At 70.0% G+C, this 56,091-nt stretch carries 51 protein-coding genes, 4 tRNA genes and 2 pseudogenes (1 of these 57 only partly in view); 22 read left to right on the top strand and 35 right to left on the bottom strand.

The features are described 5' to 3' along the window. The 4 genes from ABT360_RS01745 to ABT360_RS01730 form a co-directional block, all read left to right on the top strand. Positions 1-257 carry the 3' portion of a hypothetical protein gene (locus ABT360_RS01745; protein WP_351809110.1) on the top strand. It extends 61 nt beyond the left edge of the window, so the window shows 257 of its 318 coding nt (coding positions 62-318); its start codon lies beyond the left edge, outside the window; the stop codon is at positions 255-257. Between the two features lie 115 nt (positions 258-372). Then, positions 373-1,092: a hypothetical protein gene (locus ABT360_RS01740; RefSeq protein ID WP_351809107.1), complete on the top strand. Its 720-nt coding sequence runs from the start codon at positions 373-375 to the stop codon at positions 1,090-1,092. Positions 1,093-1,114: 22 nt separating this feature from the next. Next, complete coding sequence (locus ABT360_RS01735; RefSeq protein ID WP_351809104.1) at positions 1,115-2,638, top strand: putative T7SS-secreted protein; 1,524 nt, start codon at positions 1,115-1,117, stop codon at positions 2,636-2,638. Between the two features lie 13 nt (positions 2,639-2,651). Further along, positions 2,652-3,329 carry a hypothetical protein gene (locus ABT360_RS01730; protein ID WP_351809101.1) on the top strand — a complete coding sequence of 226 codons (678 nt, stop codon included), beginning with the start codon at positions 2,652-2,654 and terminating at the stop codon, positions 3,327-3,329. A gap of 824 nt (positions 3,330-4,153) precedes the next feature. Here ABT360_RS01730 and ABT360_RS01725 read toward each other — a convergent pair. After that, positions 4,154-5,080, bottom strand: coding sequence for a TetR/AcrR family transcriptional regulator C-terminal domain-containing protein (locus ABT360_RS01725; RefSeq protein ID WP_351809098.1), 927 nt, complete (start codon positions 5,078-5,080; stop codon positions 4,154-4,156). Between the two features lie 177 nt (positions 5,081-5,257). On the opposite strand from ABT360_RS01725, the gene ABT360_RS01720 reads away from it, so the two are divergent. Then, a complete protein-coding gene (locus ABT360_RS01720) occupies positions 5,258-6,355 on the top strand; it encodes an FAD-dependent monooxygenase (RefSeq protein WP_351809095.1) in 1,098 nt (365 codons plus the stop codon). Positions 6,356-6,373: 18 nt separating this feature from the next. After that, positions 6,374-7,171, top strand: a pseudogene (locus ABT360_RS01715) (RNA repair domain-containing protein); the annotation flags it as partial. Between the two features lie 8 nt (positions 7,172-7,179). Here ABT360_RS01715 and ABT360_RS01710 read toward each other — a convergent pair. Both ABT360_RS01710 and ABT360_RS01705 read right to left on the bottom strand, forming a co-directional pair. Further along, positions 7,180-7,389 carry a DUF397 domain-containing protein gene (locus ABT360_RS01710; RefSeq protein ID WP_351809092.1) on the bottom strand — a complete coding sequence of 70 codons (210 nt, stop codon included), beginning with the start codon at positions 7,387-7,389 and terminating at the stop codon, positions 7,180-7,182. Continuing rightward, on the bottom strand, positions 7,386-8,249 hold the full coding sequence (locus tag ABT360_RS01705) for a helix-turn-helix domain-containing protein (RefSeq protein ID WP_351809089.1): 864 nt from the start codon (positions 8,247-8,249) through the stop codon (positions 7,386-7,388). The genes ABT360_RS01710 and ABT360_RS01705 overlap by 4 nt, the downstream gene beginning before the upstream one ends. A 481-nt stretch (positions 8,250-8,730) precedes the next feature. Between ABT360_RS01705 and ABT360_RS01700 the strand changes: the two genes are divergently transcribed. The 5 genes from ABT360_RS01700 to ABT360_RS01680 all read left to right on the top strand — a co-directional run bounded on the left by ABT360_RS01700 (position 8,731) and on the right by ABT360_RS01680 (position 13,428). Beyond that, entirely contained in the window at positions 8,731-9,564 is an 834-nt protein-coding gene (locus ABT360_RS01700; RefSeq protein ID WP_351809086.1) for a helix-turn-helix domain-containing protein, read from the top strand. Positions 9,565-9,629: 65 nt separating this feature from the next. Continuing rightward, a complete protein-coding gene (locus tag ABT360_RS01695; RefSeq protein WP_351809083.1) occupies positions 9,630-10,343 on the top strand; it encodes a hypothetical protein in 714 nt (237 codons plus the stop codon). Further along, entirely contained in the window at positions 10,336-10,713 is a 378-nt protein-coding gene (locus tag ABT360_RS01690; protein ID WP_351809080.1) for a hypothetical protein, read from the top strand. Before ABT360_RS01695 ends, ABT360_RS01690 begins: the two co-directional genes overlap by 8 nt. Before the next feature lie 65 nt (positions 10,714-10,778). After that, positions 10,779-11,237, top strand: a complete 459-nt coding sequence (locus ABT360_RS01685) for a hypothetical protein (RefSeq protein WP_351809077.1) — start codon at positions 10,779-10,781, stop codon at positions 11,235-11,237. Positions 11,238-11,394: 157 nt separating this feature from the next. Further along, positions 11,395-13,428, top strand: coding sequence for a PIG-L family deacetylase (locus ABT360_RS01680; protein ID WP_351809074.1), 2,034 nt, complete (start codon positions 11,395-11,397; stop codon positions 13,426-13,428). 79 nt (positions 13,429-13,507) lie between these two features. Here the strand turns inward: ABT360_RS01680 and tuf are convergent, their stop codons facing one another. The 4 genes from tuf to rpsL form a co-directional block, all read right to left on the bottom strand. Then, positions 13,508-14,701 carry an elongation factor Tu gene (tuf, locus tag ABT360_RS01675; protein ID WP_351809071.1) on the bottom strand — a complete coding sequence of 398 codons (1,194 nt, stop codon included), beginning with the start codon at positions 14,699-14,701 and terminating at the stop codon, positions 13,508-13,510. Between the two features lie 148 nt (positions 14,702-14,849). Continuing rightward, on the bottom strand, positions 14,850-16,976 hold the full coding sequence (gene fusA / locus ABT360_RS01670; protein WP_351809068.1) for an elongation factor G: 2,127 nt from the start codon (positions 16,974-16,976) through the stop codon (positions 14,850-14,852). A 38-nt stretch (positions 16,977-17,014) separates the two neighbouring features. Further along, a complete protein-coding gene (rpsG, locus tag ABT360_RS01665) occupies positions 17,015-17,485 on the bottom strand; it encodes a 30S ribosomal protein S7 (RefSeq protein WP_031076642.1) in 471 nt (156 codons plus the stop codon). Between the two features lie 2 nt (positions 17,486-17,487). Continuing rightward, positions 17,488-17,859 carry a 30S ribosomal protein S12 gene (rpsL, locus tag ABT360_RS01660; RefSeq protein WP_003948652.1) on the bottom strand — a complete coding sequence of 124 codons (372 nt, stop codon included), beginning with the start codon at positions 17,857-17,859 and terminating at the stop codon, positions 17,488-17,490. A gap of 377 nt (positions 17,860-18,236) precedes the next feature. Between rpsL and ABT360_RS01655 the strand changes: the two are divergent. Together ABT360_RS01655 and ABT360_RS01650 are read left to right on the top strand one after the other, a co-directional pair. Further along, positions 18,237-18,703, top strand: a pseudogene (locus tag ABT360_RS01655) (hypothetical protein). A gap of 281 nt (positions 18,704-18,984) precedes the next feature. Further along, complete coding sequence (locus tag ABT360_RS01650) at positions 18,985-19,377, top strand: hypothetical protein (protein ID WP_351809064.1); 393 nt, start codon at positions 18,985-18,987, stop codon at positions 19,375-19,377. Positions 19,378-19,405: 28 nt separating this feature from the next. Here ABT360_RS01650 and ABT360_RS01645 read toward each other — a convergent pair whose 3' ends face one another. The 10 genes from ABT360_RS01645 to ABT360_RS01600 all read right to left on the bottom strand — a co-directional run bounded on the left by ABT360_RS01645 (position 19,406) and on the right by ABT360_RS01600 (position 33,086). Further along, positions 19,406-23,305 (bottom strand): DNA-directed RNA polymerase subunit beta', encoded by a 3,900-nt coding sequence (locus ABT360_RS01645; RefSeq protein WP_351809061.1) that lies wholly within the window; start codon positions 23,303-23,305, stop codon positions 19,406-19,408. Between the two features lie 96 nt (positions 23,306-23,401). After that, on the bottom strand, positions 23,402-26,887 hold the full coding sequence (gene rpoB / locus ABT360_RS01640; RefSeq protein WP_351809058.1) for a DNA-directed RNA polymerase subunit beta: 3,486 nt from the start codon (positions 26,885-26,887) through the stop codon (positions 23,402-23,404). Positions 26,888-27,427: 540 nt separating this feature from the next. After that, positions 27,428-27,814: a 50S ribosomal protein L7/L12 gene (gene rplL, locus ABT360_RS01635; RefSeq protein WP_351809055.1), complete on the bottom strand. Its 387-nt coding sequence runs from the start codon at positions 27,812-27,814 to the stop codon at positions 27,428-27,430. A 114-nt stretch (positions 27,815-27,928) separates the two neighbouring features. Next, a complete protein-coding gene (gene rplJ, locus ABT360_RS01630; protein ID WP_351809052.1) occupies positions 27,929-28,459 on the bottom strand; it encodes a 50S ribosomal protein L10 in 531 nt (176 codons plus the stop codon). A 677-nt stretch (positions 28,460-29,136) separates the two neighbouring features. After that, on the bottom strand, positions 29,137-30,123 hold the full coding sequence (locus tag ABT360_RS01625; RefSeq protein WP_351809049.1) for a hypothetical protein: 987 nt from the start codon (positions 30,121-30,123) through the stop codon (positions 29,137-29,139). A 141-nt stretch (positions 30,124-30,264) separates the two neighbouring features. Then, positions 30,265-30,993 (bottom strand): 50S ribosomal protein L1, encoded by a 729-nt coding sequence (rplA, locus tag ABT360_RS01620; RefSeq protein ID WP_336319458.1) that lies wholly within the window; start codon positions 30,991-30,993, stop codon positions 30,265-30,267. Positions 30,994-31,073: 80 nt separating this feature from the next. Further along, positions 31,074-31,508: a 50S ribosomal protein L11 gene (rplK, locus tag ABT360_RS01615; RefSeq protein ID WP_064069966.1), complete on the bottom strand. Its 435-nt coding sequence runs from the start codon at positions 31,506-31,508 to the stop codon at positions 31,074-31,076. Between the two features lie 159 nt (positions 31,509-31,667). After that, the gene (nusG, locus tag ABT360_RS01610; protein WP_444852161.1) at positions 31,668-32,546 is read right to left on the bottom strand and encodes a transcription termination/antitermination protein NusG; all 879 of its coding nucleotides are present in this window, start codon (positions 32,544-32,546) and stop codon (positions 31,668-31,670) included. A gap of 77 nt (positions 32,547-32,623) precedes the next feature. Continuing rightward, a complete protein-coding gene (gene secE, locus ABT360_RS01605) occupies positions 32,624-32,911 on the bottom strand; it encodes a preprotein translocase subunit SecE (RefSeq protein WP_073753440.1) in 288 nt (95 codons plus the stop codon). A gap of 102 nt (positions 32,912-33,013) precedes the next feature. Beyond that, positions 33,014-33,086: transfer RNA gene (locus ABT360_RS01600), tRNA-Trp, on the bottom strand. A gap of 193 nt (positions 33,087-33,279) precedes the next feature. Between ABT360_RS01600 and ABT360_RS01595 the strand changes: the two genes are divergently transcribed. After that, positions 33,280-34,506, top strand: a complete 1,227-nt coding sequence (locus tag ABT360_RS01595; protein WP_351809043.1) for a pyridoxal phosphate-dependent aminotransferase — start codon at positions 33,280-33,282, stop codon at positions 34,504-34,506. A gap of 113 nt (positions 34,507-34,619) precedes the next feature. Then, positions 34,620-35,651, top strand: a complete 1,032-nt coding sequence (locus ABT360_RS01590; RefSeq protein ID WP_351809040.1) for an adenosine deaminase — start codon at positions 34,620-34,622, stop codon at positions 35,649-35,651. Here ABT360_RS01590 and ABT360_RS01585 read toward each other — a convergent pair. The 7 genes from ABT360_RS01585 to ABT360_RS01555 all read right to left on the bottom strand — a co-directional run bounded on the left by ABT360_RS01585 (position 35,593) and on the right by ABT360_RS01555 (position 39,137). Continuing rightward, positions 35,593-36,309 (bottom strand): hypothetical protein, encoded by a 717-nt coding sequence (locus tag ABT360_RS01585; protein WP_351809038.1) that lies wholly within the window; start codon positions 36,307-36,309, stop codon positions 35,593-35,595. The two genes, ABT360_RS01590 and ABT360_RS01585, sit on opposite strands and share 59 nt — an antisense overlap. Positions 36,310-36,385: 76 nt before the next feature. Beyond that, entirely contained in the window at positions 36,386-37,444 is a 1,059-nt protein-coding gene (locus tag ABT360_RS01580) for a UDP-N-acetylmuramate dehydrogenase (protein WP_351809035.1), read from the bottom strand. Between the two features lie 277 nt (positions 37,445-37,721). After that, positions 37,722-38,150 carry a MaoC family dehydratase gene (locus tag ABT360_RS01575; RefSeq protein ID WP_351809032.1) on the bottom strand — a complete coding sequence of 143 codons (429 nt, stop codon included), beginning with the start codon at positions 38,148-38,150 and terminating at the stop codon, positions 37,722-37,724. A 4-nt stretch (positions 38,151-38,154) separates the two neighbouring features. Further along, the gene (locus tag ABT360_RS01570) at positions 38,155-38,610 is read right to left on the bottom strand and encodes a MaoC family dehydratase N-terminal domain-containing protein (RefSeq protein WP_351809029.1); all 456 of its coding nucleotides are present in this window, start codon (positions 38,608-38,610) and stop codon (positions 38,155-38,157) included. Positions 38,611-38,694: 84 nt separating this feature from the next. After that, on the bottom strand, positions 38,695-38,859 hold the full coding sequence (rpmG, locus tag ABT360_RS01565) for a 50S ribosomal protein L33 (protein WP_003948671.1): 165 nt from the start codon (positions 38,857-38,859) through the stop codon (positions 38,695-38,697). An 88-nt stretch (positions 38,860-38,947) separates the two neighbouring features. Next, positions 38,948-39,020 (bottom strand) — tRNA-Met (locus tag ABT360_RS01560). Positions 39,021-39,064: 44 nt separating this feature from the next. Beyond that, positions 39,065-39,137, bottom strand: a tRNA-Thr gene (locus ABT360_RS01555). 483 nt (positions 39,138-39,620) lie between these two features. Between ABT360_RS01555 and ABT360_RS01550 the strand changes: the two genes are divergently transcribed. The 3 genes from ABT360_RS01550 to ABT360_RS01540 are packed head-to-tail and all read left to right on the top strand — an operon-like array spanning position 39,621 to position 42,041. Continuing rightward, positions 39,621-40,853, top strand: coding sequence for an amidohydrolase family protein (locus ABT360_RS01550; RefSeq protein WP_351809026.1), 1,233 nt, complete (start codon positions 39,621-39,623; stop codon positions 40,851-40,853). Positions 40,854-40,887: 34 nt separating this feature from the next. Next, positions 40,888-41,544: an SDR family oxidoreductase gene (locus ABT360_RS01545; RefSeq protein WP_351809023.1), complete on the top strand. Its 657-nt coding sequence runs from the start codon at positions 40,888-40,890 to the stop codon at positions 41,542-41,544. Continuing rightward, on the top strand, positions 41,544-42,041 hold the full coding sequence (locus tag ABT360_RS01540) for a GyrI-like domain-containing protein (RefSeq protein ID WP_351809020.1): 498 nt from the start codon (positions 41,544-41,546) through the stop codon (positions 42,039-42,041). The genes ABT360_RS01545 and ABT360_RS01540 overlap by 1 nt, the downstream gene beginning before the upstream one ends. A 358-nt stretch (positions 42,042-42,399) precedes the next feature. On the opposite strand, the gene ABT360_RS01535 is transcribed toward ABT360_RS01540, so the two are convergent. After that, positions 42,400-42,481: transfer RNA gene (locus ABT360_RS01535), tRNA-Tyr, on the bottom strand. A 205-nt stretch (positions 42,482-42,686) separates the two neighbouring features. On the opposite strand from ABT360_RS01535, the gene ABT360_RS01530 reads away from it, so the two are divergent. The 3 genes from ABT360_RS01530 to ABT360_RS01520 all read left to right on the top strand — a co-directional run bounded on the left by ABT360_RS01530 (position 42,687) and on the right by ABT360_RS01520 (position 44,518). After that, entirely contained in the window at positions 42,687-43,175 is a 489-nt protein-coding gene (locus ABT360_RS01530; protein WP_351809017.1) for a YajQ family cyclic di-GMP-binding protein, read from the top strand. A 153-nt stretch (positions 43,176-43,328) separates the two neighbouring features. Continuing rightward, on the top strand, positions 43,329-43,826 hold the full coding sequence (locus ABT360_RS01525; protein WP_351809014.1) for a methylated-DNA--[protein]-cysteine S-methyltransferase: 498 nt from the start codon (positions 43,329-43,331) through the stop codon (positions 43,824-43,826). Further along, positions 43,823-44,518, top strand: a complete 696-nt coding sequence (locus ABT360_RS01520; RefSeq protein ID WP_351809011.1) for an alpha-ketoglutarate-dependent dioxygenase AlkB family protein — start codon at positions 43,823-43,825, stop codon at positions 44,516-44,518. The genes ABT360_RS01525 and ABT360_RS01520 overlap by 4 nt, the downstream gene beginning before the upstream one ends. A gap of 10 nt (positions 44,519-44,528) precedes the next feature. On the opposite strand, the gene ABT360_RS01515 is transcribed toward ABT360_RS01520, so the two are convergent. Continuing rightward, complete coding sequence (locus ABT360_RS01515) at positions 44,529-44,798, bottom strand: GlsB/YeaQ/YmgE family stress response membrane protein (RefSeq protein ID WP_351809008.1); 270 nt, start codon at positions 44,796-44,798, stop codon at positions 44,529-44,531. Between the two features lie 86 nt (positions 44,799-44,884). Here ABT360_RS01515 and ABT360_RS01510 point away from each other — a divergent pair, with 86 nt between their 5' ends. After that, a complete protein-coding gene (locus tag ABT360_RS01510; protein WP_351809006.1) occupies positions 44,885-46,099 on the top strand; it encodes an APC family permease in 1,215 nt (404 codons plus the stop codon). 124 nt (positions 46,100-46,223) lie between these two features. On the opposite strand, the gene ABT360_RS01505 is transcribed toward ABT360_RS01510, so the two are convergent. From ABT360_RS01505 to ABT360_RS01460, 9 genes are all read right to left on the bottom strand, one after another. Beyond that, complete coding sequence (locus tag ABT360_RS01505; RefSeq protein WP_351809003.1) at positions 46,224-46,616, bottom strand: YccF domain-containing protein; 393 nt, start codon at positions 46,614-46,616, stop codon at positions 46,224-46,226. Continuing rightward, complete coding sequence (gene htpX, locus ABT360_RS01500; protein WP_351809000.1) at positions 46,613-47,476, bottom strand: zinc metalloprotease HtpX; 864 nt, start codon at positions 47,474-47,476, stop codon at positions 46,613-46,615. The genes ABT360_RS01505 and htpX overlap by 4 nt, the downstream gene beginning before the upstream one ends. A 354-nt stretch (positions 47,477-47,830) precedes the next feature. Continuing rightward, positions 47,831-49,366, bottom strand: a complete 1,536-nt coding sequence (locus ABT360_RS01490; protein WP_351808997.1) for an NADH-quinone oxidoreductase subunit N — start codon at positions 49,364-49,366, stop codon at positions 47,831-47,833. After that, the gene (locus ABT360_RS01485; RefSeq protein ID WP_351809498.1) at positions 49,363-50,916 is read right to left on the bottom strand and encodes an NADH-quinone oxidoreductase subunit M; all 1,554 of its coding nucleotides are present in this window, start codon (positions 50,914-50,916) and stop codon (positions 49,363-49,365) included. Before ABT360_RS01485 ends, ABT360_RS01490 begins: the two co-directional genes overlap by 4 nt. 27 nt (positions 50,917-50,943) lie before the next feature. After that, positions 50,944-52,944: an NADH-quinone oxidoreductase subunit 5 family protein gene (locus ABT360_RS01480; RefSeq protein ID WP_351808994.1), complete on the bottom strand. Its 2,001-nt coding sequence runs from the start codon at positions 52,942-52,944 to the stop codon at positions 50,944-50,946. Beyond that, positions 52,941-53,336, bottom strand: coding sequence for an NADH-quinone oxidoreductase subunit NuoK (gene nuoK, locus ABT360_RS01475; protein ID WP_351808991.1), 396 nt, complete (start codon positions 53,334-53,336; stop codon positions 52,941-52,943). The genes ABT360_RS01480 and nuoK overlap by 4 nt, the downstream gene beginning before the upstream one ends. Next, positions 53,336-53,899, bottom strand: coding sequence for an NADH-quinone oxidoreductase subunit J family protein (locus tag ABT360_RS01470; protein WP_351808988.1), 564 nt, complete (start codon positions 53,897-53,899; stop codon positions 53,336-53,338). The genes nuoK and ABT360_RS01470 overlap by 1 nt, the downstream gene beginning before the upstream one ends. After that, a complete protein-coding gene (locus tag ABT360_RS01465) occupies positions 53,896-54,576 on the bottom strand; it encodes a NuoI/complex I 23 kDa subunit family protein (protein WP_351808985.1) in 681 nt (226 codons plus the stop codon). The genes ABT360_RS01470 and ABT360_RS01465 overlap by 4 nt, the downstream gene beginning before the upstream one ends. Continuing rightward, positions 54,576-55,544, bottom strand: a complete 969-nt coding sequence (locus ABT360_RS01460; protein ID WP_351808982.1) for a complex I subunit 1/NuoH family protein — start codon at positions 55,542-55,544, stop codon at positions 54,576-54,578. Before ABT360_RS01460 ends, ABT360_RS01465 begins: the two co-directional genes overlap by 1 nt. Between the last annotated feature and the right edge of the window lie 547 nt (positions 55,545-56,091).

The following is a 56,091-nucleotide window of genomic DNA, read 5'->3' as shown; positions in this document are numbered from 1 at the left end:
AGTGCGCGGACGGAATGCGGTCCGCGATGAGACAGCTGAAGGACATCGGGCCCAAGGGCTCCGGCTCCAACGAGCTGGAGGAGGCCTGCGACGACTTCCAGGAGAAGTGGGACCACGGCATCAAGCTGATCGCCGACGCCACGGGGGGCATCACCGAGAAGGTCGGCGAGTCGGGCAAGCTCTTCCAGCACCTGGAGGACCAGATCGAGGCGATGGTCAGGTCCGTGAAGGCTACTGCCGGTGACGTCCGTGCGTGATTCCTCCGTGCGTGATTCCAGGGAAGCCCGGGGTCGGACCGGCTCCGGTCCCACTGGAGCGGGCGAAGAGGCTGAAGCGGCTGAAGCCACGGAGCTGGCAGCAGTGGCCGAGTCGGTGGCAGCGGATTCCGACGGCGGGCCGTCGGCGTTCCGCTTCCAGGTCCAGCCGGAGTTCCACGCCATCCCCCTCGGCATCGGTGACGACGAGGACGCCTTCGGCGAGCAGCTGCGGCGGTTCGCCCGCGACTACTGGGGCGAGCGCGAGGACCTGGAGCCCCTGCGCAGGCTGACAGCGGCCATGTACTCGGCGAACGCCCCAGGTCTCGTCGCGGGCGGTGCCGTCTACAACGCGCTCGGCATCTTCCCCATCGGCGGCACCTCGGACGGCTCGAAGCCGCCCGAGCGCGTCAGCCGCGCCACGCTCACCGTCAGCGTGCGCGACCTGGACAACCCCGACCCGTACCGCACGGCCGCGGGCATCGCGGAGGTGCTGGACAAGGCGTCCGAGGGCGGCGAGGCGGGCGAGGTCCAGCCGATCACCCTGCCCGCCGGCCCCGCGGTCGTCCGCATCGCCGGGTCCCGGGCCGTGTGGGAGCTGCCGGAGGGAGACCAGGAACGGTTTTTCGTCCGGATCGAGGTCTGGCTGCCGTTCCCCGAGGACGACCGGCTGCTGCTGCTCTGCCTGAGCACGGCCGACGTCCAGGACCTCTTCCACTACCAAGCGGTCCTCGCGGACATCGCCGACACCATCACTTTCGACGAGTCCGACGCCCCCACGCCCGCCGACACGGCAGCCTCCGTTTCCCCTCCCCTCTCCCCCTTCGGCTCCTACTGATCGCGTCGAGGAGATCGTCCCCATGAGCACACAGACGTACGAGGCGCTCGGCTTCGACCCCGCACCGGGTGTGCCGTCCTCGGTGCGTCACCTGGTCACCACGCTCAGCGGCGTGGGCAAGCAGCTCCATGACGCGCATGCGACGCTGACCCGGCTGGGGAAGGCGGACGGAGCATGGGTGGGCGAGGCGGCGTCCGCTTTCGCCAAGAAGGCCGGCACGCTGCCGAAGTACCTGGCCGACGGGCACAGTTCGCTGATCGACGCCGCGCACGCGCTCCACACCTGGGAGTCCCGGCTGACGGACTTCCAGGCGCTGGCGCGCCGCTACGAGCAGGAGGCGGCGACGGCCCGGCAAACGCTGAAGGAGGCGCAGAACAACCCGGACCTGCGGCTCGCGGGCCAGACCTTCGACACGGACACGGAGCTGCAGAACGCTCAGCGGCGCCTGGACCACGCGACGAAGCGCGTGAACGAGGCCGCCGACGAGCTGAACGCCGTCATCAAGAAGGCGCGGGAGTTGCTGGGCGACCACGAGGAGGCGGCCCGCGCCGCCGCCGCGGCGATCCGCAGGGCCGCCGAGGCCGCGCCGGACGAGAGCCTGCTCGACATGCTCGTCGACGCCCTCGCGGGCCTCGGCGAAAGGATCAAGGATCTCGCGGCCGACCTCTGGGACTGGGTCGAGGAACACGCGGACACGATCTACGAGATCGGAGACTGGCTCGGCTACGCCAGTGCCGCCTGCGACGTCCTCGCGGTCATCTTCTCCGAGACCATCATCGGCGCCGTCATCTTCGAGGGCATCGGCATGGTGCTGAACGCCGGCGCCCTCACCTTCCACGCCGTCGGCTGGGCAGCGGGGGCGAAGAAGGGCAACTGGACGGACATCGGCCTGGACATCATCGGCTTCGTGCCGTTCGCTGATCTGCTGCGGGTGGGGAAGGTCGCCAAGGGGACCTTCACGGGCGTCAAGATCCCCATGAACGTGCTGGACTTCGGAGCGAAGGCAGCCGACGCCTGGAAGCGCGCGGACGACATCATCGAGCACGTCGGAGGAACCGCGAAACTGGGCGACGACGCCGAGAAATGGGTGATGCGGAACATCAACTCCCTCGGCAGCAAGGCGCATGCGATCCACATCACCGCGGACGGTCTGGCGGACCGGTTCAAGGTGGCCGTGGCCAAGGAGTTGGGTGACTTCAACCTGTACCGGCCCGGTGCGGGAGTGACGGACATCGCCTTCCAGAAGGTGATGCCCCAGCTGATCGAGAACACCCCGCTGAAACACATTCCCGCGCTCGCCGACTCCGTCAGGCCGATCATCGACAACACCGGCGAAACTGTCGGCAAGTACATCGACCCGCGGTCCTGGACGGCACGCGGCTACGAGGCGGTCACCGGCGCGAAGAACCTCTACAAGGAGGGCGTGCGACTCGCCACGGAGGACGTTCAGTACGCGTCCGACAAGTTCCACGAGAAGATCGCCCAGGCACGCGATACGGCGGGCGACGTCATCGGCCGCCTGTCGAGCGTCAACCCCTTCGGATGACACCGTGAACAACGTGACCGACACCCCGTACGCGTTCCTGGTCTCCGTGAACAACCCGGTTCCGGCATCCGACCCACGGCCGCCGCACCTGCCGCCCGACGCCGAGATGGCCTCGACGATCCGGCTGACGACCGCGCGTCGCCCCGGGGACACCCCGCTGGCCCGGGTCTTCACCCCGCGCACCACTCAGCGCTGGAGCCGCCAGGCACCTGTGCCCTTCTGGATCGACAACGGACGGGACGGCAGTAGTCCGTCCTGCTCCGTCCGCCCCGCCGCCCCGGACGTCTACGACGTCCACACACCCGACGGCACACCACTGGCCCGGATCACCCGCCGCGCCGGCCGGTTCCTGCCCTGGCCCCGCCGCGTCCGGTGGTCCGCACAGTTCACCAACCCGACACGGACCGTCACGGGCAGGTCCGGCACTTGGTACGCGTGGCTCATCTATGTGGTGACCGCCCCCGTCTGGTTCCTCGTCGTGCTCGGCGTATCGGTGTACTCGTTCTTCGTGGGCGAGGCCGACGACGACACGGTCGCAAGACCGACCCGAACCCGCTGGCGCACACCCGGCGCCGGCACGGTGCTGGACTACCGGGGCGTCAACAAGATCTACCGCTTCGACCCCCAGCACCTGGACGCCCGCGTCGCCTACGCACTTGCGGTCCTCCAGACGTGGGAACGCGAACGCTGACTTCCGGGTGACATGGGCGTTCATGCCGCTGGACTGTCGCGGGGGCGCGCGCTGGATGGGTTCCCTCATTCGGGTTCTCCCACTCACTCCACCCGGGTACCTCAGCCCTGTCGGCGCGGCTGCCCGGAGGCTTGGACCGGGATCATGTCCGCACCTGCGTCTCCGTCTCCTCCTGGCCCGCCGCTGTACGGCTACCGCGCGGCCACCGTGATCGGCGTGCTGCCCGTCGCCCTCATCGCCCTCACCGCCTACGGGTGCCAGTCCCTGGCGGGCGGGCCGGTGCGGTCGGCTGCCGCGTACCGGGAGAGGGTCGCGCAGACCAAGGAGGCGGGCGTACGCACCGTGCTGGCGCTGACCCCGGCGCCGGACCTGGCGGGCATCTCGCCCGACCGGCTCGCCGAGAGCGAGGGCAGCACCTCCTGCAAGGACGACCTGGGCGTCGACGGTGACGGGGTCACCCGGGACCACCCGATCTACTCCTGGGAGCTGGACTTCCTCAACAAGGCCGACTACCTCGCCGCCGTGGAGCACCTCCGGCGCGAGGGGACCCGCCGGGGTCTGGAGGTGAAGGACGTCCCCGCCCCCGACGCGGGCGAGCCCGGCACGGGCCTGCCCGGCATCGCCACCACCGACGAGAACCGGGTCGAGCTGTCCTTCCGACCGGGCTGGTACTCGGGGGAGCCGGAGGTGCGGGCGGACGGGGGGTGCGTGCGGCACCCGCCACTCCGGAGCAGCGCCGTCACCGGCAGCGGTCTTGCGGTCGCCGCCAAGGTCATGGGTGCAGGCGGGAGTTGCTGCCGAGTGAGACCTTGGAGACGCCGCCCTCACCCCTCCACGATGTGCGTGATGCCGTCGAGCAGCGCCCGCAGGCCGAGTTCGAAGAGGGCGTCCAGGTCCAGGTCGTACTCGCCGTTCGGGAAGCCGGTGAGGGTACGGGTGACGGCGGGGTAGCGGCCCGAGGAGACGACCTCGCGCAGTGCGGCGTCCTGGCGGTCCATCCACTCCTCGTCGGTCAGGCCCGTCGCGGCCCGGGCCTGGGCCTCGCGTTCGAGGTTGACCGCCAGCCCGTGGACGTGGCTGTAGATCAGCAGGTGGATGTCGAACCTGGTCTTGGGGTCGAGGCCGTGGCCCTCCAACGCGCTGAGCAGCCACTCGCCGTGCGCCATCAGGTTCGGCAGGACGAGTGGACGGCTGAGCGGGCCGATCTGGGCCACCCACGGGTGCCGGCGGCACACCTCCCACATGGCGCGCGCCCCCGTCTCCACCCGGGCCCGCCATCCCTCCGGCGGTGCGGCGGGATGGGTGACCTCGCCGTACGCGGCGTCGGCCATCAGCGCGACGAGCTCGTCCTTGCTGCCGACGTAGCGGTACGGGGACATCGCGGCCACCCCGAGGCGGGCGGCGACACCGCGCATGGACAGGGCGGCGAGCCCTTCGGCGTCGGCGATCTCGATGGCGGCGCGGACGATGCGGGCCCGGGTGAGCTCGGGTTCGGCGGACCGCCGGGGCGCCGGGGCCGCCGCGTCGGGGGCGTCCTTTCCGGCGACGACGGTGCCGACCCGGGGCCGGGCCTCGACGGCGCCCTCCAGGTGGAGCGTGGTGAGCGCCTTGGTGGCGGTGGCGAGTGCCACGCCCCACTGCTGGGCGATCTGCCGGATGGACGGGACGCGGTCGCCGGGGCGGAGCTCGCCGTCGGCGATGCGCTGCCGGATGTCGGCGGCGATGCGGAGGTAGGGAGGTTGGTCGCCCATGCGGTCCGCCTCCTTTCTTTTTGCTGTCCGTCCAACCTGTACTAGGGCAGAGCCTAGCAGCGGCGAAGTCGGCTTCCCCTCAGATGACCTAGTACAGTACCGCGAATATCCCAGTTGGCAGGCCTGCATGTACGCCGTACATTCAGTCGCGTACATCGTATCGAAGGGGGCTTGGCCATGCGGTCCATCCTTATTTCCGGTGCCGGGATCGCCGGATCCGCGCTCGCGTATCTGCTCCGCCGCCGGGGCTTCGCGCCCACCGTCGCCGAGCGCGCCCCGGGGCTGCGCGCGGGCGGCCAGGCGGTCGACGTCCGGGGCGTGGCCCTGGACGTGATCGACCGCATCGGCGTCCTGGAGCAGGCGCGGGAGCTGCGCACGCGGATACGCGGCATGTCGGTCCTGGACGCGGAGGGCACGGAGATCGACCGCTCGACGGAGTTCGCGCTGAGCAGCGGTCGGCTGGACAGCGACGACATCGAGGTGCTGCGCGAGGACCTGGGGCGCCTGCTGTACGACCGGGCGGGCAGGGACATCGAGTACGTCTTCGGCGACAGCGTCACCGCGCTCACCGAGGACGCCGATGGGGTTTCCGTGGACTTCGCCCACGCCCCGTCGCGCCGCTTCGAACTGGTGGTCGGAGCGGACGGCCTGCACTCGACGGTGCGGCGGCTCGCCTTCGGCCCGGAGGAGGACTTCGCCCGCCACCTGGGCAGCTACCTGTCGGTCTTCAGCGCGGACAACTTCCTGGACCTGGACAACTGGCAGGTGTGGATGCGGGACGGGGAGGCGGGGTTCGGGATCATGCCCGTACGCGACAACCGTGAGCTGCGGATCGCGTTCGGTTTCGAGTCCGCGCCGCTGGACGGCGGGGCCGACCTGAGGTCCCTGGTCGTGGAGCGGCTGGCCGCCCTGCGCTGGGAGAGCGACCGGCTGGTGAAGGCCGCGCAGCGGGCCCCCGACTTCTACTGCGACGCGATGGCCCAGATCCACATGGACCGCTGGTCCCGGGGCCGCTCGGTCCTGCTCGGCGACGCCGGCTACTGCCCCTCCCCCCTCTCCGGCCAGGGCACCAGCCTCGCCCTGGTGGGCGCGTACGTCCTGGCGGACGTGCTGGCGGGGGCGGCCGGCGACCACGAGGCGGCCTTCGGCGCGTACGAGTCCCGTATGCGCCCCTTCGTCACCGCGAACCAGGCCCTGGCCACGGAGAACCCGGGCGGCCCGGCGTCGGAGGAGTCGGTCACGCGGGCGAAGAACGCGATCGCGCTGGACGGCTGACCGGACCACAGTAGGGACGTGCGTACCAGCGAGGAGATCTACCACCGGGTCCTGTGGGATCCCCGGTTCGATCCTGCCCGGTTCGTGGTGGGCGTGCGCCTGCGCGAGGGCAACCCCGGGCGCGTGCCGCTGACCGACTTCGTACCAGGCGGCGACATCCCGTGGCACCGGGTGCTGTTCTTCGAGGCCGACGGGGAGGTGGTCTGGGACCGGACCACGGGCGTGGACCGGATCGACGCGACCGACGCCGGGCGGGTACGGGCCCTCGACACGGGGCCCACGCCGCGCACGGCGGTGGCATGGCTGCCGCCCGACGATCTGTGGCCGCCGATCCAGGCCATCCGCCGGGACCACGACCCGCAGATCCACCGCTGGCCGCCGCACGTGAACCTGCTCTTCGGTTTCGTACCGGAGGACGACTTCGGGCGTGCGGCACCGCTGCTGGCCTCGGCGGCGGCCGGGGTCGCCCCCTTCGAGGCGCGGCTGGCCGGGATCCACACGTTCCGGCACCGGGACAGCTCCACGGTGTGGCTGGACCCGGCGGCCGCGGACGACCGGCCGTGGGCGGAGCTGTACCGGGCGCTGTGCCTCCGCTTCCCCTCCTGCCAGGGCCACCACAAGGGCTTCACCCCGCACCTGAGCCTCGGCCGCACCCGCCACCCCCGGGAGGTGGCCGCCGAGTGCGCGGAGCGGCTGGGCGCGTGGGGCCCGCTGACCGCACGGGTGGCCGAGGTGGTCGTGCTCTCCCGGCGCGGCGGCGACGAGCCGATGCGGGTGCGGGCGAGGGTCGCGCTCGGGACAGGCGAGGTGCGGTGGGCCGCCGGCTAGGCGCGGGACGCGTACGCCACGAAGTCCGCCCAGGCGGCGGGCCCGAGGGCGAGACGGGGACCCTCGGTGTTCTTGGAGTCGCGGACGTGGACGGTGCGAGGGGTGGTGGCGATCTCGACGCAGTCGTTGGGGTTGCTGCTGTCGCTGTAGCTGCTCTTGAACCAGACGAGCTCGTCGGATTCTCCGGCGGAGGCCTTGCGGATCATGTCTCTCCCAGCACTTCCTCGATGAGCTTCAGCGACTCCCCTGGCGTGAGAGCCTGAGCCCGGATGATGCCATAGCGCAGCTCAAGGACCCGCAGTTGCTTCGGATCCGAGACGGGACGCCCTCCGTAGTCCTCATCGGCGCGGCCCACGGCGGAGCCATCGCCGAACTTGAGCATCTGGATCCTGCCGCCCGTTCCTGGGTGCTCCCAGCGAGCAGTCGGCATGACCTGGATATCAACGTTCCGCATCTGCCCGAGCTCCAACAGGCGTTCGAGCTGCTGGCGCTGCACCATTGTCCCGCCGATGGGGCGGCGTAGCGTCACCTCTTCCAGGACAAAGCTGAGTTCCGGTGCGGGCGAGCGCTCGAAGATGGACCGCCGCGCCATCCGTGCCGCCACTGCGCGCTCCAGCTCATCTTCTGAGAGCGCGGGCCGCCGCGTTCCCAGCAGCGCCCGCGCGTACTCCTCCGCCTGCAACAGCCCGTGCAGGTTGTGGTTGCCGTACGCCAGCACCTCAACGGCCCGCGCCTCCATCCGCGCCAGATCCCGCACCTTCTTCGGGTAGCGGACCTCCGCCACGTCCTGCTTCATCGCGGCGATCAGCCCACCGGCCCGGAGTACCTCGTCCGCCCTGTCCAGGTACTCCGGCCTCGGGATCCGCTTCCCGGCCTCGACCTTGTAGACCAGGTCCTCCCCGTACCCGATCGCCTCACCGAAGTCCCCCGCCCGCATCCCGGCGGCCTCCCGCCGCAGCCGGAGCTGGCGTCCGACCGTGGCGATGACGGCCGCACCGGACTCGTCGTCGGGGTCGACCTCCCAGCCGGGCTCATCCGTCGTGCCGTCTTCCACGCTCACGCTCATTCGCGCCACCTCCGCCGTACCGCGCAGTACCTGGACGCCCCCTGCCCATACGCCCCTCCGGACAGGCCGGACAGCACCGGACAAGCTCCGGACAGTCACCGCACGCATCCGCTGCGTCACTAGCGCCCGAAAGCGGCCCACCGCCACGCCGTGTGACGTGAACTCGGGCCGGTGCCGCGCAAGACGGTGTGGGCGGCATGGGACCTGGTCGCACCGGGACACGGCTTTCCGGGTTCCGGTGGCCCGGGCGGTCTACCCAAAGAAACGAAAGAGAAGAAAGAACCCCGCCAAACCCCACCCCTCCCTCCCGCCGGTCCGACCAGCTCACTCGCTCGGGTGAACATCGCCAACTGGACTGGCACGGCGCCGGGTTGCGTGTTCTACGCTCACCGCGACACACAACCGCAAAATGCGACGGCCCCCGCCGGGACTGGCATCCCGGGCGAGGGCCTGACCATCCGAGGAAGGAAAGAGCTTCCCGATGGATACGAAGCACTTTAGCGCGCCCACGCGCAGGCAGCGCGGCAACGTCCGCACCCGGACGCATACCGCTGGAGGCGTCATTCACGACAACGCCCGGCACCACACCCAGTTCACGGTCATCGGCAACCACCTCGCCCAGCATGCCGAGTTGTCGCTCACGGCCATCGGGCTCTCGGTGCACATCCAGTCACTGCCGACCGGCGCCCTGGTGGACATCAAAACGCTGGCCCACCGCTTCCCGGAGGGCGCCGACCGAATCGCGGGCGCGCTGCGCGAACTGGAAGCCCATGGCTATCTGCGGCGAGTCCGTGAGCGTGTGTCCAACGGCCGGCTCATCACCCGAACGATCTCGTGCAACCAACCCGGCGCGCGGCGCACGGACGACGACCCCTCCGCTCCGGCGCCCGACGCACCCGAGCGGCCCGCCCGGCGCGAGCCCGCGCCCCTCGCCGTACCCCAACCCGCCTACCCGGCCCCCTCGCTCCTCCGGACGGCCCTCGACGTGCTCGCCGGCCTGCACCGCCAGGACCCGCGCCTCCTGCTCTCCGCCCGGGACGCCGAACGCCTGGCCCCGGGAGTCGCCGCCTGGCTGGAACGGGACGTCAGCGCCGACTCCGTACGGGACGCCCTGACCACCAACCTGCCCCCGGACCGCCTCCACCGCCCCGCCGCCCTCCTGGCCCACCGCCTGACGGCCCAACTCCCTCCCCCACCCCCCTTCCGGGCGCCGTCCCAACGGCTCCCGCTCCAGAACTGCGACCGCTGCGACCGGGCGTTCCGGGCGGCTGAACCGGGCGAGTGCGGGGAGTGTCAACTCAGGGCGTCCAGCTAGCCCGTTCTGGTGATGCAGGTGCTTTTGGCATATGCCAGGCGGCCTCGCTCCCTAACGTCCAGCCCATGGTCAGTTCCCCACATGAGGCGATGCACCGCATCTTCCAGGAGTACCCGGAGCTCTTCCCACGCGTCTCCGAGATGCTCGGTGTCCCCTTCCCTACACCGACTTCGGCCACGGTCCTGCCGACCGACCTGACCGAGTCCCGACCCGTCGAACGCCGCGTCGACACCCTGCTGCGTTTCGACACCGAGAAGGACGGCGCCTTCCTGCTCGCCGTCGAAGCACAGGGCAAGAAAGACCCGGCCAAGCCCGCAAGCTGGGCCTACTACTTGTCGTACCTGCACACCAAGTACCAGCTGCCGCCAGTGCTCCTAGTCGTCTGTCAGGACCGCGCCACCGCCGACTGGGCCGCCCGCCACGTCCACATCGGCCCCTCCCAAGAGCTTTCGCTCCCCCTCGCCGAACTCATCGCACAAGGCTTGGGCAAGCGCCCAGTCGCACAACTGTGGAGGCAGCTGATGGCCAACGACCTGTCGTTCTACACGTCGCCCGTCTCGGAAGAGCTTCGGGACCAAGGACGCCTTGAAGGGCGCACCGAAGGGCGCGCCGAGCAGGCGGCAAAGAACGTGCTGCTCCTGCTGCAGAGGCGTGCCATCCCGGTATCCGACGAGGTGCGCGCACGCATCACAGGCTGCGGGGACCTCGAACTCCTGGAGCGCTGGCTCCTGCGCACCCTCACCGCCACCACCGCCGACGACATCTTCACCGATGAGTGACCCCGACCCCGCGCCGTACTACTGGTACGACCCCGCCACGGGGCAGCATTGGTTCGACAAAAGGGTGGTCCATCTCGAACTCATTTCCCAGTGGGTCAGCGGCCGTCCGGAACTCCATGCACGGTGGAGTGCCTTTCTGGACCAGGAGTTTCCGTTCTTCAAGGCAGCCCTGAGGGAGGCGTTTCGGACCGAGGCCGCCGTGAAGAACGGCGCGGAACACGTCCTCACCGTCTTGAAGGCGCGCGGCATCGACGTCCCCGACGCCGCCCGCGAGCGCATCACCACCTGCGTCGACCCCGGGCTTCTACGGGGCTGGCTCACACGCGCCGTCACCGCCGCCACTGCCGCCGACATCTTCGCGGACGAGTAGCAGCCCTCACTCCCCCGTACCGGACCCGGAATTATGATCAACGGGTTCATCCACAAGGGGGAATCATGCGCAAGACAGTGACCACCACCGCCCTCGTCCTCGCCGCCGCCCTGCTCACGGGCTGCGGCGGCAGCAGCGGAAGGACGGACGATCCGAAGCCCGCCTCGGACGCACCGTCCGGGAAGCCGTCCGAGGCGTCGAAGGGCGACGGCCCCGTCAGCCACCAGGTCACCCTCGAGGTGCAGGGCACCGGGTCGGCGCTCGTGTACTACAACCTGGACACCAACAAGGGCGAGCAGGTGACCCTGCCCTGGAAGAAGACGGCCACCATCACCTTCACGACCGAGGCCGAGAAGAAGGTCGGCACCGTGGTGTCCGTCGTGCCCGGGTCGGTGCAGGCTGCCGACGGCAAGCTGAAGGCGGCGCCCTGTGTGATCACCGTCGACGGCAAGAAGGTCGCCGACAACAAGGGCGCCAATGACAAGGACCCCTCGTCCAGCATGTGCAAGTACACGCTGAAGTAACCGGCCGCTGAACGCCGCACCCCATCCGGGCAACCCGCTCCTCCGATTTTCCGTCTAACCGACCGCAGAACGCGGTGGGTTACGCAAACGGGGGAAGCAGGACGTGGGCGACATACGGGGAGCAGGGCCGCGCCCTGCCGTTTTTCGGCGGCGGGGCGTGCTCGCCTCCGCCGCGGCCGTGGCACTGGCGGCCGTCACCGGGTGTTCGGTGCCCGCGTCGCCGCGCCGCGGTGGGCCGACCGCCGATCCCGCGCCGGGGATCCCGATCACCAGCTCGCGGCGCGCGCAGCTGATGCAGATCGCGGCCCACCCGGACGACGACCTGTACTTCATGAACCCGGACAGCCAGCGGATGCTGGACGCCGGTGTCCCGCTGGTCTCCATATACGTCACCGCCGGCGAACACGACGGCAAGAACCACATACCCGGCCGCAAGGACACCCCCGCCGACAAGGCGGCCTACTCCTCCGCCCGCCACCAGGGCCTCCGCCAGGCCTACGCGACGATGCTGGGACTCGACAAGTTCACCGCCTGGCAGAAGGGCGTCATCACGCTCCGCGGGGACCGCCGTGCCGAGATCAACACCCTCACCCACGGCAGCCGCCGCGTCGAGCTGATCTTCCTCAACCTCTCCATGCACGCCCCGCGCCGCTGGATGGCGCTGCCGAGCCTGTGGAAGGACCGGGCTCTGGGCCTGCGGACCGTGGTGGCCGACGACTCCCCCGTACGCAGGGCCGACACCTACGACTACGACTCCCTCGTCGACGTCCTCGTCGGGCTCATGGAGCGGTACCAGCCGACCGTGATCCACACGCTGGACCCGGACCCCGACATCCAGCACAGCGACGAGAAGACCCGGAAGAAGGACTCCGAACAGCGCGGCTACTCCGACCACGCGGACCACACCGCCGTCGCGTCCTTCAGCTGGGCCGCCATGGTCCGGTGGGTCGCCGACGCGACGAAGGACGGCGGTGCCCTGCCCGCCTTCGTGACCACGTCCTTCCGCGGCTACTACAACCGGCACTGGCCCAAGAACCTCCCGGAGCCGGTCCTCAGGGAGAAGGCCGCGCACCTCGTGCCCTACGGCGGCGATCCGTCCTGGCAGTGCGGCAACAGCGGCGGCTGCGGCGACTACAACGTCGGCGGCGTCCGCCCGCTCACCAACAAGAAGGGCTGGGTACGGGCCACCCACTACCGCTATCCGGGCGCCGGGCCCGTCGTGGCCACCGAGCCGGACGGACGGCTCGCCGTGTACGGAGTGCTGGGCCTGCGCGCGGTGCGCTGGCGCGAGACGGAGCCCGGCAGCGGCCAGTGGGGCGAGCCGGGCGACCTGGGCGGCGGGCCGCTGGCGCCCGGGCTCGGCGGGGTGACCCTGGAGGACGGCCGGCAGTTGCTGTTCGGGCTCCGGTTCGCGGCGCTCGGCGGGCACGGCGGGCCGAACAAGCGGGAGATCGTGCTGCTGGAGCAGCGGGAGCCGGGCGGGGCGTTCCTCGCCTGGACCGGGCTGGGCAACCCGGAGCGGGGCGACGACCGGGGGCGGCGGCTGGGCGTTCCGGTGGCGGTGGCCGACCGGGACGGCCGGGTCCACCTCTTCGTACGCAACGCGGACAAGGGCGTGAGCGGCCGGGTCCGGGAGGCGGACGGGACGTGGGGGCCCTGGGAAGACCTGGGCGGGGCCGAGGTGCAGGACGGGCTGTCGGCCGCGCTGGACGGCACGGGCCGCGTCCACCTGTTCGCGGCGGGCCGCGAAAGCGTCCACCACTGGACGCAGGACGCCCCGGGCGGTCCGGTCACCTCCCGCGCGGGTACCGCCCTCCCCGTCTCCGGGGACCCGGTGGCCGTGGCCGCGACCCACGACGGCGGCCTGGCGCTCTACTACCGCGCCCCCACCCGCAAGGACCTGACGGCGGTACGCCCCGACGGCACCGCTCTTCCCGGGGTCACCCTCGACGGGTACGGCCCGGTCGCCACGGCCGTCGGCCCCCAGGGCCCGGTCCTCCTCGGCAAGGACCTCCGCGGCCGCGTCCAGATCCGCACCCCGGACGGCCGCGTCACCATCCGTACGCAGGGCGCCGTCGCGCTGGAGTCGGCCACCCTCCACGAGAGCAAAAGGCACGGCGTCCTCGCCATAGGCATGGGCGCGGACGCCCATCCATGGACCTGGACCCCGGAACCCCGCACAGAGGGCTGAGACAACGCGAAGGGCCCCGCACCTCTCGGTGCGGGGCCCTTCTTGCAGCTCTGCGGCGAGCTACCAGGTCAGATCAGAATTACTTCGTGATCTTGGTGACCTGGCCGGCGCCGACGGTCCGGCCACCCTCACGGATGGCGAACTTCAGGCCCTCCTCCATGGCGACCGGCTGGATCAGCGAGACCGTCATGGTGGTGTTGTCGCCCGGCATGACCATCTCGGTGCCCTCGGGGAGGGTCACGACGCCGGTCACGTCCGTGGTACGGAAGTAGAACTGCGGGCGGTAGTTGTTGAAGAACGGCGTGTGGCGGCCACCCTCGTCCTTGGACAGGATGTAGGCCTGCGCCTCGAACTCGGTGTGCGGGGTGACCGAGCCCGGCTTGATGATGCACTGGCCGCGCTCGACGTCCTCGCGCTTGATGCCACGGAGGAGCAGACCGACGTTCTCACCGGCCTGGCCCTCGTCGAGCAGCTTGCGGAACATCTCGATGCCGGTGACCGTGGTGGTGGTCTTCTCGGTCTTGATGCCGATGATGTCGACGGTCTCGTTGACCTTGAGGACACCACGCTCGATACGGCCGGTGACGACCGTACCGCGACCGGTGATCGTGAAGACGTCCTCGATCGGCATCAGGAACGGCTTGTCGACGTCACGCTCGGGCTGCGGGATCGACTCGTCGACGGCGGCCATGAGCTTGAGGACGGACTCGCCCCACTCCTTGTCGCCCTCGAGCGCCTTGAGCGCCGAGACCTTGACGACCGGAACGTCGTCGCCCGGGAACTCGTACTCGGTGAGGAGCTCACGAACCTCGAGCTCGACGAGCTCCAGGATCTCCTCGTCGTCCACCATGTCGGCCTTGTTCAGGGCGACGACGATGTACGGAACGCCGACCTGGCGGGCCAGGAGCACGTGCTCCTTGGTCTGCGGCATCGGGCCGTCGGTGGCGGCGACCACGAGGATGGCGCCGTCCATCTGGGCAGCACCGGTGATCATGTTCTTGATGTAGTCCGCGTGACCGGGGCAGTCGACGTGGGCGTAGTGACGCGACTCGGTCTGGTACTCGACGTGCGCGATGGAGATGGTGATACCGCGCTGGCGCTCCTCAGGAGCCTTGTCGATCTGGTCGAAGGCCGAGGCCTCGTTCAGGTCCGGGTACGCGTCGTGCAGCACCTTGGTAATGGCGGCCGTGAGGGTCGTCTTACCGTGGTCGATGTGACCGATGGTGCCGATGTTGACGTGCGGCTTAGTCCGCTCGAACTTCGCCTTCGCCACGGGGTTCCTCCTGAGAGTGGTTCTGGTACGCCTTACTCATCGGCGCCAGGTGATCTTTGCTGGGTGGCCACCCGCCGGGACCCTGCCTCGGGTTTCGGGGCCGAGCCCCGGCGGATGGTGTCAAGCCTAAAGCGTGAACTCGGGAGAGTTACTCGCCCTTGGCCTTCGCGATGATCTCCTCGGCGACGTTCCGCGGAACCTCGGCGTAGGAGTCGAACTGCATCGAGTAGCTTGCGCGACCCGAGGTCTTGCTGCGGAGGTCGCCGACGTAGCCGAACATCTCCGAGAGCGGCACCAGGCCCTTGACGACCCGGGCGCCAGCCCGCTCCTCCATGGCCTGGATCTGGCCACGGCGGGAGTTGATGTCACCGATGACGTCACCCATGTAGTCCTCGGGCGTGGTGACCTCGACGGCCATCATCGGCTCGAGGAGCACGGGGGACGCCTTGCGCGCGGCCTCCTTGAAGGCCTGCGAACCGGCGATCTTGAAGGCGAGCTCGGAGGAGTCGACCTCGTGGTAGGCACCGTCGAGAAGCGTGACGCGGACGCCCGTCATCTCGTAGCCCGCGAGGATGCCGAACTGCATGGCCTCCTGGCAGCCGGCGTCCACCGAAGGAATGTATTCCTTCGGGATACGGCCACCGGTGACCTTGTTGACGAACTCGTACGAGGCGTCGCCGCCCTCGATCGGCTCGACCGCGATCTGCACCTTGGCGAACTGACCGGTACCACCGGTCTGCTTCTTGTGGGTGTAGTCCACGCGCTCGACGGCCTTGCGGATCGTCTCACGGTACGCGACCTGCGGCTTACCGACGTTGGCCTCGACCTTGAACTCACGCTTCATACGGTCGACGAGCACCTCGAGGTGAAGCTCACCCATACCGCCGATGACGGTCTGGCCGGTCTCCTCGTTGGTGTGCACCTGGAAGGAGGGGTCCTCCTCCGCGAGACGCTGGATGGCGACACCCAGCTTCTCCTGGTCACCCTTGGACTTGGGCTCGATGGCGACCTCGATGACCGGCGCCGGGAAGTCCATGGACTCCAGGATCACCGGGTTCTTCTCGTCGCACAGCGTCTCACCGGTCGTGGTCTGCTTCAGACCCATGACGGCGATGATGTCGCCGGCGCCCACCGACTCGATCTCCTCACGCTTGTTCGCGTGCATGCGGTAGATCTTGCCGATGCGCTCCCTCTTGCCCTTGACCGAGTTCAGCACCGAGGTGCCGGACTCCAGGCGACCGGAGTAGATCCGGACGAAGGTGAGCTTGCCGAGGTGCGGGTCGCTCATGATCTTGAACGCCAGCGCCGACAGCGGCTCGTCGTCGGACGGCTTGCGCTTGACGACCGTCTCCGCGTCCTTGACGTCGTGGCCCTCGATGGCCTCGATGTCGACGGGCGACGGCAGGTAGCGCACGACCGCGTCGAGCAGGGGCTGGACGCCCTTGTTCTTGAACGCGGTGCCGCAGAACACCGGGGTCACCGTGGTGCCGGTGCCCTTGCCGGAGGCGATGGTGATACGACGGATCGCGGCGTACAGCTGCTCCTCGGACGGCTCCTGGCCCTCCAGGTACAGCTCCATGATCTCTTCGTCGTTCTCGGCCACGGCCTCGAGCAGCTTGCCGCGGTACTCCTCGGCAGCCTCGGTGTGGGTGTCGGGGATGTCGACGATGTCGTACATCTCACCCTTGGCCGCCTCGGCGGACCAGACCAGGGCCTTCATCCGAACGAGGTCGATGACGCCCTTGAAGTCGGCCTCGGCACCGATCGGGAGCTGCATGACGATCGGCTGCGCGCCCAGGCGGTCGCTGATCATGTCGACACAGCGGTGGAACTCGGCGCCGGTCCGGTCGAGCTTGTTGACGAAGCAGATACGCGGAACGCCGTAGCGGTCCGCCTGACGCCACACGGTCTCGGACTGCGGCTCAACGCCGGCGACGCCGTCGAACACCGTCACCGCACCGTCGAGCACGCGGAGCGAACGCTCCACCTCGACGGTGAAGTCGACGTGGCCCGGGGTGTCGATGATGTTGATGGTGTGGTCAACGTCTTCCAGCGGCCAGTGGCAGGTCGTCGCGGCAGACGTGATCGTGATGCCGCGCTCCTGCTCCTGCTCCATCCAGTCCATCGTGGCAGCGCCGTCGTGGACTTCACCGATCTTGTAGGAGACACCGGTGTAGAACAGGATCCGCTCGGTGGTGGTCGTCTTGCCCGCGTCGATGTGGGCCATGATCCCGATGTTGCGGACCTTGGCCAGGTCAAGCGAAGTGGTAGCCATAAGGCTTCAGTCTTCTCTCGGTCTCGATGTGGGTGCGACTACCAGCGGTAGTGCGCGAAGGCCTTGTTGGACTCGGCCATCTTGTGCGTGTCCTCACGCTTCTTGACCGAAGCACCGAGGCCGTTGGAGGCGTCGAGGAGCTCGTTCATGAGGCGCTCGGTCATGGTCTTCTCGCGACGGGCGCGGGAGTAACCCACGAGCCAGCGCAGCGCGAGCGTGGAGGCGCGACCGGGCTTGACCTCGATCGGCACCTGGTAGGTGGCGCCACCGACGCGGCGGGACTTGACCTCGAGAGACGGCTTGACGTTCTCAAGAGCGCGCTTCAGCGTGATGACCGGGTCGTTGCCGGTCTTCTCGCGGAGGCCTTCCATGGCGCCGTAGACGATCCGCTCGGCGGTGGAACGCTTGCCGTTCAGCAGGATCTTGTTGATGAGCGAGGTCACCAGAGGAGAGCCGTAGACCGGGTCGATGATGACCGGGCGCTTCGGGGCGGGGCCCTTACGAGGCATTCTTACTTCTCCTTCTTGGCGCCGTAGCGGCTGCGGGCCTGCTTGCGGTTCTTGACACCCTGGGTGTCGAGCGAGCCGCGGATGATCTTGTAGCGAACACCCGGCAGGTCCTTCACACGGCCACCACGCACGAGCACGATGGAGTGCTCCTGCAGGTTGTGTCCCTCACCCGGGATGTAAGCCGTGACCTCGATCCCGCTGGTCAGACGCACACGCGCGACCTTGCGGAGGGCCGAGTTCGGCTTCTTCGGGGTGGTCGTGAACACACGCGTGCAGACGCCGCGGCGCTGAGGGGAACCCTCGAGTGCGGGCGTCTTGTTCTTCTCGACCTTGTCCTGCCGGCCCTTCCGGACCAGCTGCTGGATCGTAGGCACTACTTCTCCGGTTTCTGTGTGCCGTGTAGTAAAGCTAACCTGGAACGTCGCCGACCCACGCGGTCGGGTGTGTCGAATACTGCGATCTCCCGCCGCCTGGCGGAAAAGGGCGCAGATTGCGGTGGCCAATGCTCGACTCGCCGTGCGGCTGAGGACACACACAGGAGCCCAGGCACACCCCAGGCACAAGGTCTGAGCGTACCTACCTCATGGACTTCGGTCAAAACAAATGCGGACGGCAGCGACACGCCGGATTTGATCATCCCCGATACGACCGTTCGTGGCGCGATCTGTGCATTCTGTCCCCGCGAGGCCGCTTCTTCAGTACGTTGATCCGTCCGCTCGACGAATCGGGGGCCCATGGCGGTGGCGCATTCATCCGGCGGAGGCACCGGGTGCCGTTTCTCACACGGCTGGAGACGGCCGTCCGCCAGGCGCTGCCGGCCCTCGGGCGCGAGTTGAGCTTCACGCCCCGCATGGTCCTGCTCCACCAGCGCGAACCGTCGCCGCACGCCCTGTTCCTCGTCCACGGCTGGTCCAAGGTCACCGCGTCCGCCGCCAACGGATACGAGGCGCTCCTCGCCCTGCGCGGCCCGGGCGACATCGTTCCCCCGCCGTCCCGTGCGCCCTGCTGGGGCTGACCTCCGACCGCACGCGCGCGGCGGATGGACCCGGCGCGGATGCACGGCCGGCGTACGGACGAGGGCATCGAGGTCGCCGTACCGCGGAGCAAGCAGAGCCGGCCGGGTCGGTGGCGGCCTCCCGGGAGATGGTGCAGCGGCTGCTGATCACGCGCCCCGGCGCGCTGCGGTGGATCGTCCGCGCCGAGCGCCCCGACGGCTGACACCACCCGTCCGCGGTGTATGACCGCCGGTATGGTCAGCGGCCTGCTCGCCGGTCGCAGGTGGAGCCCCAGCGCACTGTCCGCGCCCGGCGGGGCCCGCCTGGTGGGCCGGCGCCTCCGCGCTCGCTCTGGCCCCTGCTGACGCTGCTGAGGGCCATCGTGCCACGGTACGGCGGGAGCGGCTGGGAGCAGGGCCAGCCCACTTTCGCACTTCGGTGACACCCAGGAGGCCGTACGCCACGGCCTGCTGGCGGAGGCGCTCGCCGAAACCGAGCGCGCCGGTGCCGCTCCTCGCGGCGCTGACCGAGAACAGCCGCATCGCCGCCCGCAAGCACCAGTGGACGTCGGCCGACGTCACCCTCGCCGTGCCGTACGCCCTCGCCTCCGTCGGACGGCGTGCCGAGCTGCGGGCCGATCAGCACGCGGCGGCGCTCGGCTTCGCGCCCATGCCGGCCGCCGTCCTCGACGAGCTGCACCGGGCGGAGCAGCACCAGCAGGCGCAGGCCGCGGCCGTCGCGGCGTACCACGGCCGGCCGCCGCCGCAGGAGAGCCCGCTGAGCAAGCTGCTCGCCTCGCACCCGGACCACTGCACCGGCTGCACCACCTCCAGCCGTACCTGCATCCCCAGCGCCAGGACACGCCGAAGGGCGGTCACCCCGTACGAAACGGGGTGACCGCCCTTCGGTCGATCAAGCGACTCGCTTACTGGTTGTACGGACCGTAGTCGTAGTCCTCCAGCGGAACGGCCTGGCCGGAGCCGGTGCCGAACGGCGAGTAGTCGATGTCGTCGTAGCCGACGGCCGAGTACATCGCGGCCTTGGCCTCCTCGGTCGGCTCGACCCGGATGTTGCGGTAGCGGGACAGACCCGTACCGGCCGGGATGAGCTTACCGATGATGACGTTCTCCTTGAGGCCGATCAGGGAGTCGGACTTGGCGTTGATCGCCGCGTCCGTCAGGACCCTGGTCGTCTCCTGGAAGGAGGCCGCGGACAGCCACGACTCCGTCGCCAGCGACGCCTTGGTGATACCCATCAGCTGCGGACGGCCGGAGGCGGGGTGACCGCCCTCGGTGACCACACGACGGTTCTCCGACTCGAACTTCGACCGCTCGACCAGCTCGCCCGGCAGGAGCTCCGCGTCGCCGGACTCGATGATCGTCACACGGCGCAGCATCTGCCGGATGATGATCTCGATGTGCTTGTCGTGGATCGACACGCCCTGCGAGTTGTAGACCTTCTGGACCTCGCCGACCAGGTGGACCTGGACGGCACGCTGGCCGAGGATGCGCAGCACGTCGTGCGGGTTGGTGGCACCCGCGGTGAGCTTCTGGCCCACCTCGACGTGGTCGCCCTCGTGCACCAGGACCTTGGCGCGCTTCGAGATCGGGTAGGCCGTCTCGTCGCTGCCGTCGTCCGGGGTGACGACGATCTTCTTCGTCTTCTCGGTCTCCTCGATCCGCACGCGGCCGGAGGCCTCGGAGATCGGGGCGACACCCTTCGGCGTACGAGCCTCGAAGAGCTCGACGACACGGGGCAGACCCTGGGTGATGTCGTCACCGGCCACACCACCGGTGTGGAAGGTACGCATCGTCAGCTGCGTACCGGGCTCACCGATGGACTGGGCGGCGATGATGCCGACCGCCTCACCGATGTCGACCAGCTTGCCGGTGGCGAGCGAGCGGCCGTAGCAGAAGGCACAGGTGCCGACCGCGGACTCGCAGGTCAGGACCGAGCGGGTCTTGACCTCCTCGACACCCGCGTTGACCAGGGCGTCGATGAGCACGTCGCCCAGGTCCACGTTGGCCGGCGCGATGACCTTGCCGTCCACGACGACGTCCTCGGCGAGCATCCGCGCGTACACGGACGTCTCGACGTCGTCCGCCTTGCGCAGCACACCGTCGGCACCGCGCTCGGCGATCCGCAGCTTCAGACCGCGCTCGGTGCCGCAGTCCTCCTCGCGGATGATCACGTCCTGCGAGACGTCCACCAGACGACGGGTCAGGTAACCCGAGTCGGCGGTACGCAGAGCGGTGTCCGCGAGACCCTTACGGGCACCGTGCGTGGAGATGAAGTACTCCAGCACGGACAGACCCTCACGGAACGACGCCTTGATCGGACGCGGGATCGTCTCGTTCTTCGCGTTCGACACCAGACCACGCATACCGGCAATCTGACGCATCTGCATCATGTTGCCTCGTGCACCCGAGTTCACCATCATGAAGATCGGGTTGGTCTTCGGGAAGTTGTCGTTCATCGCCTCGGCAACCTCGTTGGTCGCCTTGGTCCAGATCGCGATGAGCTCCTGCGTGCGCTCGTCCTTGGTGATCAGACCGCGCTCGTACTGCTTCTGGACCTTCTCGTCCAGAGCCTCGTACGACTTGACGATCTCCTTCTTCGCCTCGGGAACGACGACGTCGGAGATGGCGACGGTGACACCGGAACGGGTCGCCCAGTAGAAGCCGGCCGCCTTCAGGTTGTCGAGCGTCGCCGCCACGATGACCTTGGGGTAGCGCTCGGCGAGGTCGTTGACGATCTCGGAGAGCTGCTTCTTGCCGACCGAGTAGTCGACGAACGGGTAGTCCTCGGGCAGCAGCTCGTTGAAGAGCGCACGGCCCAGGGTCGTCCGCAGACGGAACGAGTCACCCTGCTGCCACTCCGGCTCACCCTCCTCCGCCACCGGCGGAGTCCAGCCACGCGGCGGGACGGTGCCGATCGGGAAGCGGATGTCGACCTTCGCCTGGAGCGAGAGCTCGCCCATGTCGAAAGCCATGATCGCTTCGGCGGTGGAGTTGAAGGCGCGGCCCTCACCCTTGACCTCGCGCTCCTCCTCGTCCGTGGTGAGGAAGAAGAGGCCCAGCACCATGTCCTGGGTCGGCATGGTGACGGGACGGCCGTCGGCCGGCTTGAGGATGTTGTTCGAGGACAGCATCAGGATGCGGGCCTCGGCCTGCGCCTCCGCGGACAGCGGCAGGTGCACGGCCATCTGGTCACCGTCGAAGTCCGCGTTGAACGCGGTGCAGACGAGCGGGTGGATCTGGATGGCCTTGCCCTCGACCAGCTGCGGCTCGAAGGCCTGGATGCCGAGGCGGTGCAGCGTGGGCGCACGGTTCAGCAGCACCGGGTGCTCGGCGATGACCTCTTCGAGGACGTCGTACACCACGGTGCGGCCGCGCTCGACCATGCGCTTGGCCGACTTGATGTTCTGCGCGTGGTTCAGGTCGACCAGGCGCTTCATCACGAACGGCTTGAAGAGCTCCAGCGCCATGGCCTTGGGCAGACCGCACTGGTGCAGCTTCAGCTGCGGGCCGACGACGATGACGGAACGCGCCGAGTAGTCGACTCGCTTACCGAGCAGGTTCTGACGGAAGCGACCCTGCTTACCCTTCAGCATGTCGCTGAGGGACTTCAGCGGGCGGTTACCGGGACCGGTGACCGGGCGACCGCGGCGGCCGTTGTCGAACAGCGCGTCGACGGCCTCCTGGAGCATCCGCTTCTCGTTGTTCACGATGATCTCGGGGGCACCGAGGTCAAGGAGACGCTTGAGGCGGTTGTTGCGGTTGATGACGCGGCGGTACAGGTCGTTCAGGTCGGAGGTCGCGAAGCGGCCACCGTCCAGCTGCACCATCGGACGCAGGTCCGGCGGGATGACCGGGACGCAGTCCAGCACCATGCCCTTGGGGCTGTTGGAGGTCTGCAGGAACGCGGACACGACCTTCAGCCGCTTCAGCGCACGGGTCTTCTTCTGGCCCTTGCCCGTACGGATGATCTCGCGGAGCTTCTCGGCCTCCTCGTCGAGGTCGAAGGACTCCAGGCGCTTCTGCAGCGCCGCGGCACCCATCGAACCGTCGAAGTAGGTGCCGAAGCGGTCGCGCAGCTCGCGGTAGAGCAGCTCGTCGCCCTCGAGGTCCTGGACCTTGAGGTTCTTGAAGCGGTTCCACACCTCGTCGAGACGGTCGATCTCGCGCTGGGCGCGGTCGCGCAGCTGCTTCATCTCGCGCTCGGCGCCCTCGCGCACCTTGCGGCGCACGTCGGCCTTGGCGCCCTCGGCCTCCAGCTCGGCCAGGTCGGTCTCGAGCTTCTTGGCACGGGCCTCGAGGTCGGCGTCGCGGCGGTTCTCGATCTGCTGGCGCTCGACGGAGACGTGGGCCTCCAGCGAGGGCAGGTCGCGCGTGCGGCGCTCCTCGTCGACGTACGTGATCATGTACGCCGCGAAGTAGATGACCTTCTCCAGGTCCTTCGGGGCGAGGTCCAGCAGGTAGCCCAGGCGGGACGGGACGCCCTTGAAGTACCAGATGTGGGTAACGGGAGCGGCCAGCTCGATGTGGCCCATCCGCTCACGGCGCACCTTGGCGCGGGTGACCTCGACGCCACACCGCTCACAGATGATGCCCTTGAAGCGGACACGCTTGTACTTGCCGCAGTAGCACTCCCAGTCCCGGGTCGGACCGAAGATCTTCTCGCAGAAGAGTCCGTCCTTTTCGGGCTTCAGGGTGCGGTAGTTGATGGTCTCCGGCTTCTTGACCTCGCCGTGGGACCACTGACGGATGTCGTCCGCGGTGGCCAGGCCGATCCGCAGCTCGTCGAAGAAGTTGACGTCGAGCACTATGCGTCAATCCCTCTCAGGGTTTGAGTCTCAATCATGGTCTGTACGGGTCCGGGGCAGGGCCGGGGCCTCACGAGGAGGCCCCGACCAGACCCGTCAGACCTCTTCGACGCTGCTCGGCTCGCGCCGGGACAGGTCGATACCGAGCTCCTCCGCAGCGCGGAAGACGTCCTCGTCGGTGTCGCGCATCTCGATGGACATGCCGTCCGAGGACAGCACCTCCACGTTGAGGCACAGGGACTGCATCTCCTTGATGAGCACCTTGAAGGACTCGGGGATGCCGGGCTCGGGGATGTTCTCGCCCTTGACGATGGCCTCGTAGACCTTCACGCGGCCGGTGACGTCGTCGGACTTGATGGTCAGGAGCTCCTGGAGGGCGTACGCGGCGCCGTAAGCCTCCAGCGCCCACACCTCCATCTCACCGAAGCGCTGGCCACCGAACTGAGCCTTACCACCCAGCGGCTGCTGGGTGATCATCGAGTACGGGCCGGTCGAACGCGCGTGCAGCTTGTCGTCGACCAGGTGGTGGAGCTTGAGGATGTACATGTACCCGACCGAGATCGGGTCCGGGAACGGCTCGCCGGAGCGGCCGTCGAACAGGCGCGCCTTACCGGTCGGGAGGACCATCCGGTCCCCGTCGCGGTTCGGGATGGTGTGCTGGAGCAGACCGGCCAGCTCGTCCTCACGCGCACCGTCGAAGACGGGGGTGGCGACGTTGGTACCGGGCTCCACCTTGTCGGCGCCGATGGCCTGGAGGCGCTGCGCCCACTCGTCCGCGAGGCCGGAGACGTCCCAGCCGCGGCTGGCGAGCCAGCCGAGGTGGATCTCCAGGACCTGTCCCGGGTTCATTCGGGACGGGACACCCAGCGGGTTGAGGATGATGTCGACCGGGGTGCCGTCCTCCAGGAACGGCATGTCCTCGATCGGCAGGATCTTGGAGATGACGCCCTTGTTGCCGTGACGGCCGGCGAGCTTGTCACCGTCGGTGATCTTGCGCTTCTGCGCGACGTACACGCGCACCAGCTGGTTCACACCGGGGGGAAGCTCGTCGCCCTCCTCGCGGTCGAAGACGCGGACGCCGATGACCTTGCCGGTCTCGCCGTGCGGCACCTTCAGCGAGGTGTCACGGACCTCACGGGCCTTCTCACCGAAGATCGCGCGGAGCAGGCGCTCCTCCGGGGTCAGCTCGGTCTCACCCTTCGGCGTGACCTTGCCGACCAGGATGTCGCCGGCGACGACCTCGGCACCGATACGGATGATGCCGCGCTCGTCGAGGTCGGCGAGGACCTCCTCGGAGACGTTCGGGATGTCCCGGGTGATCTCCTCCGGGCCGAGCTTGGTGTCACGGGCGTCGACCTCGTGCTCCTCGATGTGGATCGAGGAGAGGACGTCGTCCTGCACGAGGCGCTGCGACAGGATGATCGCGTCCTCGTAGTTGTGACCCTCCCACGGCATGAACGCGACCAGCAGGTTCTTGCCGAGCGCCATCTCACCGTTCTCGGTGGCGGGGCCGTCGGCGAGGACCTGGCCCTCGATCACGCGGTCGCCCTCGGAGACGACGACCTTCTGGTTGACCGAGGTGCCCTGGTTGGAGCGGGAGAACTTGGCGACGCGGTACGTGGTGTACGTGCCGTCGTCGTTGGCGACGGTGACGTAGTCGGCCGAGACCTCCTGGATCACACCGTCCTTCTCGGCCTTGATGACGTCGCCGGCGTCGGTGGCACAGCGGTACTCCATGCCGGTGCCGACCAGCGGCGCCTCCGCCTTGATGAGCGGAACGGCCTGGCGCATCATGTTCGCGCCCATGAGGGCACGGTTGGCGTCGTCGTGCTCGAGGAACGGGATCATGGCGGTCGCGACCGACACCATCTGGCGCGGCGAGACGTCCATGTAGTCCACGTCGTCGGGCGCGACGTAGTCGACCTCGCCGCCACGGCGGCGGACCAGCACGCGGGCCTCGGCGAACCGGAGCTCGTCGGTCAGCGGCGCGTTGGCCTGGGCGATGACGAAGCGGTCCTCTTCGTCGGCGGTCAGGTAGTCGACCTCGTCGGTGACCTGGCCCTCGACGACCTTGCGGTACGGCGTCTCGACGAAACCGAACGCGTTGACGCGTCCGTACGAGGCGAGCGAACCGATCAGACCGATGTTCGGGCCTTCGGGGGTCTCGATCGGGCACATACGGCCGTAGTGAGACGGGTGCACGTCTCGGACCTCGAAGCCGGCCCGCTCACGGGACAGACCACCGGGGCCGAGCGCCGACAGGCGGCGCTTGTGCGTCAGACCAGAGAGCGGGTTGTTCTGGTCCATGAACTGCGACAGCTGGCTGGTGCCGAAGAACTCCTTGATGGAGGCGACGACCGGCCGGATGTTGATCAGGGTCTGCGGCGTGATCGCCTCGACGTCCTGGGTCGTCATGCGCTCACGCACGACGCGCTCCATCCTCGCCAGACCCGTACGGACCTGGTTCTGGATGAGCTCGCCCACGTTGCGCAGACGGCGGTTGCCGAAGTGGTCGATGTCGTCGGTCTCGACGACGATCTGCGTGCCGTTCTCGCCCACCGTCTCGGTCTCGCCCGCGTGGAGCTTCACCAGGTACTTGATGGTGGCGATGATGTCGTCGGTGGTGAGCACACCGGCGTCCAGCGGCTCGTCGGCGCCGAGCTTCTTGTTCACCTTGTAGCGGCCGACCTTGGCGAGGTCGTAGCGCTTGGGGTTGAAGTAGAGGTTCTCGAGCAGCGTCTGAGCGGCCTCGCGCGTCGGCGGCTCGCCCGGGCGCAGCTTGCGGTAGATGTCGAGCAGCGCGTCGTCCTGGCCCTGGGTGTGGTCCTTCTCCAGGGTGGCGCGCATGGACTCGTACTCGCCGAACTCCTGGAGGATCTGCTCGGTGGTCCAGCCGAGAGCCTTGAGGAGGACGGTCACGGACTGCTTGCGCTTGCGGTCGATGCGGACACCGACCATGTCGCGCTTGTCGATCTCCATCTCCAGCCAGGCACCCCGGGACGGGATGATCTTGGCGGAGAAGATGTCCTTGTCGGACGTCTTGTCGATGGAGGAGTCGAAGTAGACACCCGGCGAGCGGACGAGCTGCGACACCACGACACGCTCGGTGCCGTTGATGACGAAGGTGCCCTTGTTGGTCATGAGCGGGAAGTCGCCCATGAAGACCGTCTGGGACTTGATCTCGCCGGTCTCGTTGTTGGTGAACTCGGCCGTGACGAAGAGCGGCGCGGCGTACGTGAAGTCGCGCTCCTTGCACTCGTCGATCGAGTTCTTCGGGGGCTCGAAGCGGTGGTCGCGGAAAGTCAGCGACATCGACCCGGAAAAGTCCTCGATCGGCGAGATCTCCTCGAAGATCTCTTCCAGACCGGACTTGGTGGGGACGTCCTGTCCGGACTCCAGAGCCGCCTCGACACGAGCCTTCCACGCGGCGTTGCCGAGCAGCCAGTCAAAGCTCTCGGTCTGCAGCGCGAGGAGGTTCGGAACCTCGAGGGGCTCCTTGATCTTTGCAAAGGAGATGCGCAGCGGGGCGGTGCTTGCGCCGTTGTTCGTATTCGCGGTCGAGGCGTTGCGCGAGGCGGCCAAGAGGGGGTCCTTCCGAGGGCTCGGACTCACTACGCGCGTACCGGTCCCTCGCCGGACACGGAGACAGACTCCCTGATTTCAGCCAAAAGGCCAGGTCAGGAGACTCGGTCAACTGTGCTCTTGCGAGGGGATGCCCCTGGTGACGGGCAGGGGGCAGCTAACAGGCAGCGCAAAGGGTCAGTGTAGCCACTTGGCCCACTGATGTCCAGGGCGAGTAAATCGCGACCCTCGTTGTTCTCAACTCCGCGGCACCTCGCGCCGTTGGCGCACATCGATACTGCCCGTTCGGCCGTCGATCCATGCCTCGGATCCGGATCGTTGTGACGGCGCGTCCTGAGAATTGCGCGCGGCGTGCGGTTCGTCAAGGCCCCCAGCCGGGTGGGGCCGTGAGGGACGCACGGCGAAGATCACCATACTCCGCGCTCGGCCCGGCGCAAGGCAGGCGTCCCGGCAACGCCGAAGGGCGACCACCCGGATGGGTGATCGCCCTTCGAAACGCCCTGTGAGGGGCGCTGAGCGAGTCAGGAGACTCGCGAGGTGTTACTTGACCTCGACGGAGGCGCCGGCAGCCTTGAGGGACTCGGCAGCCTTCTCCGCGGCGTCCTTGGCGACCTTCTCGAGGACCGGCTTCGGGGTGCCGTCGACGAGGTCCTTGGCCTCCTTCAGGCCCAGGGAGGTCAGCTCACGCACGACCTTGATGACCTGGATCTTCTTGTCGCCGGCGCCGGTGAGGATGACGTCGAACTCGTCCTTCTCCTCGACGGCCTCGGCGGCAGCGGCACCGGCGCCACCAGCGGCGGCAACGGCGACCGGGGCGGCGGCGGTGACGTCGAACTTCTCCTCGAACGCCTTCACGAACTCGGAGAGCTCGATGAGGGTCATCTCCTCGAACTGCGCGAGCAGGTCTTCCTGAGACAGCTTCGCCATGATGGCGGTCCTTCCACTAAATCGGCGGGTGCCGGGTGTACATGTGAGGCGGGCGTACGTTGGGCCCGCTGCGACCGTCGCCCCTAGGGGGCCACGATCAATGCGCGAGCCGAATTACTCGGCACCGCCCTGCTCGGCCTGCTTGGCACGAAGCGCCTCCGCGGTGCGGACGAACTTCGAGGGAAGCGCCTGGAAGAGCGCGGCAGTCTGGGACTGCTTGCCCTTCATGGCGCCCGCCAGCTTGGCGAGCAGAACCTCGCGGGACTCGAGGTCCGCAAGCTTCTTGATCTCATCGGCGGAGAGTGCCTTGCCATCAAGGACACCGCCCTTGATGATCAGGTTGGGGTTCTCCTTGGCGAAGTCACGAAGACCCTTCGCCGACTCCACCGGGTCACCGGTGATGAAGGCGACAGCCGTCGGACCAGCGAACTGGTCGTCCAGCGTCGTGATCCCGGCCTCGTTGGCCGCAATCTTGGTCAGCGTGTTCTTCACCACGGCGTACTGGGCGTTCTCACCGAGCGAACGGCGCAGCTGCTTGAGCTGTGCCACGGTGAGACCGCGGTACTCGGTCAGCACGGCGGCGTTCGAGCTGCGGAACTTGTCCGTCAGCTCGGCAACCGCAGCAGACTTGTCGGGCCTCGCCATGAGCCTCGGCCTCCTTCCGGGTGATTCGGACCGCGTGGGCTGAAGGAAGGAGACTGGGCAAAACGAAACGCCCCGGCGCAGGCGCACGGGGCGTGACTCAACCGACTGCGCTCATTGAAGAGCGGCACTCGGGAGTACATCCACAGTCACCTGCGCGGGTCGTCCGCAGCTAGCGGATCCTTCGGCCGCCACACTCTGACGAGCGCGGCAACGACCAGCGGTCTTTGGCTTCTGTGGAAGAGTACGGGACCGCCCCGACGTCAAGCAAATCGGCCCACTCGGGTGATCCGTCGCCGCACGGCCGTCCCGGCGGGCGGGCCCGGAAGCGCACCGGTCCGGACGGCCGGCCCAGCCCGCTCCGACCGGCCTCCGGCCCGGGCCGTACGGTCCACCGCCCAGCCCATCGCCCCACCCCGACCGCGGGGCCGGGCCCGGGGCGCCGGGGCGCCGGGGCCGACGCTCGTCGGAGGCGGGCGCACCTCGCCGGGTCGTCCGACCGTCAGCGGCGCACCGGCCTGCCGGCCGCGGCGTGGTCATGGCCGGCGCGGTATCCGCCGCGCGGGCCGCTCCCCTCCCGGCTGCCGAAGGCACAGACCGCGGCCGGGACCGCCCGGGCGCCCGGCCCCGAGGCGCCGCGCCGCATACGCGGCCGGGACTCTCGGGGTGAGCGCCGGGGGTCAGAGGCCGCCCTCGGTGCCGTCGGTGTCCGCGCCGGTGCCGGCATCCGCCCCGGCGGCGCCGAACTCCTCCATCATCTTCATGAAGTCGAACGTCTCCCCGGCCGGCGGCGCCACCACGGCGGCCTTGATCCCGTAGTCGGAGTACGTGGCGGTGATCTGCACCGTGCCCTGCGGCATCGTCATGCCGAGGTCCATCTTCACCGGGAAGCCGTCCTCGTTGACCCAGAACTCGGTGTCGTATCCCTTGACGCCCGACTTCTCGATCTGGGCGACCAGATCCTTGCGCTCCTGCTCGCTGAGCACGCCGAGCGACTTGTTGGACGTGACCACGTCCTTGACGGACAGCGTGCCCTTGTAGTGCTGGGCATCGGCACCGTCGATCTTCTCGGAGCCGACGTGCTTGAGGTTGGGCGAGTCCAGGAGGAGGGCGAGCTGCTTGGCCGGGGACTGGTTCATGTCCTCCAGGCCGCCCGTCATCTGCTTCTGGAGTTCCTTACTGCCGGAGGCCTTGGCAATCGCGCCGAGGTCCATCTTCATCCAGCGCTTGCCGTCCATCTCCTTGGCGGCCTTGGCACCCATGTCCATGTACATGGCGTTGTCGAGCCACTTCATACGGATCTGCTCGGGCATTTCGGAGCCCGCTCCGGCGCCCGCCATCTCCTTGGGCATCTTCATGGTCATGTCCATGAGCGTGGGTTCCCACCCCATGACGCCCGACATCTCCATGTTGCCCATGCCGCCGGCCCCGGCCGCCCCGGACATCGTCACCGTCATGTGGACCTTGGCGGTCTTGGCCTCGGCCGTCTTCTTGTACGCCGCCTGGACGACCTTGGTCACGGCGTCCCGGGACTGCAGCTCGGGCTCCCCCGTCGCCTTCTTGTCCCCCTTGTCCCCGCCCTGACAGCCGACGGCGCCGACGAGGACCGTCGCCGCGACCAGAGTGATTCCCGCGCGCTTCCGTACGGACATACGTGTGTACCCCACCCCTGTGTTCTCCCTGTGCATACGAAAACGACAGTAACGCAGCCCTCTGACAACGTCGCCGGAAATGAGAACCGGCCCCCGCCGCTCCGGAGAGCTGCGGGGGCCGGTTTCAGTGCGCGAGACCCGCGACTGCCGTCAGATTCAGACGGCGGCCGGGTCCTCCTCGACGAGGAGGTTGCGGGTGCGGTTGGCGTCCAGCGGGATGCCGGGGCCCATCGTGGTGCTGAGGGTCGCCTTCTTGATGTAGCGGCCCTTCGCGGCGGACGGCTTCAGACGGAGGATCTCCTCCAGCGCCGCCGCGTAGTTCTCGACCAGCTTCGTCTCGTCGAAGGAAACCTTGCCGATGATGAAGTGGAGGTTCGAGTGCTTGTCGACGCGGAACTCGATCTTGCCGCCCTTGATCTCGTTGACGGCCTTCGCGACATCCATGGTGACGGTGCCGGTCTTCGGGTTCGGCATCAGACCACGCGGGCCGAGGACGCGGCCGAGGCGGCCGACCTTGCCCATGAGGTCCGGAGTGGCGACGACCGCGTCGAACTCGTTCAGGCGGTTGCCCTTGGAGATCTCGTCGATCAGTTCGTCGGAGCCGACGATGTCGGCGCCCGCGGCTTCCGCGGCCGCAGCACGGTCACCGGTCGCGAAGACCAGGACCCGGGCGGTCTTACCGGTGCCGTGCGGAAGGTTCACGGTGCCACGGACCATCTGGTCGGCCTTGCGCGGGTCAACGCCCAGGCGGAAGGCGACCTCGACGGTGCCGTCGAACTTGGTGGCGGCGGTGTCCTTGGCGAGACGGACGGCCTCGAGGGGGGCGTAGTTACGCTCCCGGTCGACCTTGGCGTCCGCGCCGCGGAGTGCCTTGCTGCGCTTCACTGCTTCTCCTGGTGTGGTTCAGGTGTGGAGTCGTGGTCCGGGCCAGCGCGTGGCCCTCCCACAGGTCGTACGGGGGCTGCTCAGCCCTCGACCGTGATGCCCATGGAGCGGGCGGTGCCGGCGATGATCTTCTCGGCGGCGTCCAGGTCGTTGGCGTTCAGGTCGGGCAGCTTGACCGAGGCGATCTCGCGGACCTGGGCGCTCGTGAGCTTGGCGACCTTGGTCTTGTGCGGCTCGCCGGAGCCCTTGTCCACACCCGCGGCCTTGAGGATCAGCTTGGCGGCCGGCGGAGTCTTGGTGATGAAGGTGAAGGAGCGGTCCTCGTAGACCGTGATCTCCACCGGCACGACCATGCCACGCTGCGACTCGGTCGCGGCGTTGTAGGCCTTGCAGAACTCCATGATGTTGACGCCGTGCTGACCCAGGGCGGGGCCGACCGGCGGAGCCGGGTTGGCCGCACCGGCCTGGATCTGGAGCTTGATAAGCCCCGTGACCTTCTTCTTCTTGGGAGGCATTGCTCTCTCCGGGTCCTAGTGAGAGTTTTCAGCGACCATCCGAAGTCATCCGGATGGAGGCATACCGCACAACGATAACGGGTATCTGCGCGCGGCCAAAAACCGAGCAGGTCAGAACGGGCGCGAGACCCGGTCTGACCTGTTCGGAAACCTGTGGTGTCAGTTCTTCTGGATCTGGTCGAAGCTCAGCTCGACCGGGGTCTCGCGGCCGAAGATCTCGACGAGGCCCTTGACCTTCTTCGAGTCGGCGTTGATCTCGTTGATCGTGGCCTGCAGCGTCGCGAACGGGCCGTCGGTGACGGTGACCGAGTCGCCGACCTCGAAGTCCAGGACCTGAACCTCGACCTTGCGGGCCGGAGCCGGCTTGCCCTCGGCCTCGGCGGCCTCGCGCGCGGCCTTCTCCTCGGCCTCCGGGGCGAGCATCTTGACGATCTCGTCCAGGGTCAGCGGGTACGGGTCGTAGGCGTTGCCCACGAAGCCGGTGACGCCGGGGGTGTTGCGGACGACGCCCCAGGACTCGTTCGTCAGATCCATGCGGACCAGAACGTAACCGGGCAGCTTGTTCTGCCGGACGTTCTTGCGCTCGCCGTTCTTGATCTGGACGATCTCTTCCTCGGGCACCTCGGCCTGGTAGATGAAGTCCTCGACGTTCAGCGAGACGGCGCGCTGTTCCAGGTTGGCCTTCACGCGCTTCTCGTAGCCCGCGTAGGTGTGGATGACGTACCACTCGCCGGGCAGACCGCGCAGCTCGTCGCGGAGCGCGGCGACCGGGTCGACCGGAGCCTCGGGCTCCTCCTCGGCCTCGGCGTCGGCCTCGTCCGCGGCACCCTCGGCCTCGGCGGGCTCGTCGACCTCAACGGTCTCGTCGGCCTCGGCCTCGACGGCCTGCTCGTCCGCGCCCTCGTCCTCGACGTGGATCGCGGCCTCTTCGGCGGCCTCGCCGACAGCGGCGTCCGCAGCTTCCGCCTGGTCCTCGTCGGCCGCCTCGACGACGTCGAGCTCGTCCTGGGCGGACTCGTTCAGGTTCGGGTCAGACACGGTGGCTGCTTCTTCCTGGATACAGATGGGGTGGAACATGCGAAAAGGGGCGCCGGGGTGGGCGCCCTCCGCGGGAATCAGCCGAAGACGTACTTGACTGCTTCCTGGAAGCCAAGGTCAATCACGGTCACCAGACCGATCATGATGACGACGAAGACGATAACGACGGTCGTGTACGTCGTCAGCTGGCTGCGAGTCGGCCAGACGACCTTGCGCAGCTCGGCGACAATCTGACGGTAGAAGAGCGCGAGACGGCCCAGCGGGCCCTTCTTTCCGCGCTTGCCGCCCTTGCGGCTCTTCTTCTTCGACTCCTGTGCTTCGTCCTCGGCATCAGGCATGTCGATGGAGCCTACGGCATCCGTCACGTCTCTCACCTGATTCCGGGTCGGCCGTGCCGCGCCCGGGTGGAGCCGCACGGCGGTGCAATGAAGTACATACCTGCGCACACAACCTGGCGGTGTGTGTAGCAGGGCCGGAGGGACTTGAACCCCCAACCGCCGGTTTTGGAGACCGGTGCTCTACCAATTGAGCTACGACCCTTTGTCGTTCTCCCCCAACCTACCGCATCCGCAGAGGTGGTCGGTGAGGGCCAACGAGCAGAGAGTGTACGTGGTCAGCGGCGCCGCGTCGAACAGATAGCTCCTGACACGGCCCGCACACCCGCCGTCCCCCCACTGTCCGCACGCTGAAACCTGTGTGCCGCGCTCTTTCGTGGTCTGGGACGATGGGCCGCATGAGCGCTGCAACCCCTCCCACCGAGCGCCGGGTCTCCGCCCGAGTCGGCGCGATCTCCGAGTCCGCGACCCTCGCCGTCGACGCCAAGGCCAAGGCCCTCAAGGCCGCCGGGCGTCCGGTGATCGGCTTCGGCGCGGGTGAGCCCGACTTCCCGACGCCCGGCTACATCGTCGAGGCCGCGATCGAGGCCTGCCGCAATCCGAAGTACCACCGCTACACCCCGGCCGGCGGCCTGCCCGAGCTGAAGGCCGCCATCGCCGCGAAGACGCTGCGGGACTCCGGTTACGAGGTCGACGCCTCGCAGGTGCTGGTGACCAACGGCGGCAAGCAGGCGATCTACGAGGCGTTCGCCGCGATCCTGGACCCGGGTGACGAGGTCATCGTCCCGGCCCCGTACTGGACGACGTACCCCGAGTCGATCCGCCTCGCCGGCGGTGTGCCGGTGGAGGTCGTGGCCGACGAGACCACCGGCTACCGGGTGTCCGTGGAACAGCTGGAGGCGGCCCGTACGGAGAAGACCAAGGTCGTCCTCTTCGTCTCCCCGTCCAACCCGACCGGCGCCGTCTACACCGAGGCCGACGCCGAGGCGATCGGCCGCTGGGCCGTCGAGCACGGCCTGTGGGTGATGACGGACGAGATCTACGAGCACCTGGTCTACGGCGACGCGACGTTCACCTCGCTGCCGGCGATCCTGCCCGAGCTCCGGGACAAGTGCATCGTGGTCAACGGTGTGGCCAAGACGTACGCCATGACCGGCTGGCGCGTGGGGTGGATCATCGGCCCGAAGGACGTGGTCAAGGCCGCGACGAACCTCCAGTCGCACGCCACGTCGAACGTGTCGAACGTCGCGCAGGCCGCCGCGCTGGCCGCCGTCTCCGGGAGCCTGGACGCGGTGGCGGAGATGAGGGCCGCCTTCGACCGCCGCCGCCAGACCATGGTGCGGATGCTCAACGAGATCGAGGGCGTCTACTGCCCGACCCCGGAGGGAGCCTTCTACGCGTACCCGTCGGTGAAGGGGGTGCTGGGCAAGGAGATCCGCGGCAAGCGCCCGCAGACCTCCGTGGAGCTGGCGGCGCTCATCCTGGACGAGGCCGAGGTGGCGGTCGTCCCGGGCGAGGCGTTCGGCACGCCGGGCTATCTGCGGCTGTCGTACGCGCTGGGCGACCAGGACCTGGTCGAGGGTGTGTCGCGGATGCAGAAGCTGCTGGCGGAAGCGCGCGACTGACGCGTACGGACGACCGAGCGGGCTCCCGGTGGGGGCCCGCTCTTCCGTTCCCGCGAGCACCCGATCGGTGAAAGGGGCTCCCGCCCGGCGTGCCGGTTTGGCAAGATCCCCAGATGGAGCACGTTCGAGATCTGCGGTTGTTGCCCAAGGCCCATCTGCACCTGCACTTCACCGGGTCGATGCGGCCCGCGACCCTGCGGGAACTCGCCGACAAGTACGGCGTCCATCTGCCCGAGGCCCTGACGGGCGGGGAGCCGCCGAGGCTGCGGGCGACCGACGAGCGGGGCTGGTTCCGCTTCCAGCGGCTGTACGACCTCGCCCGGTCCTGCCTGCGTGAGCCGGAGGACATCCAGCGGCTGGTGCGCGAGGCGGCCGAGGAGGACGTCAGGGACGGGTCCGGGTGGCTGGAGATCCAGGTGGACCCGACCTCGTACGCGCCCCGCCTGGGCGGGCTGATCCCCGCGCTGGAGATCATCCTGGACGCGGTGGACGCGGCGTCGCGCGATACCGGCCTGGGGATGCGGGTCCTGGTCGCCGCGAACCGGATGAAGCACCCCTTGGACGCCCGTATGCTCGCCCGCCTCGCCGTCCGGTACGCGGACCGGGGGGTGATCGGGTTCGGACTGTCGAACGACGAGCGGCGCGGTATGGCACGTGACTTCGACCGCGCGTTCGCCATCGCGCGCGAGGGCGGCCTGCTGGCGGCGCCGCACGGGGGCGAGCTGACCGGCCCCGCGTCCGTACGGGACTGCCTGGACGACCTGCGGGCGGCGCGCATCGGGCACGGCGTACGGGCGGCGGAGGACCCGCGGCTGCTGCGGCGGCTCGCCGAGAAGGGCGTGACGTGCGAGGTGTGCCCCGCGTCGAACGTGGCGCTCGGCGTGTACGAGAAACCCGAGGACGTCCCGCTGCGGACGCTGTACGAGGCCGGGGTGCCGATGGCGCTCGGGGCGGACGACCCGCTGCTGTTCGGATCACGGCTGGCGGAGCAGTACGAGATCGCGCGCGTGCACCACGGTTTCACCGACCAGGAGCTGGCGGAGCTGGCCCGCCAGTCGGTACGCGGTTCGGCGGCGCCCGAGGACGTCAGGGCGAAGCTGCTGGCGGGCGTCGACGACTGGCTGGCGGTCGACCCGGCCGCCTGAAGTGCGCGTAGGGCGGGTACGCCTGGAAGCCGACGTCGAGCTCGGTTCGGCGCCGGGCGCGCTCGGGCGCCAGGTACCCGGTGAGCGAGCCGATCAGCGCGTCGCGCCCCTGGCCGACCCGCCTCTCACGCGGCCCGAAGCCCGCCGCGTGCTCCAGTTGGCGGGATGCGGCGGCGAAGACGTCGCGGCCGCCGTAGAGGAACAGGGTCCGGGCGTGGACGGCCGGGCGCAGCCAGTCGCGGGCGTCGCGGTGCCGTCCGTGGCGCTCGCCCCAGGCGTCCCCGTGCGCGGCGGTGCGCCGCTCGTCGGTCTCGACGGTCAGCGGCACGCCCTGCGTCGACCGGCGCCGCAGGTCCGGCCAGGCGGAGGGCCGCAGGCCCAGGCAGTGGTGGGCGAGGACGAGGTCGACGGGGGTGCCGGGGGCGTACGCCCGGGGGATGCTCTGCCGCAGCGGCACGTGTACGACGGTGTGCCGGGAGAACGCGGCGAACGAGAACAGGGCCGCGAGGCGCGACAGCCCGTCGTGGTCGCCCACGAGGTACCCCCACTCTTCCAGGGGGTCGCTGAGCGTGGTGTGCCGCAGTGGCGTACGGGGCCGCACGACGCGGTGCTCGTACGGGCCGGTCCGCGGTCGGAACCGGGTGAGCCTCAGTCGCATGCGGCAGATCCTGACCGGCGCCCCGGTCCGCGGCAACGGAAATTCCGCCCGCGTGGCCCGGCTGCTCGTCAGGCGCTCACAGCGAGACGCCTACCGTCACCGGTTCGTTGACCAGGGTGACGCCGAAGGCGTCCCGTACGCCCGCGACGACCTCGCGGGCCAGGGCCAGGAGATCCTCGGTGGTGGCCTCGCCGCGGTTGGTGAGGGCCAGGGTGTGCTTGGTGGAGATACGGGCGGGACCGGTGCCGTACCCCTTGGTGAACCCGGCCTTGTCGATCAGCCAGGCCGCCGAGGTCTTGACCCGGCCGTCGTCCCCGGCCGGGAAGGCGGGCGGGGTGACGTCCGGGCCGAGGCGGTCTCGGACACGGCCGAGGAACTCCTCGTACTGCTCCCGCTCCAGGATCGGGTTGGTGAAGAACGACCCGGCCGACCAGGTGTCGTGGTCCTCCGGGTCCAGGACCATGCCCTTGCCCGCGCGGAGCTTCAGCACCGTCTCGCGGGCGGTGGCGGCCGGGACGCGGTCACCGGGCTCCACGCCGAGCGCGCGGGCGGTCTCGGCGTACTTGATGGGCGCGCTCATCCCCTGCGCGTCCTCCAGTTCGAAGCGGACGCGCAGCACGACGAACCGGTCGGGTTCTGCCTTGAAGCGGCTGTGGCGGTACGAGAAGTCGCACGCGGCGTTCGGGATGGTCACCGTCTCGCCCGCGCGGCGGTCGTACGCCACGACCTCCGTGATGGTGGCCGAGACCTCCTGGCCGTACGCCCCCACGTTCTGGATCGGCGTGGCGCCCGCCGAGCCGGGGATACCGGCCAGGCACTCGACACCGGCCAGCCCGGCCTCCACCGTGCGGGCCACGGCGTCCGTCCACACTTCTCCCGCCGCCAGCTCCAGTCGCGTGCCCTCCAGGACGAAGCCCTGGGTGGCGATGCGCAGGGCGGTGCCGTCGAAGCCCTTGTCGCCGATCACCAGGTTGGACCCGCCGCCGATGACCAGCAGCGGGGTCCCGGCCTCGTCCGCCTCGCGCACGGCGGCGACGACCTCGTCATCGGTCGCGGCCGTGACGAGCCTGCTGGCGGGCCCGCCGAGCCGGAAGGTGGTCAACGGGGCGAGGGGAGCGTCATGAAGTTCCTGCACGCGCCCAAGACTACGGGCCGCCGGACGACGCCCCGGGATCGGCCGGGCAGCCACGTGGCCGAGGTCACACGGCCAAGGTCACACGGCCAAGGTCACGTGACCGACGTGGCGGCCGACCCGGCCCGGCCCGGCGTGCCCGGGCGGCCGGGCCCCGAACCGGGAGCCGGGCGCCCGGGCCCCCCACCGGCATGCGACACCCCCCGGGTGACCCGGGCGTCGCGAGCGACCGCGTACGGGCAAGCGGGCGGACGCGGCCGACGCCGGGCCAGCCGCAGCGTCAGGCGAGCCGGACCACGGCGCGGGACATGCCCAGCACCTTCTGGCCCGCGCTCATGGCGGTCAGGTCCACGCGCACCCGGTTGTCGTCCAGCTTCGCGGCGACCTTGCCGCTGACCTCGATCAGGGCGCCCGTCTCGTCGTTCGGCACGACGACCGGCTTGGTGAACCGCACCCCGTACTCGACGACCGCGCCCGGGTCGCCCGTCCAGTCGGTCACCACCCGGATCGCCTCGGCCATCGTGAACATGCCGTGCGCGATGACGTCCGGCAGCCCGACCTCCTTGGCGAACTTCTCGTTCCAGTGGATCGGGTTGAAGTCCCCCGAGGCACCCGCGTACCGAACGAGCGTGGCGCGCGTCACGGGAAAACTCTGCGCCGGCAGCTCGGTGCCGACCTCGACCTCGTCGAATGCGATCTTCGCGGTCATCGCCTCACGCCTCCTCTGCCGCCGCACGGGCCACAAGCTTCGTCCACGCCGTCACCACGTGCTCGCCGGCCTCGTCGTGGACCTCACCGCGGATGTCGACGATGTCGTTCCCGGCGAGCGACTTGATCGCCTCGATGGTCGACGTGACCGTGAGCCGGTCCCCGGCCCGTACGGGGCGGGTGTAGGCGAACTTCTGGTCGCCGTGCACGACGCGGCTGTAGTCCAGGCCCAGCTGCGGGTCCGCGATCACCTCGCCCGCCGCCCTGAACGTGATGGCGAACACAAAGGTCGGCGGCGCGATCACGTCCGAGTGGCCAAGCGCCTTGGCGGCCTCCGTGTCCATGTACACCGGGTTCGTGTCCCCGACCGCCTCGGCGAATTCGCGGATCTTTTCCCGGCCGACCTCGTACGGCGCGGTGGGCGGATAGGTCCGCCCCACGAAGGACTGATCGAGCGCCATGAACTCGCTACCTCCTGAATGTGTCTTCGAGCAAACGACACGAGGCCGCCCCCTGACGGGGACGGCCTCGTGTACGAGCCTGATTCAGCGCGTTTCGCGGTGCGCAGTGTGCGCGTTGCAGCGCGGGCAGTGCTTCTTCATCTCAAGACGGTCCGGGTTGTTACGCCGGTTCTTCTTGGTGATGTAGTTCCGCTCCTTGCACTCCACGCAGGCCAGCGTGATCTTCGGGCGGACGTCGGTGGCAGCCACGTGAGTGCTCCTTGGACGGACGATGGACGGATGAACGCATAAAAGAGTAGCCGATCGAAGGACCGACCCCACAATCGGCTACCGTGTGTAGCGGTGACCGGACTTGAACCGGTGACACAGCGATTATGAGCCGCTTGCTCTACCGACTGAGCTACACCGCTTTGATACGGAGTCCCTCACCCGAAGGTGAGGGCTACCGCACCAGAGCCCCAATACGGAATCGAACCGTAGACCTTCTCCTTACCATGGAGACGCTCTGCCGACTGAGCTATTGGGGCGAGCGATGAAGACATTACACGGTCGGCCGCCGTTCGCCCAAATCCGATTCCCGGCGGCTACCCCGCCCTGCTCCGGCCACTCCTCCGGACACCCGCAGGCCCCTCCCCGAAGCACTCCCCGGGCACGCGACGCGAGCCGCCCAGGCCACCGCCGGACCCCTCGGCCGGCCGCTCCCCGGCCCCGGCGGGGAGAGCCATCCGGTCGCCGCCGGAGGCCGCCCGATCGTCGCCGGGGGCAGCCCCGTCGCGGCCCGGTACCGGCCCGGCCGCCCCTCCGGCACGGCGCCGGCTCCTGCGCCCCGTACGCCACTCGTGCCCCGCGCCAGTACGACTATTGCGCTCCTCCTCGATGCCCAGTCGGACGGCCCCTAGGCTCGGTTCACGCTGTGTGATCGCGCCAGTACACCCGTACATCCCCAGGCCACGCAGCCCCGCCACGGATCACGCCCGAGCCACCGAGCCCCCGAGCCCGCCAGGAGCCCGATGTCCTCCGACAGCCAGCAGCCGCAGCCACCCGAGGGCGCCACCGCCGACACCACCACGCTGCTGCTGTGCGGCGCCCGCCTCACCGACGGCCGGACCGTCGACGTACGGCTCAGCGGCGGACGCATCGAAGCCGTGGGCACCGCGGGCAGCCTGCCCGCCCACGGTGCCCGGGTCGACCTCGCCGGCTACCTGCTGCTGCCCGCCCCCGCCGAGCCGCACGGCCACGCCGACACCGCGCTCAGCTCCGACTGCCCCGGCCCCGTCTCGTACGCGACCGAGGACGTCCAGCGCCGCGCCACCGAGGCCGCCCTGCTCCAGCTCGGGCACGGCGCGACCGCGCTGCGCGCCCACGTACGCATCGGCGACGTCCAAGGGCTCGGCCCGCTGGAGGCGGTCCTCCAGGCGCGGCGGTCGCTGCGCGGGCTGGCCGACCTGACGGCGGTCGCCGTGCCGCGGCTGCTGACCGGCGTGGCGGGCGCGGACGGACTCGCGATGCTGCGCGACGCGGTGAAGATGGGCGCCGGTGTGGTGGGCGGGTGCCCGGACCTGGACCCCGACCCGGCCGGGTACGCGGAGGCCGTGCTGGAGGTGGCGGCCGAGCACGGCTGCCCGGTGGACCTGCACACGGACGGCGACGACCCGGCGCGCCTCGCGCGGCTGGCGGCGATGGCGGGCGGGCTGCGGCCGGGGGTCACCATCGGCCCCTGTGGGGCCCTGGGGCGGCTCCCGGGGGACGCGGCGGGGCGGGCGGCCGACCAGCTGGCGGCGGCCGGAGTGACGGTCGTGTGCCTCCCCCAGGGGGCCTGTGGCGGTACGGAGGTACGGGGCGTCGCGCCCGTGCGGCTGCTCCGGGCGGCGGGGGTGAGGGTCGCGGCGGGGAGCGGGGCGTTGCGGGACGTGGCCAACCCGGTGGGGCGCGGCGATCCGCTGGAGGCGGCGTACCTGCTCGCCTCCCAGGGCGGGCTGCGGCCGACGCAGGCGTACGGGGCGGTGAGCGGGGCCGCGCGGGAGGCGATGGGGCTGCCCGCCGTACGGGTGGAGGCGGGGTTCCCCGCGGAGCTGCTGGCGGTGCGCGGGGAGCGCCTGTCGGGCGTGCTGTCGCTGGCGTACAGCAGGATCGTGGTGCACCGCGGCCGGGTGGTGGCGCGGACGAGCGCGGTGCGGGAGTACTGCGACTCGGCGGCGGCGCTCGAACTGCCGCGCCAGGGGCGGCCGGACGCGCGTCCGTGAGCACTTCGGGGCGCGACGTCGTACGGTCGGGGGCATGCGCATTGTCATCGCTGGAGGACACGGTCAGATCGCCCTGCGGCTGGAGCGGCTGCTCTCGGCGGGCGGGCACGAGGTCGCGGGCATCATCCGCAATGCCGAACAGGCGGACGCCCTGCGCGAGGCGGGCGCCGAACCGGTCGTGATGGACCTGGAGTCGGCGACCGTGGAGACGGTCGCGGCGGAGCTGACGGGCGCCGACGTGGTGGTCTTCGCGGCGGGCGCGGGACCGGGCAGCGGTGCCGAGCGCAAGGCCACCGTGGACCGGGGCGCGGCGGTGCTGTGCGCGGACGCGGCCGAGCGGGCGGGCGTGCGGCGCTACCTCGTCGTGTCGTCGATGGGCGCCGACCCCGACCACCCGGGCGACGAGGTCTTCGACGCGTACCTCCGGGCGAAGGGCGCGGCGGACGACTACGTACGGGCAAAGCGCGGCCTGGACTGGACGATCCTCAAGCCCGGGATGCTGACGAACGACGCCGGCACCGGCCTCGTACGGCTGGAGGCGTCGACCGGGCGCGGGCCGGTGCCGCGCGACGACGTGGCGGCGGTGCTGGCCGAGCTGGTGGAGACACCCGCAACGGCGGGGCTGACGCTGGAGCTGATCAGCGGCTCCGTGCCGGTGGCGGTCGCGGTCAAGGCCGTCGCGGGCGAGTGATGTTCCCCGAACCGGTCGTGGTGGAACGCGCCGAGCAGCCGTACGTCTTCATGCGCCGCTCGGTGAGGATGGACGGCTTCGCCCGGATCGCCGACCGGCTGCCGGAGCTCGTGGGATGGCTGGCGGCGCGGGGCATCGAGGTCGCCGACGCGCCGTTCTTCCGCTTCAACACCGTGGACATGGCGGGCGAGTCGGAGGTGGAGGCGGGCGTTCCGGTCGCCTCGCCGCCGCCGGAGCCGGAGGGCGACATCGGCGTGGCGCTGCTGCCGGCCGGCCGCTACGCGACACTCACCCATGTCGGTCACCCCGACCAACTCCTCGCGGCGGCCGCCGCCCTGCGGAAATGGGCGGACGAGCGGGGACTGGAGTGGGACATGAGGGAGGTGGACGGCGTCGAACGGTGGGGCTGCCGCATCGAGTCCTACCGCACGGACCCCCGCGTGGAGCCGGACCCGTCCCGGTGGGAGACGGAACTGGCCTTCCGCCTGGCCGACTGAGAGCCTCACGGCCCCCGGGCGGGAGACCGCTCGTACCGCCGCCATACGGGAGGCCGACCGCGCCTGGGCGGCGCCGGCAGCCCGACTTGCCGCACCGCACCGCGGGGCGCTGGTCGCTCAAGTGGGGTCGCTCAAGCGGCAGTCCTGATCATGTGGTTCCCGGACAGCCGCGGCCGGAGCGTGATCCGGGAACCGCCGGTCGGCAAGGTCGGGCGGGCGCGGCGCGGCGCGGGTCGAACCCCGGCGGGACCGCACGCCGGCCGCCGGTTCCGGCAGAGCGCGAGAGCGCACCGTCCCCAGGTAACGAGAAAGCCCCCGTGTCCTGCGTTTCCGCAGGACACGGGGGCCTCACATCGCGTGGCGGCGCCAGGATTCGAACCTGGGTAGGCTAAGCCGACGGATTTACAGTCCGCTCCCATTGGCCACTCGGGCACACCGCCATGGGATGTCGCCAGGAGGGTGACCGCTTTTCGGCGGTGCTCCCCGGCAACGACGTAAACGATACCTGATGTCCGGGGGTGCTTCGCCACCGGATTGATCAACACTCGCGGTGGGTGGGATGGCTAGGCTTTGGGGTGGCGGTCCGGCGAGCCCGGCCGTACCTCTAGGCAACCTCTACGCACGCGACCCAAGGAGCCACAGGACATGGCCGACTCCAGTTTCGACATCGTCTCGAAGGTCGAGCGGCAGGAGGTCGACAACGCCCTCAACCAGGCGGCGAAGGAGATCTCGCAGCGCTACGACTTCAAGAACGTCGGGGCCTCCATCGCCTGGTCCGGCGAGAAGATCCTGATGCAGGCGAACTCCGAGGAGCGGGTCAAGGCCATCCTCGATGTGTTCGAGTCCAAGCTGATCAAGCGCGGCATCTCGCTGAAGTCGCTGGACGCCGGTGAGCCGCAGCTGTCCGGCAAGGAGTACAAGATCTTCGCCTCCATCGAGGAGGGCATCTCCCAGGAGAACGCCAAGAAAGTGGCGAAGATCATCCGCGACCAGGGCCCCAAGGGCGTCAAGGCGCAGGTGCAGGGTGACGAGCTGCGCGTCAGCTCGAAGAGCCGCGACGATCTCCAGGCCGTGATCGCGCTGCTCAAGGGGCAGGACTTCGACTTCGCCCTCCAGTTCGTGAACTACCGCTAGACCGGTCGGACCGGTCACCGGGCGATCGGGGGCGGACACGGCTGCGGCCGGTCCGCCCCCGCCCTGTGTGCCGGGACCGTCATGTCCGAAAACCGCCAGCTCCGGGTGCGGGCGCGGTCGCAGACTGGTGGGGACCGAGGAAGGGAACGGATCATGACGGTGTACGCCTGCGTCGACGGCCCGCTGGGCGAGATGCTGCTGGTCGGCAAGGAGTCCGCGGACGGCCGGACCGTTCTGGCCTCGCTCTCCCTGCCGGGGCAGAAGGGCGGGGCCGTCGTCCGGGACGGGTGGCGGCACGCCCCGGAGGCGTTCGAGGGCATCGCGGCTCAGCTGCGCGCGTACTTCGCGGGCGGGCTGACCCGCTTCGACCTCGTGTACGCCGACGCCGGCACCGACTTCCAGCGGCGGGTGTGGCGGGCGCTGGAGGACATCCCGTACGGCACGACCGTGACGTACGGGGAGATCGCGGCGCTCGTCGGCTCGCCGGGTGTCGGAGTACGGGCGGTCGGGACCGCGATCGGGCGCAATCCGCTGCTGGTGGTCCGCCCCTGCCACCGGGTGATCGGCGCGGACGGGGCGCTGCGGGGGTACGCGGGCGGGCTGGAGCGCAAGGAGCGGCTTCTGGGACTGGAAGGCGCGCTCGTACGGTGACGGACGCGGCGGCCGGCGGGGCGATCGGTGGGGACGGGCTCTTCGCGTTGCCGCGCGAGCGGGTGGAGGTCGCGCCCGGCGCGGTGCACGTGCCCGGGTGGCTGCCGCTGGGACGGCAGCGGGAGCTGGTCGAGGCGTGCCGGGAGTGGGCGCGAGGGCCGGTGCCGATGCGGCACACGGTGCTGCCGGGCGGTGGCGTGATGTCCGTGCGGACGGTGTGCCTCGGATGGCACTGGCAGCCGTACCGCTACACGCGGACGGCCGGTGACGTGAACGGCGCCCGGGTCGCCCCCTTCCCGGACTGGCTGGCGGATCTGGGGCGGGCGGCGCTGGTGGCGGCGTACGGGGACGGGTACGGGAGGGCTTACGCCCCGGACACCGCGTTGATCAACTTCTATGACGGGGACGCCCGGATGGGCATGCACCAGGACAAGGAGGAGCGGTCCGCCGCCCCGGTGGTCTCCCTGAGCATCGGGGACAGCTGCGTCTTCCGGTTCGGGAACACCGAGACGCGGAACCGCCCCTACACGGACGTGGAGTTGGTGTCGGGAGATCTGTTCGTCTTCGGCGGCGCGTCGCGCTTCGCGTACCACGGTGTGCCGAAGGTCCGGCCGGGCACTGGTGACCCGGCTGTCGGACTGGGCTCGGGCCGGCTGAACATCACGCTGCGGGAGACGGGACTCGCGGGCTGAGCCCGGGTGTTCAGCGCGAACGCGAGTGACCGAACAGGATGCGGTAGGCGATCAGCAGCACCAGCGAGCCGCCGATGGCCGCGAGCCAGGTGGGCCCGTCGTAGAACTCGTTGCTGATCGTCCGGTCCAGGAAGCGTGCCGATATCCAGCCGCCGACGAAGGCGCCCGCGATGCCGATGAGCGTCGTCCCGACGAGCCCGCCGGGGTCACGGCCGGGGAGCAGGACCTTGGCCATGACGCCGGCCACCAGCCCCAGGATGATCCAGCTGAGGACGTCCATGCCGTGAACCTGCCTTTCGTGCGGTGTTGTCCGGGAGGACGCCGGGGGTGCGGGAGGTGGTTGCGGAGATCAGTAGGGTGCGGTGCATGACACAGGAACTGCGCCGGTCGCTGGGCGTCTTCGACGCGGTCGTCATCGGTCTGGGCTCGATGGTCGGGGCCGGGATCTTCGTGGCGCTCGGCCCTGCGGCCGGGGCGGCCGGCAGTGGGCTGCTGCTGGGCCTGGCGCTGGCCGGGGCCGTCGCGTACTGCAACGCGATGGCGTCCGCGCGGCTGGCCGCCCGCTACCCGGCTTCCGGCGGGACGTATGTGTACGGACGCGAACGGCTGGGTCCTTTCTGGGGCTACCTCGCGGGCTGGGGCTTCGTGGTCGGCAAGACCGCCTCGTGTGCGGCGATGGCGCTGGCGGTCGGGTCGTACGTGTGGCCGGAGCAGGCGCACGCGGTGGCGGTCGCGGCGGTCGTGGTGGTGACCGCCGTGAACTACGGGGGCGTTCAGAAGTCGGCCCTGCTCACGCGTGTCATCGTGGCGGGGGTACTGGCGGTCCTGGTCGCGTTGGTCGTCTCCGCCCTCCGGTCGGACGCGGCGGATTTCGGGCACCTGAAGCTGGGCGGGGACGCGTCGGCGGGCGGGGTGCTGCAGGCGGCGGGTCTGCTGTTCTTCGCGTTCGCCGGGTACGCGCGGATCGCCACGCTCGGCGAGGAGGTGCGGGACCCGGCGCGGACCATCCCGCGGGCGGTGCCGGTGGCGCTGGGGATCGCGCTGGTGGTGTACGCGGGTGTGGCGGTCTCCGTCCTGTCGGTGCTGGGCGTGCGGGAGTTGGGCGGCTCGGCGGCTCCCCTCGCGGACGCGGCGCGGGCGGCGGGCGCGGGCTGGCTGGTGCCGGTGGTGCGCGTGGGCGCGGCCGTGGCCGCGCTGGGCTCGCTGCTGGCGCTGGTCCTCGGGGTCTCCCGTACGACGCTGGCGATGGCGCGCGACGGCCACCTGCCCCGCACGCTCGCCGCCGTGCACCCGCGGTTCCAGGTGCCGCACCACGCGGAGCTCGCGGTGGGGCTGGTCGTCGCGGTGGTGGCGGCGACGGCGGACGTGCGGGGCGCGATCGGCTTCTCGTCGTTCGGAGTGCTGGTGTACTACGCGATCGCCAATGCCTCGTCGTGGACGCTCGGTTCGGGGCGTGTCCTCGCGGGGGCCGGGCTGGCGGGCTGCCTGGCCCTCGCGTTCGCTCTGCCCCTGTCGTCGGTCCTGGCGGGCACGGCGGTCCTGGCGGCGGGCGCGGTGATGTACGCGGTGCGGCGGAGCTGACGCACCGGCGCGGCGTCGCCCGCCCCGTTCCGCGGCCCGGGCGTCACGCCCCGGGCCGCGCCCTTGGCCGTGCCCAGCCGGCGCAGTGACAGATCGCGCGCGCAGGGGCGTGTCGAAGCCGGGGTCACCGGGAGGCGAAGGGGCGGTCGCTCGGGACTATTTCCTTGCCCAGCGGCAGCAGGGAGACCGGGATGAGCTTGAAGTTGGCGATGCCCAGCGGGATGCCGATGATCGTGACGCACAGGGCGATGCCCGTGACGACATGCCCGATCGCCAGCCACCAGCCGGCGAGGACCAGCCACAGCACGTTGCCGATGCAGGACGCGGCGCCCGCGTCACGGCGGTCCACGACGGTCTGGCCGAAGGGCCACAGCGCGTAGAGCCCGACGCGGAAGGCGGCCAGGCCGAAGGGGATGCCGATGACGGTGATGCAGAGCAGCAGGCCCGCGACCATGTAGCCGAGGAACAGCCAGAAGCCGCCGAAGAACAGCCATATGAGGTTGAGGATTGCTTTCATGGGCGGCGACCTGCCATCTGTTCGAGTCGGGCGATGCGTTCCGCCATCGGCGGGTGTGTCGAGAACATCTTGGCGAACCCCTGGCCGGGACGGAACGGGTTCGCGATCATCATGTGGCTGGCGGTCTCGATCCTGGGCTCGGGCGGCAGCGGGAGCCTCTTGGTGCCCGCCTCCAGCTTGCGGAGCGCACTGGCCAGGGCCAGCGGGTCGCCGGTGAGCTGGGCGCCGGACGCGTCCGCCTCGTACTCCCGGGACCGGCTGATGGCCAGCTGGATCACCGACGCGGCGAGCGGGCCCAGCAGCATGATCAACAGCATGCCCAACAGGCCCGGTCCGTCGTCGTCGTCGGAGCGGCCCACCGGGATCAGCCAGGCGAAGTTCACCAGGAACATGATCACGGAGGCGAGGGCTCCGGCCACCGACGAGATCAGGATGTCCCGGTTGTAGACGTGGCTCAGCTCGTGACCGATGACGCCGCGCAGCTCGCGCTCGTCGAGTATCTGGAGGATCCCCTCGGTGCAGCAGACCGCGGCATTGCGCGGGTTGCGTCCGGTCGCGAAGGCGTTGGGGGCCTGGGTGGGCGAGATGTAGAGGCGGGGCATCGGCTGGCGGGCCTGCGTGGAGAGCTCCCGGACCATCCGGTAGAGCTGTGGCGCCTGGAACTCGCTCACGGGGCGGGCCCGCATGGCCCGCAGCGCGAGCTTGTCGCTGTTCCAGTACGCGTACGCGTTCGTGCCGAGGGCCACGAGAAGCGCGACGACGAGACCCGTACGGCCGAAGAGGCTGCCGATCAGGATGATGAGTGCGGACAGTCCCCCGAGGAGTACGGCGGTCTTCAGCCCGTTGTGCCGGCGGTGCACGGTACGCCCTCCAAATGGTGCGGCAGGGGGACCCTTTGCCTGGTGCTGGTCCACTGTTCAGTGGACCCTCCCGTACTGGTCAACGCCAGGCGGGCATGGCGGGTTCCCTTGCGCTCCTGGGGTGGGGGTGTGGGCCGTCCGGGTGACCCGGCACTGGATGGGCAGCCCGGCCTGCTGCCGGGCCTCCTGGACTGAACAGGCCGTAAGGGAACGTGGCGCCCCTGACCGTGAAGGAGGAGTGGCTGAAGTCCCCGACGGTCCCGGGCGCGAGGCCGACGAGCGGGATGACGAAGGCGCTGCTGAAGGCGGTGACGACCGCCTTCAGCACGGTTGTGCTCCTGGGTGGTGCGGAGGTCAGAAGAGGGTGTCGGCGGCGAAGCGCAGCACCAGTTGGGGGTAGCCCGACAGCACCACGCCGGCGATGGCCGTCACGACGATGGCCGCGGTGACGGGCCCGGGGACGGGCTGCTTGGCGGGCGGCTGCGCCGGGGCGCCCTCGGGCGCCCGGAACAGCACCGCCGTCCACTGCAGGTAGTAGTAGAGGGCGATGACGACGTTGACGCCCATGACGACGGCGAGCCAGCCCAGGCCCGCGTCGACGGCCGCCGAGAAGACGGTGACCTTCGCGAAGAGGCCGATGACGCCCGGCGGCAGGCCGGCCAGGCAGAGCAGGAAGAACCCCATGACGAGCGCGGCGGCGGGCCGGGTGGCGTACAGGCCCCGGTAGTCGGAGATCCGGTTCAGCGGGTGCGTACGGGCCACCAGGGCGGCGACCGCGAAGGCGCCGAGGTTCACCACGGCGTACATCAGGGCGTACGCGACGGTCGCGCCGATCTGGTCGTCACCGGAGTACGCCGCCGCCGCGATCGGCACCAGGAGGTAGCCCGCCTGGGCCACCGACGACCAGGCCAGCAGCCGTACCGCGCTCCACGCGCGCGTGGACACCTGCCGGAGGGCGGCCACGTTGCCCACCGTCATGGTGAGCGCGGCGAGCACGGCCAGGGCCGGGCCCCACACGTCGGCGTACGTCGGGAAGGCGATGACGGTCACCAGGACCAGGCCGGTGAAGCCGACCGCCTTGCCGACGACGGACAGGTAGGCGGCGATGGGCAGCGGCGCTCCGACGTAGGTGTCGGGGACCCAGAAGTGGAACGGGACGGCGGCCGTCTTGAAGGCGAAGCCGACGAGGGTGAGCGCGACGCCGGCCTTGGCGAGGGTTTCCAGCTGCGCCGGGACGTCGTCCAGGTTCTGGGCGATCTCGGTGAGGTGGAGGGTGCCGGTCGAGGCGTACACGAAGCTGACGCCGAGCAGCATCACCGCGGTGGCGGTGACGGAGGAGAGGAAGAACTTCAGCGCCGCCTCGCCGGACATGCGGTCCCCGCGCTTGAGGCCGACGAGCGCGAAGGCGGGCAGCGAGGCGACCTCCAGGGCGACGACCAGGGTCGCCAGGTCCCGGGAGGCGGGCAGCAGAGCGGCACCGGCGGCCGAGGAGAGCAGCAGGAACCAGAACTCTCCGGCGGGGAGCTTCTCCTTGGTGTCGTGGAGCGACAGGAGCCCCGTCAGGAGCGCCCCGCCGAGGACCAGGAACTGGATCACCAGCGTGAAGTGGTCGGCGGTGTAGCTGCACGCGTCGGCGTCGGTGGTCAGGCAGAAGGTGCTGCGGTCGCCCTTGCGCAGCGGTACGAGGGTGAGGGTCGCGGCAACGAGGCCCGCGATCGCGCCCCAGCCGAGGAGCTGCTTGCGTGCCTTCGGTACGAAGAGGTCGGCAACGAGCACGACGAGGGCGACCACGGCGGCGATGGTCGGCGGAGCGATGGCGGCCCAGTCGACGGACTGGACGAGGTCGCCCGCGCTCGGAGCACTCGGAGCACTCGTGGCTGCGAGGGTCACGACTTGCCTCCTGCGAGGAGCTTCTGCACGGCCGGGTCGGTCAGGCCGAGGAGGACCGCGGGCCAGAGGCCGGCGACGACGGTGAGGACGGCCAGCGGCGACCAGGCGGCGAATTCGTACGGCTGGATGTCGGCGAGGGCCGGCTGGTCGGCGGCGGGCTTGGCGCCCATGCAGACGCGCCGTACGACGACGAGGAGGTACGCGGCGGTGAGCAGTGTGCCGAAGGCGCCGACGGCCATGAAGGTGAGGAAGGCGGGGCGGCTGAGGCCCTCGGCCGGCTGGAAGGCGCCGAACAGCGCGAGCATCTCGCCCCAGAACCCGGCGAGGCCGGGCAGCCCGAGCGAGGCGACGGCGGCGAAGGCGAGGAGGCCGCCGAGGCGGGGCGCGCGGCCGTAGAGCGCGGCGCCGGTGGCTCCGGCCAGAGTGTCGAGGTCGGCCGTGCCGTACCGGTCCTTGATCGCGCCGACCAGGAAGAACAGCAGACCGGTGATGAGGCCGTGGGCGATGTTGGCGAAGAGCGCGCCGTTGACGCCGGTGGGCGTCATGGTCGCGATGCCGAGGAGGACGAAGCCCATGTGGCCCACGGAGGAGTACGCGATCAGGCGCTTGAGGTCGCCCTTCGCGCCGGTGCGGGCGAGGGAGAGGCAGGCGAGCGATCCGTAGACGATGCCGGCGGCGGCGAACGCGGCGAGGTAGGGCGCCAGGATGTGCATGCCGTCGGGCGTGATCGGCAGGGCGATCCGGACGAATCCGTACGTACCCATCTTCAGCAGGACACCGGCGAGGAGGACGGAGCCGACGGTCGGCGCGGCGGTGTGGGCATCCGGCAGCCAGCTGTGCAGCGGCCACATCGGGGTCTTCACCGCGAGGCCGATCCCGACCGCCAGAACCGCGATGACCTGCACGGATGTGGTGATGTCGCGGCCGTTGTCAGTGGCGAGTGCCACCATGTCGAAGGTGCCGGCCTTCAGCCCGATGAGCAGCAGGCCGAGCAGCATGACGACCGAACCGAGCAGCGTGTAGAGGATGAACCGCCAGGCGGCCGGCCGGCGCCCCTCACCGCCCCAGCGGGCGATGAGGAAGTACATCGGGATGAGCACCATCTCGAAGGCCAGGAAGAACAGCAGCAGGTCGAGGACGGCGAAGGTCGCCAGCGTGCCGGACTCGAGGACGAGCAGCAGGGCGACGAAGGCCCGGGGCGACGGGCCCGCGGGCATCTTGAAGTAGCTGTACAGCGCGCACAGGAAGGTCAGCAGCGCGGTCAGGACCAGGAGGGGGAGGGAAATGCCGTCGACACCGAGGTGGATCCGGACGTCGAGTGCGGGGATCCAGCTGATGTCCGTCGTGGCCTGCATCCTCGACGGCTGGTCGTGGTCGAAGCCGAGCGTGAGGACGATCGCGGCGGCGAGGATCGCACCGGTGACGGTCACACCGTGGCGGAGCACGGCCTGGTCCGGGGACTTCCCCTGGAGTCCGGGCGGGGCCGGCAGGAGGGCCGCCGCCGCGCCGATGAGCGGGCCGACGACGATGAACGCGAGAAGGAACTGCATCACGGATGCGCTGATATCGATCACGGCTCACGATCCGGCGTTGACGTTGGCAAGGGCGACGGCGACGACCGCCAGGACGACGGAACCGGCCAGCAGGGCACTGAGGTAGGTCTGCACGTTGCCCGTCTGGGCGCGCCGGACGGCCCGCCCGAGCAGGTTCGTTCCGCTGCCCGCTCCGCGTACGTACGTCTCGACGACTTCGCGGTCGAGGAAGCTGACCAGTGAGGCCGCCGCCCTGACGGGGCGCACGAACAGGACGGAGTAGACGGCGTCGAGGTGGAAGCCGGCGGCGGCGGGGCGGTGCAGTGGGCCCAGCAGCAGGCGTCCGGGGTCGGCGGGGTCCGGGGCGGCGGCGATGTCGCCGTAGGCGGGGGTGTGCGTGGCGATCGCCTCGGCCTCGGAGACGGCGGGTTCGGCCTCGGGGTGGGCGGCGACCGCGCCGATCGGGTGCCGGGCGGCCATCGCGGTGGTGTGGCGCCAGGCGGCGTAGGTGACGAGTCCGCCGACCAGGGCGATGCCCGTGCCGAGGACGGCGGTGGTGACGGTCGGGGTCAGGGCGTGTCCGTCGAACCAGTCGCCGAGCACGCCCGCGGTCAGACCGAAGGCGAGGGAGGGGACCGCGAGCACCCATAGGACGGCGTTCATGGCGATCGGCTGCTTGCCGTGGCGGGGCGCTTCGGCGCCCCGGCCGCGGAAGGCCAGCAGCCACAGCCGCATCGCGTACGCGGCGGTGAGGAGGGCGGTCAGCAGACCGGAGACGAGGACGATCCAGCCGGCCCCGGCCGGGGCGACGGTCCGGTCGCCGAGGGCGGTGTGCTCGGCCGCCACGAGGACGGCTTCCTTGGAGAAGAAGCCGGCGAAGGGCGGGATCGCGGCCAGCGCGAGCAGGGCGACCGTCATCGTCCAGTAGGCGTCGGGGATGCGGGCGGCGAGGCCCCGCATGCGGGACATGGCGGCCAGGGAGTTCGTCCCGGCGGCGTGGATGATCACGCCTGCGGCGAGGAACAGCAGCGCCTTGAAGGCGCCGTGCGACAGGAGGTGGAAGACGGCAGCGCCTCGGTCACCGACGGCCAGGGCGCCCGACATGTAGCCGAGCTGGCCGATGGTCGAGTAGGCGAGGACCCGCTTGATGTCGTCCTGGGCGAGGGCGGCGAGGCCGGAGCCGACCATCGTCACCGCCGCCATCACGGCGAGCACGGTCATGGCGGCCGCGGAGGCGGCGAAGACGGGAAGGAGCCGGGCCACGAAGTACACACCGGCGGCGACCATCGTGGCGGCGTGGATCAGCGCGGAGACCGGTGTCGGGCCGGCCATGGCGTCCGGGAGCCAGGTGTGCAGCGGGAACTGCGCGGACTTGCCGGCGACACCCGCGAGCAGGAGCAGTGCGATCAGGGTGGGGTGGTCGATACCGCCGGTGGCGACGGCACCGAGGATCCCGGTGATCCGGAACGTGCCGGCGTCGGCGGCCAGCGCGAACAGACCGATCAGGAAGGGGACGTCGCCCAGCTTGGTGACCAGGAAGGCCTTGAGGGAGGCGGCGCGCGCCTCGGGCGTCTCCCAGTAGTGGCCGACGAGGAAGTACGAGCAGATGCCCATGATCTCCCAGCCGACCAGGAGCACCATCAGGTCGCCGGAGTAGACGACGAGCAGCATCGCGGAGGTGAAGAGGGAGACCAGCGCCGCGTACGAGGGGTAGCGCGGATCGTCGCGGAGGTAGCCGGTCGAGTAGATCTGCACGCACGACGCGACCACGCCCACCAGGACCGCGGTCAAGGCGGCGAAACCGTCCAGGTGCAGGGCGAGGTCGATCGGCACGGAGCCGGTCGGCGTGAGCTGGGTCGCCGCGTCGATCGCCTTGCCGCCGCCCTGGCGTACGGCGACGAGAACGGCGAGCACGAGGGCGGCGAGCGTCGGCAGGACGGCCAGGGGCCGCACGAACCCGGGGGCGGTGCGGCCGAGCAGCAGCCCGGCGACGGCGCCCAGGAACGGAAGGAGGGGAACGAGGGCGGCGAGGGTCGTGGTGGTCACGCGGCGGCCTCAGCCTTCTCGTCGGGGCCCGCGGTCGCGTCGGCGCCTGCGGTTTCGTCCGTGCCCGCGGTCTCGTCCGTGCCTGCGGTCTCGGCGTTGTCGCGGAGCTTGTCGATGTCCGAGGTGCCGCGGTTGCGGTAGACCATCAGGACGATCGCCAGACCGATGCCGATCTCCGCGGCCGCGATGGCGATGGTGAAGAGGGTCAGCGCCTGACCGGCGTGCAGGGCGTCGCGGAGCCAGACGTCGAAGGCGACCAGGTTGAGGTTGACGGCGTTGAGCATCAGCTCGACGGACATCAGGACCAGGATGGCGTTCCGGCGCGCGAGCACTCCGTACAGGCCGGTGCAGAACAGCAGGACGGCGAGGACCGCCGGGTAGGCGAGGTGCATCAGTTCCCGCCCTCCTGCTCGCGGTCCTGCTCGCGGTCCCGGCGGGACAGGACGATGGCGCCGACGAGCGCGGCCAGGAGGAGGACGGACAGCGCCTCGAAGGGCAGCACCCAGTGCCGGAAGAGGATCGCGCCCGACACCTTGGTGGAGCCCTGGGCGGGCCCGTCGAGGTCGATCCAGGTGGCGCGGAACGCGTCGACGACCACCCAGATGAGGGCGGCAGCGGCGGCGGCGGCCACTGCCAGGGCGGCCGGTCGGTTGGCCGAGTCGGCATCGGGAGAGCGGCCGATGGGTGCCTTGGTGAGCATCAGACCGAAGAGGAGGAGGACGACGACGGAACCGACGTAGATCAGGACCTGGACCCAGGCGATGAACTCCGCGGTGAGGAGGAGGTACTCGACGGCGAGCCCGCCGAGCGCCACGACCAGCCACAGGGCGGCGTGCACCAGCTGCTTGGTGGTGACCGTTATGACGGCGGCGCCAAGGGTGACGATGCCGACGAGGAGGAAGGCGATCTCGACGCCGGTGGGCGACAGGAAGCCGTTGGTGGCGGCGAGCGTCACGCGGTTCCTCCCTCGGCCGGGGGCTGCGGCTGGTCGGTGGCGGGGCCAGTGCCTGGGCCCGGGCCGGTGGCGGGGTCGCCGGTGGTGGCGGCTGGGCGCGCGCCGGGCGCGGGGGTGGCGCCGGGCGCGGGGGGCTGGTCGGCCTCGGCGGCTTGGGCCGCGGCGAGCTTCTCCGCGGCCTTGCGGGCGGCGGCGATCTCCTTGGGCTCCTCGGCACCGGGGTCGAGGGCGGGCGGTTCGGGAACCGTCCACATCCACTCGCGGAGCTTGTCCCGCTCGTGGGTCAGGTCGTGGATGTCCGTCTCCGCGTACTCGAACTCCGGCGACCAGAACAGCGCGTCGAAAGGACAGACCTCGATGCAGATACCGCAGTACATGCACAGCGCGAAGTCGATGGCGAACCGGTCGAGGACGTTACGGCTGCGCTCGCGGCCGCCGGGGGTGGCGGCGGGGATCGTCTCCTTGTGGGAGTCGATGTAGATGCACCAGTCGGGGCACTCGCGGGCGCAGAGCATGCAGACCGTGCAGTTCTCCTCGAACAGGCCGATCACGCCGCGGGTGCGCGGCGGGAGGTCGGGCTGGGCGTCGGGGTACTGCGCGGTGTGGCTCTTCTTCGTCATCGTGCGGAGGGTGACGGCCAGGCCCTTGGCGAGACCGGATCCGGGAATCGGAGCCATTACTGGATCACCACCTTGACGATGCCGGTGAGGGCGATCTGGGCGAGGGCGAGCGGCACGAGCGTGGTCCAGGCGAGCTTCTGCAGCTGGTCCTCGCGCAGCCGCGGGTAGCTCACGCGCAGCCAGATCACGATGAAGGCGAGCACGGCCGTCTTGAGCAGGGTCCAGACCCAGCCGAGCCCCTCGGCCCCGAAGGGGCCGTGCCAGCCCCCGAGGAAGAGGACGGTGGTCAGACCGCACAGGACGACGATGCCGGCGTACTCCGCCAGCAGGAACAGCGCGAAGCGGAGACCGGTGTACTCGGTGTACGCGCCGAAGATGATCTCGGAGTCGGCGACCGGCATGTCGAACGGCGGGCGCTGGAGTTCGGCGAGACCGGCGACGAAGAAGACGAGTGCGCCGACGATCTGCCAGGGCAGCCACCACCACTCGAAGGCGTTGACGATGCCGGGGAGGGACACCGTGCCGGCCGCCATCGCGACGGACGCGGCGGCGAGCAGCATGGGCAGCTCGTAGGCGAGGAGCTGCGCTGCGGTGCGCAGGCCGCCGAGGAGGGAGAACTTGTTGGCGGACGCCCAGCCGGCCATGAGTGAACCGAGCACGCCGACGCCCATGACGGCGAGCACGAAGAAGATGCCCGCGTCGACGACCTCGCCGACGGCTCCTTCGCTCGGGCCGATCGGGATGGCGACCAGGACGAGCAGGTAAGGGAGGAGGGCGACGGCGGGGGCGAGCTGGAAGATGCGGCGGTCGGCGTTGGCCGGGACCACGTCCTCCTTCTGCGCGAACTTCACCCCGTCGGCGACGAGCTGGGCCCAGCCGTGGAACCCGCCGGCGTACATGGGGCCGAGGCGGCCCTGCATGTGGGCCATCACCTTGTGCTCGGTCTGACCGATCACCAGGGGCAGGACCAGAAATACGGCGAAGACGACGAGCAGCCGGAAGGCGACGTCGAGTACGTCGTTCACGCGTCTCCTTCGTTGTTCGTTCGTCGTGGTTCGGAGGTGTCGGTCTCGGGCGCGGCGTCCGGCTCAGGCGCGGCGTCCGGCTCAGGCGCGGCGTCCGGCTCAGGCGCGGCCTTCGGCTCAGGCGCGGCGTCCGGCTCGGGCGCGGCCTTCGGGGCGGGTGCCGCGGGCGCGTCCGGGGCCGGGGCCGGGGCGTCCGGGGCGGAGGTGTCGTCGAAGGCGGGGCGCGGGTTGTTCCAGGGCGCGTCCGCGCTGCGAGTGCGGGGCGGTGGCGTCGGGGACGTCTCCGTCGCGGGTTCCGTGCCGCGCCGGCTCGCCGATCCCGCGCTCGCGGTGCGCGTGCGGCGGGGGGCCGCCGGGGCGGCGGACTGGCTCGCCGAACCTTCCGAGGCACTGCGCGCGCGGCGCGGCGGGGCCGCCTCCGTCGCGGCCGCCTCCGTCGCCGACGGCTCCGGAGCCGCCTCTGACGCTGTTCGACAAGCAGATCCAACTGCGCATGGGCCAGGCCAACGTCCGCCGCTGGGTCGACGACATCCTGCCGCTCCTCACC

Origin of the sequence: Streptomyces sp. NPDC000229 (genome assembly GCF_040300825.1) — a bacterium.
GTDB lineage: Bacteria > Actinomycetota > Actinomycetes > Streptomycetales > Streptomycetaceae > Streptomyces.
Note: the sequence above shows the minus strand (reverse complement) of the source record. Positions and strands in the feature narration are given on the sequence as shown.

What these genes read in the sequence shown, in the direction of transcription:
- rpsG (WP_031076642.1), bottom strand. Translation starts at nt 17,485, where the DNA reads ATGCCTCGTAAGGGCCCCGCCCCGAAGCGCCCGGTCATCATCGACCCG.
- ABT360_RS01485 (WP_351809498.1), bottom strand. Translation starts at nt 50,916, where the DNA reads ATGCAGTTCCTTCTCGCGTTCATCGTCGTCGGCCCGCTCATCGGCGCG.
- ABT360_RS01505 (WP_351809003.1), bottom strand. Translation starts at nt 46,616, where the DNA reads ATGAAAGCAATCCTCAACCTCATATGGCTGTTCTTCGGCGGCTTCTGG.
- ABT360_RS01720 (WP_351809095.1), top strand. Translation starts at nt 5,258, where the DNA reads ATGCGGTCCATCCTTATTTCCGGTGCCGGGATCGCCGGATCCGCGCTC.
- ABT360_RS01525 (WP_351809014.1), top strand. Translation starts at nt 43,329, where the DNA reads ATGACGGTGTACGCCTGCGTCGACGGCCCGCTGGGCGAGATGCTGCTG.
- ABT360_RS01510 (WP_351809006.1), top strand. Translation starts at nt 44,885, where the DNA reads ATGACACAGGAACTGCGCCGGTCGCTGGGCGTCTTCGACGCGGTCGTC.
- ABT360_RS01575 (WP_351809032.1), bottom strand. Translation starts at nt 38,150, where the DNA reads ATGACCGCGAAGATCGCATTCGACGAGGTCGAGGTCGGCACCGAGCTG.
- ABT360_RS01585 (WP_351809038.1), bottom strand. Translation starts at nt 36,309, where the DNA reads ATGCGACTGAGGCTCACCCGGTTCCGACCGCGGACCGGCCCGTACGAG.
- ABT360_RS01685 (WP_351809077.1), top strand. Translation starts at nt 10,779, where the DNA reads ATGCGCAAGACAGTGACCACCACCGCCCTCGTCCTCGCCGCCGCCCTG.
- rplL (WP_351809055.1), bottom strand. Translation starts at nt 27,814, where the DNA reads ATGGCGAAGCTGTCTCAGGAAGACCTGCTCGCGCAGTTCGAGGAGATG.
- ABT360_RS01735 (WP_351809104.1), top strand. Translation starts at nt 1,115, where the DNA reads ATGAGCACACAGACGTACGAGGCGCTCGGCTTCGACCCCGCACCGGGT.
- fusA (WP_351809068.1), bottom strand. Translation starts at nt 16,976, where the DNA reads ATGGCTACCACTTCGCTTGACCTGGCCAAGGTCCGCAACATCGGGATC.
- ABT360_RS01530 (WP_351809017.1), top strand. Translation starts at nt 42,687, where the DNA reads ATGGCCGACTCCAGTTTCGACATCGTCTCGAAGGTCGAGCGGCAGGAG.
- ABT360_RS01570 (WP_351809029.1), bottom strand. Translation starts at nt 38,610, where the DNA reads ATGGCGCTCGATCAGTCCTTCGTGGGGCGGACCTATCCGCCCACCGCG.
- ABT360_RS01465 (WP_351808985.1), bottom strand. Translation starts at nt 54,576, where the DNA reads ATGGCTCCGATTCCCGGATCCGGTCTCGCCAAGGGCCTGGCCGTCACC.
- ABT360_RS01595 (WP_351809043.1), top strand. Translation starts at nt 33,280, where the DNA reads ATGAGCGCTGCAACCCCTCCCACCGAGCGCCGGGTCTCCGCCCGAGTC.
- ABT360_RS01590 (WP_351809040.1), top strand. Translation starts at nt 34,620, where the DNA reads ATGGAGCACGTTCGAGATCTGCGGTTGTTGCCCAAGGCCCATCTGCAC.
- rplK (WP_064069966.1), bottom strand. Translation starts at nt 31,508, where the DNA reads ATGCCTCCCAAGAAGAAGAAGGTCACGGGGCTTATCAAGCTCCAGATC.
- nuoK (WP_351808991.1), bottom strand. Translation starts at nt 53,336, where the DNA reads ATGCACCTCGCCTACCCGGCGGTCCTCGCCGTCCTGCTGTTCTGCACC.
- ABT360_RS01710 (WP_351809092.1), bottom strand. Translation starts at nt 7,389, where the DNA reads ATGATCCGCAAGGCCTCCGCCGGAGAATCCGACGAGCTCGTCTGGTTC.
- ABT360_RS01545 (WP_351809023.1), top strand. Translation starts at nt 40,888, where the DNA reads ATGCGCATTGTCATCGCTGGAGGACACGGTCAGATCGCCCTGCGGCTG.
- ABT360_RS01550 (WP_351809026.1), top strand. Translation starts at nt 39,621, where the DNA reads ATGTCCTCCGACAGCCAGCAGCCGCAGCCACCCGAGGGCGCCACCGCC.
- ABT360_RS01725 (WP_351809098.1), bottom strand. Translation starts at nt 5,080, where the DNA reads ATGGGCGACCAACCTCCCTACCTCCGCATCGCCGCCGACATCCGGCAG.
- ABT360_RS01540 (WP_351809020.1), top strand. Translation starts at nt 41,544, where the DNA reads ATGTTCCCCGAACCGGTCGTGGTGGAACGCGCCGAGCAGCCGTACGTC.
- rplJ (WP_351809052.1), bottom strand. Translation starts at nt 28,459, where the DNA reads ATGGCGAGGCCCGACAAGTCTGCTGCGGTTGCCGAGCTGACGGACAAG.
- ABT360_RS01515 (WP_351809008.1), bottom strand. Translation starts at nt 44,798, where the DNA reads ATGGACGTCCTCAGCTGGATCATCCTGGGGCTGGTGGCCGGCGTCATG.
- ABT360_RS01695 (WP_351809083.1), top strand. Translation starts at nt 9,630, where the DNA reads ATGGTCAGTTCCCCACATGAGGCGATGCACCGCATCTTCCAGGAGTAC.
- ABT360_RS01705 (WP_351809089.1), bottom strand. Translation starts at nt 8,249, where the DNA reads ATGAGCGTGAGCGTGGAAGACGGCACGACGGATGAGCCCGGCTGGGAG.
- ABT360_RS01690 (WP_351809080.1), top strand. Translation starts at nt 10,336, where the DNA reads ATGAGTGACCCCGACCCCGCGCCGTACTACTGGTACGACCCCGCCACG.
- ABT360_RS01700 (WP_351809086.1), top strand. Translation starts at nt 8,731, where the DNA reads ATGGATACGAAGCACTTTAGCGCGCCCACGCGCAGGCAGCGCGGCAAC.